At 65.0% G+C, this 54,122-nt stretch carries 45 protein-coding genes and 1 pseudogene; 14 read left to right on the top strand and 32 right to left on the bottom strand.

The annotated features are described in order from the left end of the window. Positions 1–396 (top strand): annotated as a pseudogene (locus ACTHJ1_RS14595) (methyl-accepting chemotaxis protein); the annotation flags it as partial. Between the two features lie 23 nt (positions 397–419). Here the strand turns inward: ACTHJ1_RS14595 and ACTHJ1_RS14590 are convergent. After that, complete coding sequence (locus ACTHJ1_RS14590; protein WP_440193592.1) at positions 420–1,871, bottom strand: MFS transporter; 1,452 nt, start codon at positions 1,869–1,871, stop codon at positions 420–422. 19 nt (positions 1,872–1,890) lie between these two features. Next, complete coding sequence (locus ACTHJ1_RS14585; protein ID WP_440193590.1) at positions 1,891–4,200, bottom strand: NADP-dependent malic enzyme; 2,310 nt, start codon at positions 4,198–4,200, stop codon at positions 1,891–1,893. A gap of 125 nt (positions 4,201–4,325) precedes the next feature. Between ACTHJ1_RS14585 and ACTHJ1_RS14580 the strand changes: the two genes are divergently transcribed. After that, complete coding sequence (locus tag ACTHJ1_RS14580; RefSeq protein WP_440193588.1) at positions 4,326–5,348, top strand: LysR substrate-binding domain-containing protein; 1,023 nt, start codon at positions 4,326–4,328, stop codon at positions 5,346–5,348. Here the strand turns inward: ACTHJ1_RS14580 and ACTHJ1_RS14575 are convergent. Then, complete coding sequence (locus ACTHJ1_RS14575; RefSeq protein ID WP_440193586.1) at positions 5,326–6,813, bottom strand: AMP nucleosidase; 1,488 nt, start codon at positions 6,811–6,813, stop codon at positions 5,326–5,328. The two genes, ACTHJ1_RS14580 and ACTHJ1_RS14575, sit on opposite strands and share 23 nt — an antisense overlap. Positions 6,814–7,062: 249 nt before the next feature. Here ACTHJ1_RS14575 and ACTHJ1_RS14570 point away from each other — a divergent pair, with 249 nt between their 5' ends. Beyond that, the gene (locus ACTHJ1_RS14570; protein ID WP_440193584.1) at positions 7,063–7,758 is read left to right on the top strand and encodes a C40 family peptidase; all 696 of its coding nucleotides are present in this window, start codon (positions 7,063–7,065) and stop codon (positions 7,756–7,758) included. A gap of 80 nt (positions 7,759–7,838) precedes the next feature. Here the strand turns inward: ACTHJ1_RS14570 and ACTHJ1_RS14565 are convergent, their stop codons facing one another. Next, positions 7,839–8,615 carry an SDR family oxidoreductase gene (locus ACTHJ1_RS14565; protein WP_440193582.1) on the bottom strand — a complete coding sequence of 259 codons (777 nt, stop codon included), beginning with the start codon at positions 8,613–8,615 and terminating at the stop codon, positions 7,839–7,841. A 133-nt stretch (positions 8,616–8,748) separates the two neighbouring features. Here ACTHJ1_RS14565 and gmk point away from each other — a divergent pair, with 133 nt between their 5' ends. From gmk to ACTHJ1_RS14550, 3 genes are read left to right on the top strand one after another with little or no spacing between them, the layout of a single operon-like run. Beyond that, positions 8,749–9,381: a guanylate kinase gene (gene gmk / locus ACTHJ1_RS14560; RefSeq protein WP_440193580.1), complete on the top strand. Its 633-nt coding sequence runs from the start codon at positions 8,749–8,751 to the stop codon at positions 9,379–9,381. 27 nt (positions 9,382–9,408) lie between these two features. Then, positions 9,409–9,612, top strand: a complete 204-nt coding sequence (rpoZ, locus tag ACTHJ1_RS14555) for a DNA-directed RNA polymerase subunit omega (protein ID WP_440193578.1) — start codon at positions 9,409–9,411, stop codon at positions 9,610–9,612. Between the two features lie 21 nt (positions 9,613–9,633). Continuing rightward, a complete protein-coding gene (locus tag ACTHJ1_RS14550; protein WP_440193576.1) occupies positions 9,634–11,901 on the top strand; it encodes a RelA/SpoT family protein in 2,268 nt (755 codons plus the stop codon). Here ACTHJ1_RS14550 and ACTHJ1_RS14545 read toward each other — a convergent pair. The 10 genes from ACTHJ1_RS14545 to ACTHJ1_RS14500 form a co-directional block, all read right to left on the bottom strand. Next, a complete protein-coding gene (locus tag ACTHJ1_RS14545; RefSeq protein WP_440193574.1) occupies positions 11,891–13,480 on the bottom strand; it encodes a methyl-accepting chemotaxis protein in 1,590 nt (529 codons plus the stop codon). The two genes, ACTHJ1_RS14550 and ACTHJ1_RS14545, sit on opposite strands and share 11 nt — an antisense overlap. A gap of 2 nt (positions 13,481–13,482) precedes the next feature. Continuing rightward, positions 13,483–17,106 carry a hydantoinase B/oxoprolinase family protein gene (locus ACTHJ1_RS14540; RefSeq protein ID WP_440193572.1) on the bottom strand — a complete coding sequence of 1,208 codons (3,624 nt, stop codon included), beginning with the start codon at positions 17,104–17,106 and terminating at the stop codon, positions 13,483–13,485. A 106-nt stretch (positions 17,107–17,212) separates the two neighbouring features. Further along, entirely contained in the window at positions 17,213–17,920 is a 708-nt protein-coding gene (locus tag ACTHJ1_RS14535) for an ABC transporter ATP-binding protein (RefSeq protein WP_440193602.1), read from the bottom strand. Positions 17,921–17,924: 4 nt separating this feature from the next. After that, on the bottom strand, positions 17,925–18,647 hold the full coding sequence (locus ACTHJ1_RS14530) for an ABC transporter ATP-binding protein (RefSeq protein ID WP_440193570.1): 723 nt from the start codon (positions 18,645–18,647) through the stop codon (positions 17,925–17,927). Then, positions 18,628–19,611, bottom strand: coding sequence for a branched-chain amino acid ABC transporter permease (locus ACTHJ1_RS14525; RefSeq protein WP_440193568.1), 984 nt, complete (start codon positions 19,609–19,611; stop codon positions 18,628–18,630). Before ACTHJ1_RS14525 ends, ACTHJ1_RS14530 begins: the two co-directional genes overlap by 20 nt. A gap of 1 nt (position 19,612) precedes the next feature. After that, positions 19,613–20,464 (bottom strand): branched-chain amino acid ABC transporter permease, encoded by an 852-nt coding sequence (locus ACTHJ1_RS14520; protein WP_440193566.1) that lies wholly within the window; start codon positions 20,462–20,464, stop codon positions 19,613–19,615. A 94-nt stretch (positions 20,465–20,558) separates the two neighbouring features. Next, positions 20,559–21,815 carry an ABC transporter substrate-binding protein gene (locus ACTHJ1_RS14515; RefSeq protein WP_440193564.1) on the bottom strand — a complete coding sequence of 419 codons (1,257 nt, stop codon included), beginning with the start codon at positions 21,813–21,815 and terminating at the stop codon, positions 20,559–20,561. Between the two features lie 38 nt (positions 21,816–21,853). After that, positions 21,854–22,648 (bottom strand): putative hydro-lyase, encoded by a 795-nt coding sequence (locus ACTHJ1_RS14510; RefSeq protein WP_440193562.1) that lies wholly within the window; start codon positions 22,646–22,648, stop codon positions 21,854–21,856. Between the two features lie 99 nt (positions 22,649–22,747). After that, positions 22,748–23,689, bottom strand: coding sequence for a LysR family transcriptional regulator (locus ACTHJ1_RS14505; RefSeq protein ID WP_440193560.1), 942 nt, complete (start codon positions 23,687–23,689; stop codon positions 22,748–22,750). 12 nt (positions 23,690–23,701) lie between these two features. Next, complete coding sequence (locus ACTHJ1_RS14500) at positions 23,702–24,388, bottom strand: ABC transporter ATP-binding protein (protein WP_440193558.1); 687 nt, start codon at positions 24,386–24,388, stop codon at positions 23,702–23,704. Between the two features lie 70 nt (positions 24,389–24,458). Between ACTHJ1_RS14500 and ACTHJ1_RS14495 the strand changes: the two genes are divergently transcribed. Next, the gene (locus ACTHJ1_RS14495; RefSeq protein WP_440193600.1) at positions 24,459–25,058 is read left to right on the top strand and encodes an arylesterase; all 600 of its coding nucleotides are present in this window, start codon (positions 24,459–24,461) and stop codon (positions 25,056–25,058) included. A 52-nt stretch (positions 25,059–25,110) separates the two neighbouring features. Here the strand turns inward: ACTHJ1_RS14495 and ACTHJ1_RS14490 are convergent, their stop codons facing one another. The 7 genes from ACTHJ1_RS14490 to ACTHJ1_RS14460 are packed head-to-tail and all read right to left on the bottom strand — an operon-like array spanning position 25,111 to position 31,782. Continuing rightward, the gene (locus tag ACTHJ1_RS14490) at positions 25,111–26,166 is read right to left on the bottom strand and encodes an ABC transporter substrate-binding protein (RefSeq protein ID WP_440193556.1); all 1,056 of its coding nucleotides are present in this window, start codon (positions 26,164–26,166) and stop codon (positions 25,111–25,113) included. Between the two features lie 18 nt (positions 26,167–26,184). Next, the gene (locus ACTHJ1_RS14485) at positions 26,185–27,318 is read right to left on the bottom strand and encodes an NAD(P)/FAD-dependent oxidoreductase (protein WP_440193554.1); all 1,134 of its coding nucleotides are present in this window, start codon (positions 27,316–27,318) and stop codon (positions 26,185–26,187) included. After that, positions 27,311–28,732, bottom strand: a complete 1,422-nt coding sequence (locus ACTHJ1_RS14480; protein ID WP_440193552.1) for an FAD-dependent oxidoreductase — start codon at positions 28,730–28,732, stop codon at positions 27,311–27,313. The genes ACTHJ1_RS14485 and ACTHJ1_RS14480 overlap by 8 nt, the downstream gene beginning before the upstream one ends. Continuing rightward, entirely contained in the window at positions 28,732–29,031 is a 300-nt protein-coding gene (locus ACTHJ1_RS14475; protein WP_440193598.1) for a (2Fe-2S)-binding protein, read from the bottom strand. The genes ACTHJ1_RS14480 and ACTHJ1_RS14475 overlap by 1 nt, the downstream gene beginning before the upstream one ends. 23 nt (positions 29,032–29,054) lie before the next feature. Continuing rightward, positions 29,055–29,849, bottom strand: a complete 795-nt coding sequence (locus ACTHJ1_RS14470; RefSeq protein ID WP_440193550.1) for an ABC transporter permease — start codon at positions 29,847–29,849, stop codon at positions 29,055–29,057. Between the two features lie 11 nt (positions 29,850–29,860). Further along, positions 29,861–30,718: an ABC transporter permease gene (locus ACTHJ1_RS14465; protein ID WP_440193548.1), complete on the bottom strand. Its 858-nt coding sequence runs from the start codon at positions 30,716–30,718 to the stop codon at positions 29,861–29,863. Continuing rightward, positions 30,715–31,782 (bottom strand): ABC transporter ATP-binding protein, encoded by a 1,068-nt coding sequence (locus ACTHJ1_RS14460; protein ID WP_440193546.1) that lies wholly within the window; start codon positions 31,780–31,782, stop codon positions 30,715–30,717. The genes ACTHJ1_RS14465 and ACTHJ1_RS14460 overlap by 4 nt, the downstream gene beginning before the upstream one ends. A gap of 185 nt (positions 31,783–31,967) precedes the next feature. On the opposite strand from ACTHJ1_RS14460, the gene ACTHJ1_RS14455 reads away from it, so the two are divergent. After that, positions 31,968–32,810: an IclR family transcriptional regulator gene (locus ACTHJ1_RS14455; RefSeq protein WP_440193544.1), complete on the top strand. Its 843-nt coding sequence runs from the start codon at positions 31,968–31,970 to the stop codon at positions 32,808–32,810. A 127-nt stretch (positions 32,811–32,937) separates the two neighbouring features. Here ACTHJ1_RS14455 and ACTHJ1_RS14450 read toward each other — a convergent pair whose 3' ends face one another. Beyond that, positions 32,938–34,902 (bottom strand): SurA N-terminal domain-containing protein, encoded by a 1,965-nt coding sequence (locus ACTHJ1_RS14450; RefSeq protein ID WP_440193542.1) that lies wholly within the window; start codon positions 34,900–34,902, stop codon positions 32,938–32,940. Between the two features lie 107 nt (positions 34,903–35,009). Here ACTHJ1_RS14450 and ugpQ point away from each other — a divergent pair, with 107 nt between their 5' ends. Further along, positions 35,010–35,759 carry a glycerophosphodiester phosphodiesterase gene (gene ugpQ / locus ACTHJ1_RS14445; protein ID WP_440193540.1) on the top strand — a complete coding sequence of 250 codons (750 nt, stop codon included), beginning with the start codon at positions 35,010–35,012 and terminating at the stop codon, positions 35,757–35,759. Next, positions 35,759–36,619, top strand: a complete 861-nt coding sequence (locus ACTHJ1_RS14440) for a 23S rRNA (adenine(2030)-N(6))-methyltransferase RlmJ (protein ID WP_440193538.1) — start codon at positions 35,759–35,761, stop codon at positions 36,617–36,619. Before ugpQ ends, ACTHJ1_RS14440 begins: the two co-directional genes overlap by 1 nt. A gap of 20 nt (positions 36,620–36,639) precedes the next feature. Here ACTHJ1_RS14440 and greB read toward each other — a convergent pair whose 3' ends face one another. Genes greB through ACTHJ1_RS14425 form a run of 3 tightly spaced genes read right to left on the bottom strand, consistent with a single transcriptional unit; the run spans position 36,640 to position 39,018 of the window. Beyond that, the gene (gene greB / locus ACTHJ1_RS14435) at positions 36,640–37,203 is read right to left on the bottom strand and encodes a transcription elongation factor GreB (RefSeq protein WP_440193536.1); all 564 of its coding nucleotides are present in this window, start codon (positions 37,201–37,203) and stop codon (positions 36,640–36,642) included. A 22-nt stretch (positions 37,204–37,225) separates the two neighbouring features. Next, positions 37,226–38,068 (bottom strand): 3',5'-nucleoside bisphosphate phosphatase, encoded by an 843-nt coding sequence (locus ACTHJ1_RS14430; protein ID WP_440193534.1) that lies wholly within the window; start codon positions 38,066–38,068, stop codon positions 37,226–37,228. Between the two features lie 5 nt (positions 38,069–38,073). Beyond that, complete coding sequence (locus ACTHJ1_RS14425; protein WP_440193532.1) at positions 38,074–39,018, bottom strand: alpha/beta fold hydrolase; 945 nt, start codon at positions 39,016–39,018, stop codon at positions 38,074–38,076. Between the two features lie 89 nt (positions 39,019–39,107). Between ACTHJ1_RS14425 and ACTHJ1_RS14420 the strand changes: the two genes are divergently transcribed. Then, positions 39,108–40,859 (top strand): tetratricopeptide repeat protein, encoded by a 1,752-nt coding sequence (locus ACTHJ1_RS14420; RefSeq protein WP_440193530.1) that lies wholly within the window; start codon positions 39,108–39,110, stop codon positions 40,857–40,859. Here ACTHJ1_RS14420 and ACTHJ1_RS14415 read toward each other — a convergent pair. The 4 genes from ACTHJ1_RS14415 to ACTHJ1_RS14400 form a co-directional block, all read right to left on the bottom strand. After that, on the bottom strand, positions 40,856–43,312 hold the full coding sequence (locus ACTHJ1_RS14415) for a DNA internalization-related competence protein ComEC/Rec2 (protein WP_440193528.1): 2,457 nt from the start codon (positions 43,310–43,312) through the stop codon (positions 40,856–40,858). The two genes, ACTHJ1_RS14420 and ACTHJ1_RS14415, sit on opposite strands and share 4 nt — an antisense overlap. 278 nt (positions 43,313–43,590) lie before the next feature. Further along, positions 43,591–44,403: a TatD family hydrolase gene (locus ACTHJ1_RS14410; RefSeq protein ID WP_440193526.1), complete on the bottom strand. Its 813-nt coding sequence runs from the start codon at positions 44,401–44,403 to the stop codon at positions 43,591–43,593. A 34-nt stretch (positions 44,404–44,437) separates the two neighbouring features. Then, complete coding sequence (locus tag ACTHJ1_RS14405; RefSeq protein WP_440193524.1) at positions 44,438–45,151, bottom strand: ABC transporter ATP-binding protein; 714 nt, start codon at positions 45,149–45,151, stop codon at positions 44,438–44,440. Beyond that, complete coding sequence (locus ACTHJ1_RS14400; protein WP_440193596.1) at positions 45,144–46,382, bottom strand: lipoprotein-releasing ABC transporter permease subunit; 1,239 nt, start codon at positions 46,380–46,382, stop codon at positions 45,144–45,146. Before ACTHJ1_RS14400 ends, ACTHJ1_RS14405 begins: the two co-directional genes overlap by 8 nt. 127 nt (positions 46,383–46,509) lie before the next feature. Here ACTHJ1_RS14400 and ACTHJ1_RS14395 point away from each other — a divergent pair, with 127 nt between their 5' ends. Both ACTHJ1_RS14395 and recJ read left to right on the top strand, forming a co-directional pair. Beyond that, the gene (locus ACTHJ1_RS14395) at positions 46,510–47,463 is read left to right on the top strand and encodes a hypothetical protein (RefSeq protein WP_440193522.1); all 954 of its coding nucleotides are present in this window, start codon (positions 46,510–46,512) and stop codon (positions 47,461–47,463) included. Continuing rightward, positions 47,445–49,148, top strand: coding sequence for a single-stranded-DNA-specific exonuclease RecJ (gene recJ / locus ACTHJ1_RS14390; protein ID WP_440193520.1), 1,704 nt, complete (start codon positions 47,445–47,447; stop codon positions 49,146–49,148). The genes ACTHJ1_RS14395 and recJ overlap by 19 nt, the downstream gene beginning before the upstream one ends. 7 nt (positions 49,149–49,155) lie before the next feature. Here recJ and ACTHJ1_RS14385 read toward each other — a convergent pair whose 3' ends face one another. The 3 genes from ACTHJ1_RS14385 to ACTHJ1_RS14375 are packed head-to-tail and all read right to left on the bottom strand — an operon-like array spanning position 49,156 to position 52,815. Beyond that, positions 49,156–50,193, bottom strand: coding sequence for an ABC transporter ATP-binding protein (locus ACTHJ1_RS14385; RefSeq protein ID WP_440193518.1), 1,038 nt, complete (start codon positions 50,191–50,193; stop codon positions 49,156–49,158). A 4-nt stretch (positions 50,194–50,197) separates the two neighbouring features. After that, positions 50,198–51,817, bottom strand: coding sequence for an ABC transporter permease (locus ACTHJ1_RS14380; protein WP_440193516.1), 1,620 nt, complete (start codon positions 51,815–51,817; stop codon positions 50,198–50,200). Continuing rightward, the gene (locus ACTHJ1_RS14375; protein ID WP_440193594.1) at positions 51,817–52,815 is read right to left on the bottom strand and encodes an iron ABC transporter substrate-binding protein; all 999 of its coding nucleotides are present in this window, start codon (positions 52,813–52,815) and stop codon (positions 51,817–51,819) included. The genes ACTHJ1_RS14380 and ACTHJ1_RS14375 overlap by 1 nt, the downstream gene beginning before the upstream one ends. Before the next feature lie 339 nt (positions 52,816–53,154). Here ACTHJ1_RS14375 and ACTHJ1_RS14370 point away from each other — a divergent pair. Then, positions 53,155–54,122 (top strand): carbohydrate porin (locus ACTHJ1_RS14370; RefSeq protein WP_440193514.1); only part of this gene is annotated, 968 nt, incomplete at its 3' end.

Raw genomic sequence — 54,122 nt, 5'->3', positions numbered from 1 at the left:
ATCATGGGCGAGATTTCGGCGGCCTCGGAGGAGCAGTCCAGCGGCATCGATCAGGTGAACCTGGCGGTGACGCAGATGGACGAGACCACGCAGCAGAATGCCGCCCTGGTGGAGCAGGCTGCCGCGGCTGCGGGCTCGCTGCGCGATCAGACCCAGCACCTGTCCAAAGTCGTGTCGATGTTCAAGCTGGGCAACGCAAAAACCCCTTCGGCGTCGGGGTCCGCCGCCTCCGTCATGCAGGCTTCCGCTCCCGCGGCCCATAAACCTGCGCCCGCTCCGGCGGAGCCTGCCAAGGCCAAGCCGGCGAGCCCTGCTCCGGCCCTGCCCAGGCCGCAGCCTCGCTCCAGGCCGTCGCACAAACCAGCCGAGGCGAGCGACGATTGGGAAAGCTTCTGAAGCTTGTCTTTGCCGCGCGCCGATCAGCGCGCGGCAGACGGCTTGGACGCCGCGTGCGTCATGCTGCGTCCTGCGTCGCGGGGCAATAGCAGATAGATAAGCGTCGGCAAGACGGTCATCAACGCCATGATCGCAAAAGCCCAATGGAAATCGACAATGGCGAACGGAGAGTAGCCCGCCGAGTCTTGTCCCGCACGAACCAGATTCGCCATGCGCAGGCATACGGCGCCGAAAGCGATACCCATGCCGATCGACACTTGCTGCATCGTGCTCCACAGCGTGCTGGACGAACTCTTCAAGGCCTCGGGAATATCGGCAAAGCTCAAGGTAGACATGGTCGAGAGCTGCAAGGACCGGGCAATGCCATAGGCGAACAGCACGGCATACAACACCGGGGCAGCCGTACCCGGTGTAAGCCAGACGAAGGCCAGCATGGTCATGGCCACCGCGACGCCGTTGGTCAGAATCACGGCGCGAAAGCCGAAGCGCCTCATGATCGGATTGACGAAAATTTTCATGCCGAGGTTGCCGCAAGCGGTTACCAGCAAAAGCAGGCCCGAATGAAAAGCTGAAAGACCAAAGCCGATCTGGAACAGCAAGGGCGAAAGATAGGGCACCGACTCGATGCCGGCGCGTGCGATGTTGCCCCACAAGACGGCGATGCTGTAGGACCGGACGCGAAAGACTGAGAGATCGAGTATGGGATCGACGGTTCTGCGCAGGTGGGCGACGGCGACGGCGCCTGCAGCGATGCCTGCGGCCAGGAAACCCGCCGCGCTGGTCAGGCTGGCCTCTTGATGGCTGGCCAGCTCCATGCCGTAGAGCAGCGAGACCAGCGCCACGCCGCACAGCAGGAACCCCGGCACGTCAAGCTTGCGGGCGCCCTGCCCCGGCTGATCGGGCACAAAGGCCGCGATCGCCGCGAGCGCTGCCAGGCCGAATGGCAGGTTCAGGAAGAACACCCAGTGCCACGAAGCATAGGTCGTGATGAATCCGCCCACGGTAGGGCCGACAACGGGAGCGACGATGCCGGGCCAGGTGATGGTCGAGATCGCGCGCATCATGTGGCCCGGATCAGTGTTGCGCACCACGATCATGCGCCCGACCGGAACCATCATCGCTCCGCCCAGACCTTGCAACACGCGGGCCGCCGTGAAGGTCAGGACGCTGGCGGAGAACCCGCACAGCACCGAGGCCAGCGTGAAGATCAGCACCGCGCTGCCAAACACCCTGCGCGCGCCGCAGCGGTCCGCGATCCAGCCGCTGATCGGAATGAAGACCGCCAGCGTGAGCATATAGGCGGTCATGCCCAGGCTGACTTCGTTCGGACCGACGTGGAAGGACCGAGCCATCTGCGGCAGCGCCGTCGCGATGATCGTCGTGTCCAGATACTCCATGAAGAACGTCGCCGCGACAATGAAAGGCAGGACGAGGCTGTTCCTCGCCCCGCTTCGGGCGCTCGATGAAGCCGACATGGGCGCGCGAGCCTCGAAACTACGCCCCGGCCTGCTCCATGCAATTGGCCTGCAGCACCGTCAGTGCCGCCATATTGATGATGCGGCGCACGGTGGAGCTGGAAGTCAGAATGGTGACCGGCGCATTGACGCCCAGCAGGAAGGGGCCGATGGCGATATTGCCGCCCGCGGTGGCCTTGAGCAGGTTGTAGGCGATGTTGCCCGAGTCCACATTCGGGCAAACAAGCAAATTGGCCGTCCCTTTCAGTGTCGTGGACGGAAGAATGCGCGAACGCAACGCATCGTCCAGCGCGCAGTCGCCGTGCATTTCCCCGTCGATCTCCAGATCGGGCGCCTGAGCGCGGATCAATTGCAAGGCCTCGCGCATCTTCGCTCCCGAAGACCAATTGCCGGTGCCGAAATTGGAGCGGGACAGCAGCGCGATCTTGGGCACCAGATAAAGATTGGCCATCTTGCGCGCAGCGGCGATGGTGTATTCGGCAATCTGCTCGGCCGTGGGATTGTCGTTGACATGCGTGTCGACCAAAGCGAGCGTGAGCTCGTTCAGCAGGACGATATTCATGGCCGCATACGTCTTGGCGCCAGGCTTCATGCCTATCACCTCGTCGACAAAGCGCAAATGGTCATGGAAAGCACCGACCGCGCCGCAAACCATGCCGTCGGCTTCGCCCAGACGCACCATCACCGCACCGATCAGCGTATTGCGACGGCGCATTTCGACGCGCGCCATTTCCTTGCTGATGCCTCGACGGCACATCAGCTCCCAGTAGGTGGTCCAGTACTGGTGGAAGCGCTCGTCGTATTCGGGGTTGGTGACCTCGACGTCCTCTCCCAATTTGAGGCGCAGGCCGTATTTCTCGATGCGCGACAGCAGCACCTGAGGGCGCCCCACAAGAATGGGTCGGGCCAGCTTTTCATCGACAATCACCTGCACCGCGCGCAGTACGCGCTCGTCCTCGCCCTCGGTGAAGACGATGCGAGACTTGCCGCCCTCGCGCGTGCAGCGCTTGGCCTCGCCGAACACCGGCTTCATGAAGGTGCCGGAGTGATAGACAAATTGCTGCAGCTGCTGGACGTAGGCATCCAGATCGGCAATGGGTCGCGTTGCCACGCCGCCTTCCATGGCGGCCTTGGCCACGGCCGGCGCGATGCGCGTGATCAGACGCGGATCGAAAGGCTTGGGTATGAAGTATTCGGGACCAAAGGAAACGCCGTAGGTGCCGTAGGCTTCGGCCACCATTTCATTCTGCTCTTCCTGGGCCAGGCCGGCGATCGCGTACACCGCCGCCTTTTCCATCTCGCGCGTAATGGTGGTGGCGCCGACGTCCAGCGCGCCGCGGAAGATGTAGGGGAAGCACAGAACATTGTTGACCTGGTTCGGGTAGTCCGAACGGCCGGTAGCCATGACCACGTCGTCGCGCACGGCATGCGCTTCTTCGGGCAGGATCTCGGGCGACGGGTTGGCCAGAGCCAGAATGAGGGGTTTGACGGCCATTTTCCTGACCATCTCGGACTTGAGCACGCCGCCGGCCGACAGGCCCAGGAATACGTCGGCGCCGTCGATCACTTCCGTGAGCTTGCGCAGCGGCGTCTCTTGCGCAAAGCGCTCCTTGTCAGGATCCATCAGGGTGGTGCGGCCTTTATAGACCACGCCTTCGATGTCGGTGGCCCAGATGTGTTCCATGGGCAATCCCAGATCGACCAGCAGGTCCAGGCAGGCCAGCGCGGCCGCACCGGCGCCGGAGGTCACGACCTTGACGTCCTTGATGCTCTTGCCCACGACCTTGAGACCGTTGATGAAAGCGGCGCAAACGGTAATGGCCGTGCCGTGCTGGTCGTCGTGAAAGACCGGGATCTTCATGCGCTCGCGCAGCTTGCGCTCGACCGCGAAGCATTCCGGCGCCTTGATGTCTTCCAGGTTGATGCCACCGAAAGTCGGCTCCAGCCCGGCGATGATGTCGACCAGCTTGTCCGGATCGGACTCGTTGATCTCGATGTCGAAAACGTCGATGCCGGCGAATTTCTTGAACAGGACCGCCTTGCCTTCCATGACCGGCTTGGCCGCCAGCGGACCGATATTGCCCAGCCCGAGCACGGCCGTGCCGTTGGTGATCACGCCCACGAGATTGCCGCGGGCGGTGTAGCGGAAGGCATCCATGGGGTTGGCGACGATCTCTTCGCAGGCCGCAGCCACGCCGGGCGTGTAGGCCAGCGCCAGATCGCGCTGAGAAATGAGCGGCTTGCTGGCATTGACCGACAGTTTTCCGGGCTTGGGAAACTCGTGATAGTCAAGCGCGGCCTTGCGGTTGTTTGAAGTATCGGTGCTCATATTGGTGACCCAGGCTTGGAAAAACAGTGTCGGACGGGAATAGGCGAACGATATTACGCCTCCAGACATAATCATGATATTTGGATTTAATATGATTTCATAAGTTTTAACTTATATGGAATTTCATGGCTTTCGACGCCGTCGATGTTGCTCATAAATTGAGCAATCGCCTCAAGATGCGCCATCTGGCGCTGCTCCTGCAGATACGCCGGCATGGCTCGCTGACGCGCGCGGCCGAGCATATGGCCATCAGCCAACCGGCGCTGACCAACACGCTCAACGATTTGGAGGGCATGTTCGGCGCGCCGCTATTCGAGCGCTCGGCGCGCGGCATGGCGCCGACCCCGCTGGGCCGGGTGGTGCTGGACCACGCCCAGGCCATGGTGCAGGACCTCGACCATCTGGTGCGCGACATGGACGCCGTGGCCGGCGGACACACGGCGCACCTGCATATAGGCGTCACGCCTTTCGTTCCCAGCCGCGTTCTGCCGGCCGCCCTGCAGCAGGCAGCGCGCGACGGTCGGCGGCTCACCGTCACCGTGCACGGTGGACCGAGCGAACTGCTGCTTTCGCAGCTGCAGGATCACACGCTGGACATCGTGGTCGGCCTGGCCTCGCCGGTGCTAAGCCAGGAGGGCCTGAGCTTTTATGCGCTCTATAGCCAGCCGCCGCGCCTGATCGCCAACCGCCGGCTGGCCGCGAGACTGACGCGGCAGCGCCTGGACTGGCGGCGCCTTGCAGCACTGGACTGGATCATGAGTCCATCCACCAGCTACCTGCGCGAGCAGGTGGCGGGCCTCTTCGTCGAAGCCGGTTTGCCCGTGCCACGACCGGTCATGGAGAGCGATGCGGCGCGCCTGATCGGCGAAATGCTGGCCGCCAGCGAACGCGCCGTGGCCATCCTGCCCGCCGACATCGCCGAGGAGCTGGTGCGCGGCGCCGGCGTGACCATCATTCCCTACTCGTTTGCGTGGAGCCTGCCGCCCATCGGCTTTTTCACGCGCAATACCGGCACCCCGCGCATGGCCGAGCAATGGTTCGCTGATGCCCTGCGCAAGGTCAAGAGCTCGCGGCCGGCTGTGCCTGCAGCCGCCGCAGCTCGCGGCGCCGTGGCGGTGGGCGCCGCTATTGAAACGCCGTTTCCATGAACGAACGCAGCTTGCGCGAATGCAGCCTCTCGAGCGGCATGTCGCGCAGGTGCTCCAGCGCGCGGATGCCGATCTTCAGGTGCTGGTTGACCTGGGTGCGATAGAACGTGCTGGCCATGCCCGGCAGCTTGAGCTCGCCATGCAGAGGCTTGTCGGACACGCAAAGCAGCGTACCGTAGGGCACCCGCAGACGGAAGCCATTGGCCGCGATGGTGGTCGATTCCATGTCCAGCGCGACGGCGCGCGACTGGGCGAAACGCTGCACCAGTTCATTCTGGTCGCGCAGCACCCAGTTGCGGTCGTCGATCGTCGCCACGGTGCCGGTGCGCACAATGTGCTTGAGCTCCCAGCCCGACAGTCCCGATACTTCGGCCACGGCTTGTTCCAGCGCCACCTGCACCTCGGCCAGCGGCGGCACCGGCACCCAGGTGGGCAAGTCGGCGTCGAGCACATGATCGTCGCGCACATAGCCGTGCGCCAGCACGTAGTCGCCCAGTTTCTGCGTGTCGCGCAGGCCGGCGCAATGGCCCAGCATCAGCCAGGCGTGCGGGCGCAGCACCGCCACGTGGTCGGTAATGGTCTTGGCGTTCGAGGGCCCTACTCCGATGTTGACCAGCGTGATGCCCGTATGGCCTTTGCGCACCAGATGATAGGCCGGCATCTGCGGCATGCGCGCCGCCGCCTCGCCCTGAACCTGTCCGCCCAGCAGGGTGACGCGGTTGCCCGGCTCTACCAACTGGTCGTACTCGCCCTGCACGTTCGCCATCAGGCCGCGCGCCCAGGCCAGGAACTCGTCCACATAGAATTGATAGTTGGTGAATAGGACGAAATTCTGGAAATGCGCAGGATCGGTCGCCGTGTAGTGCTGCAGGCGCAGGAGCGAATAGTCCACGCGCGGCGCGGTGAACGGCGCCAGCGGTTGCGGCCCGCTATTGGTATTGCGCCAAGTGCCGTTGACGATGGCGTCGTCGGTAACGGACAGGTCGGGCGCGTCGAACATGTCGCGCAGCGGGCGCTTGAGACTTTCGATGTGCTCGCCCTCGACGCTGGCGCCATCGACGAAAGCGAAGTGCAGCGGGATGGGCAGATCCGATTCGCCCACCTCGACGGCGCCGCCATGGTTCTGCAGCAGCAGGGAAAGCTGGTGCTCCAGATAGTGACGGAACAGACGTGGCCGTGTGATCGTGGTCTGGTAGCGGCCGGGTTCAGCCACGTGACCATAAGAGAGCCGGCTATCCCGGATGTGATGGCTGGGCACGTTGATGCGCACGGCCGGATAACACGCGCGCGTGCGACCCGCCTGCTCGGCGCCGGACAGCGCCTGCTGGAAGGCGCTGCGCAGAAAAGCCGTGTTGCGTTCGTAGATTTCAATCAGCCTGTCCACCGCGGCGGCGGCATCATTGAAAGGCTCGAAGGGACGGAACTCAGGCCGGACAATCGTTCCAGCCATGGTACTTTTGGGCATGAACTCCCTCTATAATTCAAACACTTAGCGCATTTGTTACTATTTAAAACAAATCGCTGTCATGTAACGTATTATTCCGGTATACTCCGGGGGCAGCGTGCTGGCGGGGACTACCCCGAAGCTATTTCAGACGCTGAAATCCCTATTGCCCCGGCAGTTTCTTGCTGGCCTGAAGGTTAGCATCCTGCCGTTATTTTTGCCGTTTTACGGTAGTTTTTCTGTCATCAACGCCTTAATTACCGACGCCACATGACCTTGCCGCCGACGCAAAAGCTCCCTATTTTCCTGCTGGCCGCCACCGCTTTGGCAACCAGCCTGCTCTGCACCCCCGCCCAGGCGGCCGTCGAAACCGAAGCCCTTCCCACGCTCAAGGGCCTGTCCGCCGCCAACGACCAAACCCTCAAAGCCGCATTCAGTCTGCGCGATCGCGTCGTCGAAACCGGCCTGAACGCCATCGGCACGCTCTATCATTGGGGCGGCGACGATCCCCAGGAAGGTTTTGACTGCAGCGGCCTGGTACGCTTCGTCTATCAGGAAACGGCGGGCCTGACGCTGCCTCGCACTGCCCGCGAACAGCACGCCACCGGCAAGTCCGTGGCGCGCCAGCAGCTACTGCCCGGCGATCTGGTGTTCTTCAAGAGCACGGTCGCAACCCGGCACGTGGTCTGGCATAACCATCACAAAAGCCTGCGCACGATCGTCTCGGGCGCCATCTCCCACGTTGGCATCTATATCGGCGACAACCAGTTCGTCCATGCTCCGGTGCGCGGCGAGCGCGTGCGCATCGACAATCTCGAGGCCTCATACTGGGCCAAGCATTACGCCGGCGCCGTGCGCTACCTGACGTCCAAAGTCGTGGCGCAGAACAGCGATGCTCCTGCCACGCCGGCGGGCATCTCGAACGACACGAGCGAATCGCCGGCAGACATCGTCAAGAAACCCTGACGATCCCTCCAGACCCTAATAAGGGTCCGTCAAAAAAACGGCCATTCGATGAATGGCCGTTTTTTTGTCAGTAAGACGCCTCAGCCTCGTCCGACATAGGGCATGGCGGTCGCCATGATGGTCATGAACTGCACATTGGTATCGAGCGGCAGTTCGGCCATGCCCGCCACGGCCCGCGCCACGTGTGCGACGTCCATGCGCGGCTCGACCTTCATGCTGCCGTCGGCTTGCAGAATGCCTTTGGCCATGCGCTCGGTCATGTCGGTGGCGGCGTTGCCGATGTCGATCTGGCCGCAGGCGATGTTGTCATGGCGACAGTCCAATGAGATCGCCTTGGTCAGTCCCGTCACCGCGTGCTTGGTCGCCGTGTAGGCGATCGACATGGGCCGCGGGGTATAGGCCGCGATCGAGCCGTTGTTGATGATGCGGCCGCCTTTCGGCATCTGCCGCTTCATGAGACGTATGGCGCCTTGGGCGCAAAGAAACATGCCCGTGAGGTTGACGTCGACCACGTCGCGCCACACGGCGGCCGGCAGTTCGTCGATGGGCACGGCCGGCGCGCCGCGGCCCGCGTTGTTGAAAAGCACGTCCAGGCGCCCGTAGGCGGCGCGCACGCGCTCGTACAGCGCGTCCACCGAATCGTCGCGGGTCACGTCGGTCGCGACCGCCAGCGCCCGGCTCGAGGCGGCGCCGGCCCGGGCGCGAGTCTCTTCCAACAGTTCGCCGCGCCGGCCGGCCAGCACGACCTGATAGCCGCGTGCCAGCAATTCCAGCGCCACGGCGCGGCCGATTCCGGTGCCTGCGCCGGTCACCAGGGCGATCTTGCCGCTCGTCGCTTCGGGATATGTCGTGCTCATCGTGTCGCTCCTGCCTTTCGTGTTTGTCCGTGCCCATCCTAGCAGAGCCGCGCGTGGGATACGCCGCGTTCAAACCGGGAACCGGGCGATACGGCGGGCTATACTTTTACGAATCCCAGTTCCATCGTGCGCCATGTACACCTCTCCCGGAAACGTATTCATGGTGGTTGCTCCCAGCGGCGCAGGCAAGTCCAGCCTGGTGCGCGCGCTGCTCGACCACGATTCGTCCATCACCCTGTCGATCTCGTGTACGACGCGTGCGCCGCGCCCCGGCGAAGAGGACGGCCGGGAATACCGCTTTACCACTGCCGACGAGTTCCTGGCCATGCGTGATGCCAATGCGCTGCTGGAATGGGCCGAGGTTCACGGCAATTACTACGGCACGCCACGCGACCGCATCGATGAGGCCACCCGGGCGGGTCGGGACGTGCTGCTGGAAATCGACTGGCAAGGCGCGCGTCAGGTCAAACAGCGCTTTCCCAAGGCCATCGGCATCTTCATCCTGCCTCCGTCCATTGACGAACTGGCCAAGCGCCTGCGCGCCCGCGGACAGGATTCCGACGATGTGATCTCGCGTCGCCTGCTGGCTGCCGGCAGCGAAATCGCCCATGCGCCGGAATGCGAATATGTTATTATTAATCAAGAATTTAGCGTGGCCCGTGCACAGTTGATACAGATCATCAGCGCCGCCAGGCTGCGCTTTGCGTCGCAAGCCGCGCGGCATGCCCCGCTGTTCGCCCAGCTGGGTATCCCGGCAGACCACTAAACCCGTTTTTCACATTCAGGGATTCCCATGGCCCGTATTACCGTCGAAGACTGTCTGAACCAGATCCCCAATCGCTTCAAGCTCACGCTGGCCGCGACCTACCGCGCCCGCGAGCTGGCGCAGGGCCATGCCGCACGCATCGACAGCAAAGACAAACCCACCGTCACGGCTCTGCGCGAAATCGCCGCCGGTCAGACCGGCCTGGAAATGCTGCGCAAAGTCCCGACCTGATTCATCACCGGGAGGCGCAGCATGGCATTTCCCGGGCTCAAGCACGCATCCTCTGGGTTGTTGGCTGCACTGCGTGCGGGGTCGAGGCTTGGCCTGCGACCCGGCAACGGCAAATCCGCGCAACCCGACGCCGAGCCCTCCCCGCCTCCCATCGCCTCGCTGGCGCCGCTGACCGAGCTCATCGGCGGCTATCTCTCCCAGTCCGACGTCGAGAAAGTCCGCGAGGCCTATCGTTTCGCCGATTCCGCCCACCTGGGACAGTTCCGCGCCAGCGGCGAACCCTACATCTCTCACCCCATCGCCGTCACCGAAATCTGTGCCGGCTGGAAGCTCGACGCCAACGCCCTGGCGGCAGCCCTGCTGCATGACGTCATCGAAGACCAGAACGTCAGCAAGCAGGAACTGGCCGAGAAATTCGGCCCTGAAGTGGCCGAGCTGGTCGACGGCCTGACCAAACTCGAACGTCTGGACTTCGCGTCCAAGGCGCAGCAGCAGGCCGAGAGCTTTCGCAAGATGCTGCTGGCCATGGCCCGCGATGTACGCGTCATTCTCATCAAGCTGGCCGACCGCCTGCACAATATGCGCACGCTCGACGTGGTCAGCGCCGAAAAGCGCCGCCGCGTGGCACGGGAAACGCTCGACATCTACGCGCCCATCGCCCACCGGCTCGGTCTGAACGTCATCTACCGCGAGTTTCAGAACCTCTGCTTCGCGGCCATGTATCCCAACCGCTATCAGGTGCTGCACCGCGCCGTTCTGGCCGCGCGTGGCAACCGGCGCGAAGTCATCGGCAAGATCGAAGACGCCGTGCGCGCGGCATTGCCGGCCGCCGGCATCGAGGCCGACGTCAGCGGCCGGGAAAAAACGCTCTACGGCATCTACCGCAAGATGCAGGAGCAAAAAAAGTCTTTCTCCGAGGTCCTGGACATCTACGGTTTTCGCGTGATCGTCCATACGCTGCCCGAGTGCTATCTGGCTCTGGGCACGCTGCACCAGCTCTATCGCCCGGTGCCCGGAAAATTCAAGGACTACATCGCCATCCCCAAACTCAACGGCTACCAGTCGCTGCACACGACGCTGGTCGGCCCCTACGGCACGCCGGTGGAGTTCCAGTTCCGCACGCGCGACATGCATCACGTGGCGGAAGAAGGCGTGGCCTCGCACTGGCTGTACAAAGAAAGCGACACTACGCTCAACGACCTGCAGAAGCGCACGCACCAGTGGCTGCAGTCCCTGCTCGACATCCAGAGCCAGACGGGCGATTCCGGCGAGTTCCTCGACCACGTCAAAGTCGATCTATTCCCCGATGCGGTCTACGTGTTCACGCCGCGCGGCAAGATCATCTCGCTGCCGCGCGGCGCTACGCCGGTGGATCTGGCCTACGCCATCCACACCGATGTGGGCAACCAGGCCGTGGCGGCCAAGATCAACGGCGAGTTTGCGCCGCTGCGCACCGAGCTGAGCAGCGGCGACACGATCGAGATCATCACCTCGCCGGCCTCGCGCCCCAACGCGCAGTGGCTCAATTACGTGCGCACAGGCCGGGCCCGCTCCGAGATCCGGCACTATCTGCGCACCGTCAAGTACGAGGAGTCGGTGGGCTTCGGCGTGCGCCTGCTGACGCAGGCCCTGGAAGAGCTGCACCTGACGCTGCCGCCCGCAGACGATCCTCAATGGGACAAGCTGGCCCGCAGCACGGGCGCCAGCTCGCGCGACGAGATTCTCTCGGACATCGGCCTGGGCAAGCGCCTGGCCGCTGTGGTGGCGCGGCGCTTTGCGCCCGAGAACGCCCTTATGGCCACCACGGCCGCAGCCATGGACGAAATGACCGCGGCGCGAGCCGCGCCCATTCTGATCCAGGGCAACGAAGGCCAGGCGGTGCAATTGGCGCCCTGTTGCGGCCCCCTGCCCGGCGACGCGATCATTGCAGGCGTACGGCTGGGCCAGGGACTGGTGGTGCATACGGCAGACTGCCCCATCGCGCAGCGCGCCCAGGCGCGCGAACCGGAGCGCTGGGTGCCGGTGGCCTGGGACAGCCAAGCCAGCAAGCACTTCTCGACCCGGCTCGACATCGTCACGCGCAACGAACGCGGCGTGCTGGGCCGCATTGCGGCCGAGGTTTCCGCGGCCGATTCCAACATCACCCACGTCACCATGCACGACGATGCCGTTTCCACGGTGCTGCTGCACCTGACGATCCAGGTCGACAGTCGCAAGCACCTGGCACAAGTCATCCGCGCTGTGCGGCACGTGCCCCAAGTGCAGAAGATCGTGCGCGTCAAGGGATGACCTGCGCCGGCGACGGCTGCGCGACGGGCATCTCGACCTTGAACGCAGCGACGGCCTGCCGCAGCCTTTGCGTTTGCTCGTCGAGCGAACTGGCCGACGCGGCCACCTGCTCCACCAGCGCGGCGTTGTGCTGCGTCACGTCGTCCATCTGACGTATCGCCTGATTGACCTCGACGATGCCGGTGCTTTGCCGCATCGACGCTTCCGAGATTTCGCTCATGATCGACGTCACGCGTCGCACCGCGGCGACCGCCCCGGTCATGGTTTCGTCTGCCTTGTCGGTAAGGCTGGAGCCCGCGGCGATGTGGGCGACCGATTGCTCGATCAACGCCTTGATTTCCTTGGCCGCGCCCGCGCAACGCTGTGCGAGCTGACGCACTTCGCCGGCGACCACTGCAAAGCCGCGGCCCTGCTCTCCGGCGCGGGCTGCTTCGACCGCGGCGTTCAGCGCCAGGATGTTGGTCTGGAACGCGATGCCTTCGATGGCGTTGATGATCTCCCCCATTTTGTTCGAGCTGCTCGAGATCTCGGCCATTTTGCCGGCAACGTCGTTGACGACCTGGCCGCTATGGGATGCGGTGTCCGACGCGCTGGCGGCCAGCTCCGAGGCCGTGACGGCGTTCTCTGCGTTCTGCGCCACGATCTGCGTCAGTGCATCCAGGCTGGCTGCGGTCTGTTGCAATGCCGCCGCCTGCTCTTCGGTGCGGCTGGACAGGTCCAGATTGCCGGCAGCGATCTCTTTGGAGGCGACCATGATCGTCTCGGTCGAACGCGTGATGTGCCCGATCGCGACCGCGAGCTGATCGCGCATTTGGCGCAGCGCGTACATCAGGCTGGATGTGTCGCCCGAGCGCAGGGCGATGTGGGTCGTGAGGTCGCCCCGGGCGATCTGCCTGGCCGCCGCAGACGCGGCAGACGGCTCTCCGCCGATCGAGCGCAGGACATTGCGCCCCACCCGCGATGCGACCAGAGAAGCCAACCCGCCCAGCAGCACGAGCAATCCGGCCGATCGTTCAAGCGTGGCGTAGAACTGCGCTTGAATGTCGTCCATGTAGTCGCCGGCAATGAGATTCCAATGCCACGGCGCGAAATGCCTGACATAGCTGATCTTTTCGCTCGGCACGGTCGCCCCGGGCTTGGGCCACCAATAGCGGATATAGCCCGATCCGCCCGCCGACCTGCCTGCATCGACGATCTCCTGATAGAGCGCCCCGCCTTTGGCATCGCGGAACTTGCTCATGTCCTTGCCGTTGAACTTCGGACTCAGCGGATTGTCGATCAGCACCTGGTCGTCGCGCACGATCGACACATAGCCGGACGTGCCGTACCGCTGCACGTCGATGCGGGCAATGGCCTGCTTCTGCGCTTCGTCCGCCGATAGTTTGCCGGCTTCAGCCAGCCTGGCATAGTCGGCAACGATGGACATCGACATGTCGACCACGTTTGCCAAGGCCGTGCGCCGCGCCTGCATCGAAGCGTTGCGCGCCTCGATGGCATTGACTGCGGTGACGATCAGCAAGGCGAGCCAGCACAGGAGCATGGGCACCCACAGCTTTTGCTTCAGAGTCAGCTTTTTCATGATCATGGCTCTCCGTATCCTCCTCCTCCCGGCGTCTCGACTACAAACACGTCGCCGGGATGAAGCTGCACGCTGTCTTGCGGCCCGAGCTGCTGCACCGAACCGTCGGCGCGCTCGACAAGATTGCGCCCCGTCATGCCGGGAGAGCCTCCCGCCAGGCCGAACGGCGCATAGCGACGATTGTTGGACAGAATGGCCGCCGTCATGTCTTCCAGAAAGCGAATACGACGTATGCCGCCGTTACCGCCCCGATAGCGGCCGGCTCCGCCCGATCCCTCGCGTATCGCATACGACTCCAGCCTCACCGGAAATCGCAGTTCCAGGACTTCGGGGTCGGTCAGGCGCGAGTTGGTCATATGTGCCTGAACCACCGACGTACCGTCGAAGCCCTCGTCGCGCGGCCCCGTGGCGTCGATGCGCAAGGGCCCGGCGCCCGTTCCGCCCGAGATCGTCTCGTAATACTGGTAACGCGCATTGCCGAAGGTGAAGTTGTTCATCGTGCCCTGGCTGGCTGCCAGCACGCCCAAGGCGCCGTACAGCGCGTTGACCACGCACATCGAGGTCTCGACGTTGCCCGCCACCACCGAGGCCGGCGGACGAGGTCGCAGCATGGAGCCTTCCGGCACGATGATCTCGATCGGCTTGAGGCAGCCCGCGTTCATGGGGATTTCGTCATCGACCAGGGTGCGGAACACGTACAGCACTGCCGCTACGGAGATGGAACCGGGCGCATTGAAATTGTTCGTCAGTTGCGCCGACGTGCCGGTGAAATCCACCTGCGCCGTGCGTGCCGCAGCGTCGACCCGGACGGCCACCTTGATGACCGCGCCGTTGTCCAGGGGATATTCGTAGCTGCCGTCCTTGAGCACCGAAATCACGCGGCGCACAGCTTCTTCGGCGTTGTCCTGCACATGGCCCATATAGGCGCGCACCACATCAAGGCCGAAGTGGTTGCACATCTTCAGCAACTCGTTCACGCCCTTTTCATTGGCGGCGATCTGAGCCTGCATGTCGGCGATGTTCTGGTCGGGATTGCGGGCAGGCCATCGGCCCGATGCCAGAATGTCTCGCGCCGCGGCTTCGCGGAACTCGCCGTCGCGCACCAGCTGGAAGTTGGTGAAGAGCACACCCTCTTCCTGCACCGTGCGCGAATCGGGCGGCATGGAACCCGGCGTGGTGCCGCCGATGTCCGCATGATGGCCGCGCGAGCCCACATAGAACAAGATTTCCTTGCCTTCATGGTCGAACACGGGCGTGATCACCGTCAGGTCCGGCAGATGCGTGCCGCCGTTGTAAGGATCGTTCACCACATAGCTGTCGCCCGGCCGCATTCGGCCGGCATTCTCGCGCATGACGGTCTTGATCGACTCGCCCATCGAGCCCAGATGCACCGGCATGTGCGGCGCGTTGGCGATGAGATTGCCTTGCGCGTCGAAGATTGCGCAGGAAAAATCCAGGCGCTCCTTGATGGTGACCGAATAGGCGGTGTTCTGCAGGCGATAGCCCATCTGCTCGGCGATGGACATGAAAAGATTGTTGAACACCTCCAGCATGATCGGGTCGACGTCGGTACCGATGGCTCGGCGCTGCGCGCGCGGGGCCACGCGCTTGAGCACCAGATGATCCAGCGCGGTGACGCGGGCTTCCCATCCGGGCTCGACCACGGTGGTCTGGTTGGGCTCGGAGATGATCGCAGGCCCCAGCATCACATCGCCGGGCGCAGTGTCTTCGCGCACATACAGCGGGGTATCGTGCCAGACGCCGCCGCTGAACATGCGCACGGTCTGGCGCGAGGCCAAAGCGCCGGCACGTGCGCGCTTGACGGGCATTTCTGCGCCGCTCTCGCCGCCGCCGGTTGCCTCCACAGAGAGCGTTTCGACGACCAGCTCGCGCCCGGGCATGAGGAAAGAATAGCGCTGGCGGTAGGCCGCCTCGAAGGCGGCGCGCGCGTCGTCCGGGCTGCCCCAGGGCACTTCCAATGCCGTGTCCGTGCCGCGGTATTTCAAATGCAGGCGGCGCTGCACGCGGATGTCCTCGGCGCGCACCTGCTGGCGCCGCAGTTCGCCCTCGGCCTGCGCGGCGAGCTCGTCCAGCCCCGCCGCCAGCTCCGGGACGAGCTCGGGCGACAGTACCTTCTCCACGGTTCGTTGCCGCATCTCGGTCTGGTTGGCCAAGCCCATGCCATAGGCCGACAGCACGCCGGCCAAGGGATGCGCATACACCGTACCCATGCCCAGCGCATCGGCCACCAGGCAGGCATGCTGGCCGCCCGCGCCGCCGAAAACCGTGAGCGCGTAATCGGTCACGTCGTGCCCGCGCTGCACCGAGATGCGCTTGATGGCCTCGGCCATGCTGCCTACGGCGATTTCCAGGAAGCCCTCGGCCAGCTGTTCGGACGTCATATCGCGACCCGTCTCGCGCCGCACCGCATCGGCCATCTCGGCAAATCGCTGCGCCACGGCCTCGCGATCCAGCGGCTGATCAGCGCCGGGACCGAAAACCTTGGGAAAGAAGTCGGGCTGGATCTTGCCCAGCAACACATTGCAGTCGGTCACGGCCAGCGGACCGCCGCGCCGATAGCAGGCCGGCCCGGGGTTGGCGCCGGCCGAATCCGGGCCCACCCGCAGACGCGAGCCGTCGAAGTGCAGAACGGATCCGCCTCCGGCGGCCACGGTGTGGATGCTCATCATGGGCGCGCGCATGCGCACGCCGGCCACGCTGGTCTCGAACTCGCGCTCGAATTCGCCCGCGTAGTGCGACACGTCGGTAGACGTGCCGCCCATGTCGAAGCCGATCACGCGGTTGAAACCCGCCTGCTCGCTGGTGCGCACCATGCCCACGATGCCGCCGGCCGGACCGGACAGGATCGCGTCCTTGCCGCGAAAGCGGTGGGCGTCGGTCAGCCCGCCCGACGACTGCATGAACATGAGGCGTATACCCGGCAGCTCGCCAGCCACCTGGTTCACATAGCGCCGCAGGATGGGCGACAGGTAGGCGTCGACCACCGTGGTGTCGCCCCGCGACACGTACTTGATGAGCGGACTCGCCTCGTGCGAGACGGAAACCTGTGCAAAGCCGATTTCGCGCGCGAGTTCGGCGGCGCGCATTTCATGCGCGGGCTCGATCCAGGCATGCATGAAGACAATGGCCACCGCGCGCAGACCGCGCTCGTAGGCCGCCTGCAGATCGCGGCGCAGCGCGGCATCGTCGAGCGGGCTCGCCACGCGCCCCGCGGCGTCGAGCCGCTCGTCGGCTTCGATCACCGATTCGTAAAGCATTTCGGGCAGTATCACGTTGCGGTCGAAGAGCCGCGGCCGATTCTGATAGGCGATGCGCAATGCATCGCGAAAGCCGCGCGTGGCCACCAGCAGCGTAGGCTCGCCCTTGCGCTCGAGCAGCGCATTGGTGGCCACCGTGGTGCCCATTTTCACGCAATCGACCAGCTCGGCCGGCACAGGCAGGTCGGGCGCGATGCCCAGCAGTTTGCGTATGCCTGCCACCGCCGCGTCGCGGTACTGCTCGGGGTTTTCGGACAGCATCTTGGCCGTGGCCGTGCTGCCGTCGGGCCTGCGCGCCACGATGTCGGTGAACGTGCCCCCACGATCGATCCAGAATTGCCATTTCATAACGTTATGCACCAAAAAAAGGTTGCAAGAACCCTGGGGCGACGGCTGCGCCGTCGTCCGGGGAAGTCAAGGAAAGTGTCGAGTGCGCCCGATGCCGGGCCGCGGCTTACATGCCTAGATACGCTTTGCGCACCTCATCGGAGGCCGCGAGCTCCGCGGAATCTCCAGACAGAGCGATCCGCCCGCTTTGCATCACATAGGCCCGCGCGGCGGCCTCCAGCGCCTGCGCCATGTTCTGCTCCACCAGAAGCACGGTGACCCCGCTTTCGCGATTGAGCTCGACCAGCGCATCGAACACTTGTTCGACCAGGAGCGGGGACAAACCCAGACTGGGTTCGTCGATCAGCAAAAGCCGCGGCCCGCTCATCAGTGCCCGGCCTATGGCCAGCATCTGGCGCTCGCCGCCCGACATGGTGCCGGCCAGTTGCTCGCGGCGTTCCTGAAGGCGCGGGAACAGTCGGTACACGTGTTCCAGCCGCTGCCGGCTCACGGCGGCGTCACGCACCGTATAAGCGCCCAGACGCAGATTCTGCTCCACCGGCTGGCGAGCGAATACGCGCGCGCCTTCGGGGATCATGGCAATGCCCTGCGCGACCAGCTTTTCCGGCGGCGTGCCGGTGATGTCGCGTCCTTCGAAAATCACGCGGCCGCTCTTGGGCCTGACCGCCCCGATGATGGCCATCAGCGTGCTGGACTTGCCGGCGCCGTTCGCGCCCAGCAGCGCCGTGATCTCTCCGGGACGCACCTCCAGGGACACGTCCTGCACGGCCTGCACGCCGCCGTACGACACGTGCAGGCCTTCGATTTTGAGCATGGGCTCAGACACGGTGTTTTCTCCCAAGATAGGCCTCGATCACGATCGGGTTGCGCACGATCTCGGCCGGCGGCCCTTCGGCGATCATCTGCCCGAAGTTCAGCACCAGCACACGCTGGGCCAGGCGCATCACCACTTCGAGCACGTGCTCGACGATGACCAGCGTCACGCCCTTGGCATGGATGCCGCGCAGGATCTCGGCCAGTGCGATGGCCTCGGTAGGATTGAGGCCGCCCGCCACTTCGTCGAGCAGCAACATGCGAGGCTCGGTGGCCAGCGCGCGCGCCAGTTCCACCCGCTTCTGACCGGCCACGTTCAGCTCGGATGCCCGCACATCGGCGCGCTCGGCCAGCCCCACCAGGTCGAGCACACGGGCAGCTTCGCGGCGCGCGTTGTCCAGACGGGCATGGCGCAGCATGGCGCCGACCATCGCATTCTCCAGCACCGTCATCTGCCCGAAGTTGCGCGGGATCTGGTAAGTGCGCGCCAATCCCAAGGCGGCTACCTGCTCGGGCTTCTTGCCCGCCAGCGATGCACCGTTGAATTGCACCGTGCCCGAGGTAGGTTCGTGATGACCGGCCAGGCCGTTGAACAAGGTGCTCTTGCCTGCCCCGTTGGGGCCGATGATGGCGACGATTTCGCCGCCATCGACCGACAGCGAGATGTCCTTGTTGGCGACCAGACCGCCGAAGCGCTTGGTCAGGTTTTTAACGTCCAGAAGTGCCACGGCGGCGCCTCCTCAAGGTAATCAGCCCGCCGGGCAGGAAAAGGGTGACCAGCAAAATGACCAGGCCGAACACCAGCAGGTCCATGCCGGCCCCGGCGCTGCCCATCATCACGCGCAGGCCCTCCGACATGGGCAGCAACACGGCGGCGCCCAGCCACGGCCCGATCAGCGTACCCACGCCGCCCAGAATGGCCACCAGCACGATCTGCACCGATGTGGTCAGGCTGAACAGGGAGTCGGGATCAATGAAACCCACGTACATGGCGAAGAATCCGCCCCACATGCCCGTCAGGCCCGCCGAGATCACGAAGGCCAGCATCTTGTAGCGATCGGCCGGCACTCCCAGGCTGCGCGCGGCGCCCTCGTCGCCGTTGATGGCGCGCCAGTAGAAACCGACTCGCGAATGAACCAGGAAGTACGTCGCGCAGAAGGTCACGAAGGCCAGCAGCACGGCGATGCGGTAGTACGGCACCTTGGTGCGGAACAACAGCATCCAGCCCGCGTCGCGGATGGGCGCTTCCAGACCCGTGGCGCCGCCTGCCCAGTCCCAGTTGGTGAAGAGCAGCAGGCCGATCTGCAGCAGCGCGATGGTGGCCATGGCGAAGTAATGACCCGACAGCCGCAGCGTGGGCCCGCCCACGACCCAGGCCAGCAAGGCGCAGATCAGGCCGCCCAGCGGGATGCCGATGAGCGGAGAGACCTTCGCATAGTGCAGCAGCAGCAAGGTGGTGTAGGCACCCATGCCGATGAACACGCCGTGGCCGAAAGAAACGCGGCCCAGAAAGCCGCCCACCAGGTTCCAGCTCGCGCCCAGGGCGCCGAACATGATGGCCAGCAGCAGCACCTGCAGCGTAAAGGAGTCTTTGACTGCGAACGGCAGAAGCCCCAGGAACAGCGCGATGACGGCTGCCCACAGCACCGGCCGGTGCCGGTTCTTGCCGGATTCGAATATTTGCGTCGTCATGTCACCACCGCCCGAACAGGCCGCGCGGCCGATACCAGAGAACCAGAATGAACAGGATGTAGATGCTGACCGTCTTCAAGGCGGGCTCCACGAAATACCCTGTCATGGCTTCGATCACGCCGATCAGGACGCCGGCGACGACGGCTCCCGCCAGCGAGCCGAAGCCGCCCATGCACACCGCCACGAAGGCCAGCAGGGCAAATACGGTGCCGACCGACGGAAACACGTAAAAGAACGTGGTGAGCAAGGCGCCTGCGAGTCCCACCGCGGCGCTGCCCAGCATCCACACCTGGGCGTTGATGCGGTCAGGCGGAATGCCCACCAAGGCAGCAACCTGGCGATCCTCGGCCACCGCCTGCAGGGCATGGCCCCAGCGCGTGCGGTAGACCAGCACGAAGAGCGCGATCACCATCACCAGCGAGATCAGGCCGGTGACCACCGAGGGTCGGCCCATCGCGATGCCTCCCAGCGACACGCTGCCCGAAAGCCAGGTGTCCGGCAGCGTGCGGAAATCGGGCGTGAAGGCGATGAAGGCAACCTGGCGCAGCACCAGGCTCAGGCCGAACGTGGCCAGGATGACGGTCATCGGCGGCCCGTTCTGCAGCCGTTTGATGACGAGGGCGTAGGTCAGAAACCCCACGAAAGCCAGCAACACGGCGACCAGCGGCGCCGACATCGCCGGGTCCAGGTGTCCCAGCGTAAAGAGCCAATAGGCGGCATACATGGCCAGCATCAGGAATTCGCCATGAGCGAAATTGATGACGTCCGTAATGCCCCATATCAGCGCCAGCCCCACCGCCACGGCGGCGTAAATCAGGCCGTTGAACAAACCGGCCAGCAGCGCTTCCAGCATTTTTAATTTCCCCTTGGAGCGGCTCACGCCGGAGGCGTGGCCAATTTGCTCTCATACACGCTGCGGCGCGCGCTACGACGCGCGCCGCGCGGTCTTACTTCCAGGCAAAAGGCAGCTTGGGCAGGCTTGCATCGGTGCGATACGAAGCAGGCCAGACCGTCTTGTAGCCAGGGCCGTCCATCTGCAGAATCAATCCCGAACCCTCGGTGTTCTGCCCGTTGGCGTCGAACTTCACACCGGCCCAGGGCATCACGATCTGATCGGCGCTCAGATTGGTCGCGATCAGGGCCTTGCGTATGGCCTGCGGATCGGTCGAGCCGGCGCGGTTGATCGCATCGGCCAGCACCAGAATGCCTTCCAGCGAGCGGGCGTTGTTGCCGTTGAGCCCCTTGCCGTACTTGGCCTTGAACAGGTCGTTGATGGCCTTGAGCGCGGGCTTGGCGCCGGTCACGTCGGTAGCCCACACGTCACGTGTAAGCGCACCCTGCACCTGCGGACCCATTTCCTGGATGAAACGCGTGTCGATGAAACCGGCGTCATTGGCCAGGAGCAAGGGCGGCGCATACTTCATTTCGCGCATCGTGCGCACGAACAGCATGGCGTCGGACACGTAGCTGGCGAAGATGGCCACGTCGGGCTTTGCGGCGGCCAGCTTCTGCACTTCGGCGGTCACCGACGGGGAATTGGCGCTGTAGGCGATATTGGCAACGATCTGGCGATGGTATTTCTCGGCGAACTTCTTGACGGCCTTGTAGGTGTTCACGCCGAAATCGGTGTTCTCGTACACCACGGCGATCTTCTTGGTAGGCTGAGACTTGATCGTATCGAGAAACTGCATCATGTTCTCGATGAAGGTCTCGTCGTTGGGCGTCGTGCGGAAGAACCACTGATAGCCGCGCTGGGTCAGATCGGGGCTGCTCGACTCGGCGTTCAGGTAGGGAATGCCGTGCTGCTCGGCGATGCGGCTGGCCGTCTTGGTGACGTCGGACTGGTAGGCGCCGGTCAGAGCTACCACGTGCTCTTGGTCGATCAGGCGCTGGGCATCGGCCAGGCCGATCTCCGGCTTGCCCTGCGAATCCTCGAACACGATCTTGATCTTGGCGCCGCCCAGATTGGGCAAGCCCTTGCCCTGGGCAATAGAAATGCCGGCAAGGCCGGGATCATTGTGCGGATTATTGATGAGGTCGACAGCCAGGTCGATGGCTTCTTTCAGTTCCTGGCCGGTCGAGGCCAGCGAGCCGGTCAACGGATAGATCGCGCCAATGCGGACGACCTTGTCCGCGGCGTGTGCAGGTAGCGTTGCCGCCATGGCCAGACTGGCCAGCACGCCAGCGAGGATATTCTTTTTCATGCGTCGACTCCTGGAAAATAGAGGGTGGAAAACGAACATCAAAAGACTGCAATCCTGCTGTTGAGCAGGTCGGTAACCAGCATATAGCCCGGTGCGTGTGTGATGCAGTATTCAGGTTTTACCGCAGCCACCACGGATTGAGGCGTGACCCCGCAAGCCCAGAACACCGGGATTTCACCCTCTCGGATCTCGACCGGATCGCCGTAGTCGGGTTTATCGATATCGGCGATGCCGATTTCTGCGGGATTTCCCAGGTGCACGGGCGCACCGTGCACCGAGGGAAAGCGCGAGGTGACCTGGATGGCGCGAATGGCGTCGGCGGCCTTGAGCGGGCGCATGGACACGACCATCGGTCCGCCGAACACCCCTGCCGGGTTGGTGGCGATGCCCGTGCGGTACATGGGCACGTTGCAGCCCTGCTCGATATGGCGCACCGGCAGATTGTTTTCGAGCATTGCCTCTTCGAACGAAAAGGAACAGCCGATGAGAAAGGACACCAGGTCGTCGCGCCAGAATTCGCGCAAGTCGCGCGGCTCGGCCACCATCTCGCCGTCGCGCCAGACGCGGTAGCGCGGAATGTCGGTGCGGATGTCGATGTCGCGGCCGAGCTCCGGCAATGCCGGATTGCCCGGCTCCGACATGGCCAGAAGCGGACAGGGCTTGGGATTGCGTTGGCAGAAAAGCAGAAAATCGGACGCCAGCGCGCGCGGCAAAATGGCCAGATTGGCCTGCACGCAACCCGGCGCCAGATTGGCGGTGGGTGCGTCGAGCCTGCCGCTGCGCGCATCCAGGCGAGTCTGATAGGCAAGATCGGCGAGTGCGGTCGATGTCATGATGGCAATTCCTTTGAATCAGCTCCGATGCCATGATCGGCTGGGAGCTATTCCATAGAAATCGACACGCGACGTCCAATCATATGTTGCGATAGGCACTTATAAGAAATTCTTATCAGGGTTTTGCCTGATGTGTATGGCCTGATATTTCGCGTCTTCTTCGCGCGCGATGCGCTGTGCCACCTCGGCCACCGTGCGCGCCACGTGACTGTCGGGACGCTGCATCCAGCAAGCGGCGTAGCGCAGCGGCGGCAGCGGCGGCGCCTTGACCTCGAGCACGCGCAACTCGCCGCGTTCGATTTCCTTGGCGAGAAAGACCGTGGCCAGCACGCCGGTGCCCACACCGTCTTGCGCCATGCGCACGATGACGCTCACGGCCGAACTGCCGTACATGCGAGGGCGTTCGATACCGGCAGCGAGCATCAACTCGCGCACCATGCGGTAGGGGCCGGTCGTCGACGAATAGGTGATGACGGGCCATTGCGACAGACGCTGCAGCGTCACGGGCTGGCGCCCGACTTTCAGCGTCGGCCCTGCTATCCAGTGCAGCGGGTACTGGCACAGATGCAGACTCTCGATGCGCGAATCGTCCATGGGTTCGAGCAGAAAGGCCAGATCGATCTGATGCGCGATCAGCTGCGATTTGAGCGAGGTGGTGGTGTCGACCTGGATCTCCACCATGAGCGCCGGATAGGCATCGGAGAGCCGCTCCATCAAGCGCGGCAGCCAGGTGTGCACGATGGTCTCGGACACCCCCAGTCGCAGCGTGCCGCCCATGATCTTGCGCGCCCGCGCTGCGACCTGCATGTCCTGGCGCATCTGCAGCATGCGCTCGGCATGCGAGAGCAGTTCGCTGCCCTTGGGCGTGAGCGTGATGCCGCGGGTATTGCGCTCGAACAGGCGCACCCCGAGGTCGGATTCGAGCAAGGCGATGCGCTGCGAAATGGCCGGCTGCGTGGCGTTGAGCTTTTCCGCCGCGGCGCGAAAGCCGCCCAGCGTGGCCACCCAGAAAAACGTCTCGATGTTGCGCAGGTCGATCATGGGGTCTCTTGGTCAGGCCTTGCCCGTCGGAGCGACCAGCCTGCCGGCATGCAGGACGATCTGCTGCCCGCAGCGAGCCGCCAGTTGTGCATCGTGCGTCACGAGCACTAGTGTCGTGCGCTGCTCCTGGTGCATCGAAAACATCAGATCGATGATTTTTTCTCCGCTGGCGGCATCCAGGCTGCCGGTGGGCTCGTCGGCAAACAGCAGGCTGGGCTGCACGACGAACGCGCGGGCCAGCGAAACGCGCTGCTGCTCTCCCCCGGAAAGCGTACGCGGATAGTGATGCAGGCGCGCGCCCAGGCCTACGCGCTCGAGCATGGTCCGTGCCGCCTCGGCGGCGGGTTTGCCGGCCAGTTCCAGCGGCAGCATCACGTTCTCCAGCGCGGTCAGGTTGGGCAACAGCTGAAAGGACTGGAACACGAAGCCGACGTGCGCGGCGCGCAGACGCGCGCGCGCGTCCTCATCCAATGCGAAAAGGTCATGGCCGGCCAGTATCACGCTGCCCTCGCTCGGCACATCCAGCCCGGCCAGCAGGCCCAGCAGCGTCGACTTGCCCGAGCCTGAACTGCCGGTAATGGCGACTGCGCTACCCGGCCGCGCCGTGAATTCGATACCATCGAGTATGGTCAACTCGCCGCCGGCATCGGCTACGCGTTTGCCCAGCCCCCTAACCTCGATCGAATTGCTGCTTTCCATGCGTCCGCCGATTCCTAAGCTATCTCGCCTTGCAGGGTTCGCCCTTTTCATCTTGCCTTTTCTGGTCGCCATGTGGCTGCCGATCCGCGCATGGGCTGCCGCGGCCCCCGGAGCCGCCAAGACGGTGCTGGTGGTGGGCGACAGTCTGTCCGCAGAATACGGCATCGCGCGCGGGACGGGCTGGGTACCGCTGTTGGGTGCCAGATTGGCCCAACGATACCCCAATTACCGTATCGTCAACACCAGCATCAGCGGCGACACTACCCGTGGCGGGCTCGCGCGTCTGCCCGCTCTTCTTACCCGGGACCAGCCGGCCGTCGTAGTGCTGGAGCTGGGCGCCAACGACGCCCTGCGCGGGCTGTCACTGGACGCCACAGAACAGAATCTGCGCGCCATGGCGCGCAGATCTCTGCATGCCGGCGCCCGCGTGCTCATCGTCGGCATGCAGATCCCGCCCAATTACGGACGCGACTATGCGCAGCGCTTCATGCAAGTGTTCCCGGAGGTGGCGCGCAGCGAACATGCCGCGCTGGTGCCGTTTCTGCTGGAGGGCATCGCGGCCGACCGCAGCCTGTTTCAGGCCGATGGCCTGCACCCGGTGGCAAGCGCCCAGCCGCGCCTGATGGAAAACGTATGGCGGGCGCTGGAGCCCCTGCTCCAGACGCCCTGACGCGCGCGGCCACGGATCCGTGCCCCGCAAGCTGCGCACTGCCTTTCGCGTATCAGCGTTCGATCTCGCGGTTCCAGCGCTTGTCCCAGCCGGCGCGATCGGCATTGATCGCATCCCAGTCCAGCACCACGGCCTTGTTCAGCACCGCTTTCATGCGGTCCTGCTGCTCGGCGGCGGCGCCCGTGAGCGGGGTGTCCGGATTGACCGGATTGAAAGAGCCATGGATCATCCCCAGGGCCTGTGCCTGAGGGCTGATCAGATAGGCCGCCAGCTTTTGCGCCAGGGCATCGTCGGGATTGCCGGCCAGCACGCACTGCGCGGTCATCAGGACCACGGCGCCTTCCTTGGGCGCGACAAAACCGATCGGGATGCCCTTGGATTTCATCAATTCGGTCTGGGTGAAGGTATAGGGGAAGATCGCGGCATCCCCTTGCTGCATCATCTCGATGACCTTGGACGAATTGGGAATGTACTCGGTCACGTTCGGGCCGACGGTGGTCGGCCAGGCTTTGAAGCCGGGCTCGACGTTCTTCTCGCTGCCGCCCTTGATGCGGTTGAACATCAGGAACGCATCAAGACCGAACGAAGAGCTGGGCATGGACTCCACCACTACCTTGCCCTTGTACTTGGGATTGGCCAGATCGGCCCAGGACGTGGGCGGCGCCCAGCCCTTGTCGGCGAAAATCTTGGTGCTGTAGGACAAGCCGGTCAAACCCATGCCCAGGCCGACCGCGTAATCGTCCTTCATGCGCGCGACGGCGGGGATCTGGGAAAGCGAACTCGACGGCTGGAGTTTCTCGCACAGGCCCATCTTGATCGCGCGATACATGACGCCGTCGTCCAGCGTCATGATGTGCATCTGCGCATGGCCCTTGGTCGCCTGCGCCTTGGCCAGGATGTCGGTAGAGGTGCCCGGCACCACGACCACCTTGACATTGTTGGCCTTCTCGAACGGAGGGAACACGAATTGCGTGTAGACGCGTTCCATATTGCCGCCGTTCATGCCGATATACAGCGTTTTGGTATCGGCGTGCGCGCAACCTGCCGCGAGCAGCAAGGCGCCTGCCGTCAAAGCCGTGAGTGAGAACTTCGCGTGATGCTTGGACATCGTGGTCTCCTGTGTGGGTCAAACCTGGGCTTGCAAAAAACGCTGGATGGAAAAAGCGTCGATGGGAGTACTGGTGCGGCCTTCTGCAATCAGCTCGGCCATGACGTCGCCCACGCCGGGACCCAGCTGGAATCCGGCGCCGGAAAAACCAAAAGCATGGAACAGACCCGGACGTTTCGCGCTCGCGCCCAGCACGGGGTTGTCATCCGGCATCTCGGCCTCGCTGCCGCTCCAGGTGCGAATGATGTGCGCCGTTTTCAGCTGCGGCAGCAGATCGGCCAGCTGCGGTAGCTGGCTCAGAATGCCCGTATTAGGCGATCGCGCGCGCATGCCGTCCTGCAGATAGCCGCGCCCGCCGCCGAACACCACGTTGCCGCGACGCACCTGGCGGCAATAAATGCCGCCGCCCTCAACGCCCAGACTCCAGGGCAGAAAGAACGGCAGGGGTTCGGTCACGCCCATGGCGGGCGGTATGACGCGCAATGGCACGGGTTCGCCCCACTGCGCGGCGAACGGCGCGGCCCAGGCTCCGGCGCAATTGAGCAGCATGGGGGCCTTGATCGTCAGATCCCGATCGGGCTGGCGCGCCTCGATGACGAATCGCGCGCCATCGTGCGCCACGGACAGGACCGGCGCGCGTTCGCGCACATCGGCGCCGGCGCCCTGCGCGGCGCGGGCGAACGCCGGCGAAATCAAGCGCGGATTGGCCTGGCCGTCGTCGGGGCAAAGCGAGCCGCCGACGACGCGCTCGCCTCCCATGGGAAAGCATTTGCGCAGCGCATCACGGCCTTCGATCAGTTGCAGCTGCAGGCCGTACTCGTTGGCCTGTTCGGCATAGCGGGCCAGCGATTGCATGTCGGCCGCGCTGCGGGCGATCTTGAAATGGCCGCTGCGTTCATATTCGGCTTCGGTGCCGATCAGCTCGGCCAGCCGGCCCCAGAGCTGATGCGAACGCTGCGCCAGGGGCAGTTGCTCCAGCCCGCGTCCCTGCCTGCGCACGCCGCCGAAATTGATGCCGCTCGAGTGCGAGCCGCACAGATCGCGCTCGAGCAGCGTCACCGTCAGTCCGCGCTTGCGCAGGAACAGCGCTGCGGCGCTGCCCATGATGCCGCCTCCGATGACGGCCACATCGCTCGCCAGTTGCTCAATCATGTGCCGCCTCCCGCACCGTGAGGTCCAGCGGCAGCGGTTTGACGGGCGCCTGGCCGCGCAGCCGTCCCACCTGCGACACCGGCACGGCGTGCACCTGCGCCAGGATCTCCGTCGCCGCGGCACCGCACATGCGGCCCTGGCATCGACCCATGCCCACTCGGCACAAGGCCTTAAGACGATTGATCTCGCGCGCGCCGCACTCGAGCGCGGTACGGCGCAGCGTACCGGCGGTGACGTTTTCGCAGCGGCACACCACCAGATCGTCCTGCGCTTGCGCCGCCCAGTCCTGAGGAAAGGGAAAGGCAACTTCCAACGCATGCCGGAATTGCTCGATTTTTTTCAAGCGCCCGCGCAGCAAGGTTGCACGGCCGGCGTCGATTGCGATGCCCCGGTCCAGCAGCAGCGCCAGCGCCGCGAGCTCGCCCGACATTTCCGCCGCGTCGGCGCCCATGATGCCGGCGCCGTCTCCGGCCAGGTAGACGCCGGGCGTCGACGCGCGCCGCATCTCGTCGATGCGGGGCACATGACAACGATGCAAGGGTGAAAACTCGAACTCGCAGTCCAGCAGATCGGCCAGCTGCGTTTCGGGCCGCAGGGCGTGGCCCAGGCCCAGGGCCGTGCATGCGGTGCGCCGCTCGCGGCCCTCATGGTCGCGCCATGCCACCTGGGCCAGCGCTTCCCGGCCTTCGGCCCGCAGCAGCTGCACGCCGTGGTGCATGGGGATGCCGTGCAGCTTGAGCCAGGCGACCAGTGCGATACCCTTGGCGGCCACCGCAGGCTGTGCCGACATGGCCAGCGCGGCCTTGTAGCGCTGCGCCGCTGGCGCGGTGTCCAGCACCGCGACCACGTTCGCGCCGGCCTTGGCATATTGGCAGGCCACCAGATACAGCAAAGGCCCGGTGCCCGCAAAGACCACAGCATCGCCGATGGCGCACCCCTGGTACTTGAGCGCCACCTGCGCGCCGCCCAAGGTATAGACGCCGGGCAGCGTCCAGCCCGGCACGGGCAGCACACGGTCGGTGGCGCCGGTGGCCACGATCACGTCGCGCCAGGCCAAGGCACTGGCCTCGCGCGTCGGTACATGCAGCAAGTCCAGACAATCGGGCTGGGCATTCCATAGCAGCGTCTGCGGGCGGTAATCCAGGCTCGGAGTCATACGGTCGAACGTGGCGTGCAGGTTCTGCGCGCGGGCGGCCTCGGTGCCGTACAGGGCCTTGGCGTCCCGCGTGAAACCGTGCGGTTGCCTGCGATAGATCTGGCCGCCGGCGCGCGGCGACTCGTCCACCACGACGGGCGTCAGGCCGTGCGCCAGCAAGGCCTGGGCGGCGCGCACGCCGGCCGGGCCGGCGCCCACGATGACGGGCGGCAATTCCTCACGGACCTGACGCCGCAGCATGAAATCGGACGGCGCCATCACGCCTCTCCCTGCAGCGTGCGGATCCTCATGCCCGGCTCGATCATGGTCTGGCAGGCGCGCAGCGAGCGGCCGTCGGCCAGGCGCACCCAGCAATCCTGGCAGGCGCCCATCATGCAGAAACCGGCACGCGGCTGCCCGCTGAATTCGTTGATGCGCAGCTGGCGCGATTGCGTCAGCACCGCAGTCAACACGGTGTCGCCGGCCAACGCCGAGGCTGGCCGGCCGTCGAGTTCGAAGGCCACTGCCGGACGGTCGCGTTCTTTGAGGCGGCACAGCTGTGCGCGCGGTGCTTGCATGGTCATCGTCGATATTCCGTCAATCAATGCTTGCCGACCAGAACCCGATCCAGGCCATACACCTTGTCCAGCAGGAGCATCAACCCCAGGGTGAGAAAGACGATCAGTGCAGACACGGCGGCCATCATTGGATCCAGCGACTCGGTCGCGTACATATACATGCGCACCGGCAGCGTCACGGTGGCCGGCGACACCACGAAGATGGACATGGTCAATTCGTCGAAACTGTTGATGAAGGCCAGCAGCCACCCTCCGGTGATGCCGGCCAGGACCATCGGCAGCGTCATGCGCAGGAACACCGTGGCGCTGCTTGCGCCCAGCGAATACGCGGCCTGTTCTGCCGTTCGGTCGTACCCGACCAGCGCCGCCATGACCAGCCGCAAGGTATAGGGCGTGACCACGAGCGTGTGGGCCAAGACCAGCCAGGCAAAGCTGCCCTGCTCGCCTATCACAGCCAGCATATGCAGCAGCGCGACGCCCAGCACCAGCTGCGGAATGATCAGGGGCGACAGGAACACCCCCTGCAGGAAATTGCGCCCCGGTATTTCGTATCGCACGATGGCCATGGCCGCAGGCACCGCGAGCAAGGTCGAGAAAGTGGCCGACAGCACACCCAGCCACAGACTGGTCCAGAACGATTGCACGAACTGCTGCGAGTGCAGCAGCCGGTCGAACCAGCGCAGCGAAAAATGGTGCGTGGGGATCTGCAGGGTTTCGGCCGGCGTAAAGGCGACCAGGCACACGACCACCAGCGGCGCCAGCATGAAAATGATGACCAGGGCGTTAAAGGCCAGGGCGATCGGTCCGTTTCTTTGCATGGCCGTACTCCTTAACCCAGCGTCTTCTTGTAGCGGCGTTCGATCATGCGGCTCCAGCCCAGCATGATGACCAGGTTGGCCGCCAGCAGAATGAAGGCGATGGCCGCGCCCAGCGGCCAGTTCAGCTCGGTCAGGTACTGGTCGTAGACCAACGTGGCGACCATCTTCACCCGACGCCCGCCCAGCAGGCCCGGGATGACGAAGGAGCTTGCCGACAGGCCGAACACGATCAGGCTGCCGGAAAGAATGCCCGGCATGATCTGCGGCAGCACCACGCGGCGCAAGGTCGTGAAGTGCGACGCCGACAGCGACAGCGAGGCGTTTTCCACCCAGGGGTCGAGCTTCTGCAGCGACGTCCAGACCGGAATCACCATGAAGGGCATCATCACGTGCACCAACGCGATCACGATGGCGGTCTCGTTGTACAGCAGCTTGACCCGGCCCACGCCGATGAACCGCAGCGCGTCGTTGATCAGCCCATCCGGGCTCAGCAGCATGCTCCAGCCGAAGGCGCGCACAACCACCGAAACGAGCAGCGGCGCGAGGATGACCAGCAGGAATAGGGAGCGCCAGGGCTTGCCCATGCGGCTCAGGATGTAAGCCTCGGGCGCGCCGACCAGGATGCAGATCAGCGTCACCAGCACCGACAGGCGTATCGTGCGCCAGAAGATGCCGTAGTAGTAGGGATCCTGGACAACGTGCAGATAGTGGGCCAGCGTGAAAGTGCCCGGGATCGTTCCCTTGTCCGGATCGAAGGCGTTGAACGACAGCGCCACGGTCATCGCCAACGGGATCAGCATCAGCACGATGAACAGCAGCAGCGCCGGGGCGATCATGCCCCAGGGCGCCCAGGCGATGCGGCGCTTCATGCGCCCTCTCCTCGCGACTCGCCGATCACGCGCACATTGCCGTCCTGCCAGTCCAGCCCCACGACCTGACCGATGTCGCAGGCCGGCCCGCCGTCGTTGACAGTCGATACCAGCAGATCGCCCAGCGGACTGCGCACGGTGTACATCCAGAGATTGCCGAGGAAAAAACGCTCGGCCACCTGCCCCTCGCAGCGGCCGGCGCCTGCCGAGGTACAGGTGATCTTCTCCGGACGCAGGGCCAGGACGACGGGGCCGGCGGCCGGCGCACCGGTGGGCGCAGCCATGCGCACCGGGCCGACCCTGGCCCAGGCGGCCCCGTCCGGCCCCGGCTGCACGACGGCCTGCAGCAGATTGGTTTTGCCGACGAAGGTCGAGATGAAGGCATTGCGCGGGTGTTCGTACACCGACAACGGTGTATCGACCTGCGTGATGCGCCCCGCTTCCATCACGACCACGCGGTCGCTGGTGGACATGGCCTCGGCTTGGTCGTGCGTGACCATGATGGTGGTCGTGCCCACCTTGCGCTGTATCTCACGCAACTCGAATTGCATTTCCTCGCGCAGCTTGGCGTCCAGGTTGGACATGGGCTCGTCCAGCAGCAGCACGGGCGGTTCGATGACCAACGCGCGAGCCAGCGCCACGCGCTGGCGCTGGCCGCCCGAGAGTTCGCGCGGGTATCGATCTGCGTACTTGTCCAGATGCACCAGCGCCAGAGCCTGTTCGACGCGCTCGCGGCGCCGAGCGGCGGGGATCTTGCGCATTTCCAGGCCGAACTCGACGTTCTGGCGCGCCGTCATGTGGGGGAATAGCGCATAAGTCTGGAACACGATGCCCAGACCGCGGGAATTGGCCTTGGTACGCGTGATGTCGACGCCGTCGAGCTCGATCGTTCCTTCGGTCACGTCGGCGAACCCGGCGATCATCTGCAAGGTGGTGGTCTTGCCGCAGCCCGAAGGCCCCAGCAGCGAGACGAACTCGCCCTTCTGCACTTGCAGGCTGAAGTCCCGCACGACATGCAGGCTGCCGTACTGCTTGGACACATGGTTCAGACGCAAAAAACTCATCACTCGATCTCCGGGACCAGAAAGGCCTCGCGCTGCGGAAGAACTTCATTTTGTTATTTCAATTATTAGAGATATGGGCATCGCATCACCTATATGGAAACCCTAATAATGGAAGATTTATTTAAAAAATTCTGTTTAACGGAATAAAATTCCTGAAAGACCATTCACCATTCCGCCCTATCGATATGCCCTCCTCTGCATCCAACGACACGCATCAGCGCAGCGCGATGCATCGCACCTTCCAGATCCTGCGCGCGCTCGGCGAGCAGCAGCGCGAAGGCGCGCGTGTCACGTACCTGGCAAAAAAGCTGGGAATGACTCAGGCCACCACCCACCGGCTGCTGCAGGGCCTGATGCAGGAGGGCATGGTGGAGCAGGACAAAAACAAGATTTATCGACTGAGCTTGGATCTTTTCTGTCTGGCCGCGCAGGCCGGCGCGGTAAGCGATCTGCGTTCGCTGGCCCGACCGGCTCTGCTGCGGCTGAACGCGAGCCTGAGCGATACGGTGCTGCTGCTGGTGCGTTCGGGCTTCGACGCGGTCTGCCTCGATCGCGTCGAAGGCCAGTACCCCGTGCGTACGTTCACGGGCGATGTCGGTGGGCGCGTCGCGCTGGGCGTGGGGCAAGGCGCGCTGGTCATCCTGGCCTATCTGCCGCCGGCCGAACAGGAAGAAGTGCTGCACTACAACCTGCCGCGCATCCGACACTACAACGTTTACGACGAGGTCTACCTGCGCACTGAAATCAAAAAAACGCTGGAACTGGGCTACAACGCCAAGAACAGCGGCCTGCTGCAAGGCATGGCCGGCATTGCCGTGCCGGTGTTCGACCGCAACCGCAATGTCGTGGCGGCGCTCTCGATCGGCACGCACGACAGTCGCCTGAGCGAGGAGCGCCTACCCATTGTTCGGGATATGCTGGCGCGCGAAGCCCTGCAGCTTTCCTCGCTGGTCAACCCCTTCGATCCCACGCTGCGCTTTCCCATGCACGCCATGACCGCCGGCTCTTCGGCCCAGCCGATCGCGTGAGCAGGCCGCACCGACCTATCGGCGATCATTCCTGAATCCCTGCGCGCACGAGACATTTATTTGCCGTGAAATGAAAAAGGCCGCGTACGACGCGGCCTTTTTCATGCATGCACCGACGCACGCGCGTCTACGTGCCGTCGGCCGAACTGTCGCCCTTGATGGCTTTCTGCGCGTCCGGCAGGATCTTGACGCCATATTGTTGACGGAGCAGCTGCAACAAGGCCTCGTCTTCCGCCTGCCCCCATGCCGAGGAAAGCTGCGCGGTCAGTCCTGCGCGATCGGCATCGCTTACCTTGCCCGCCTGGACGCTGTCCAGGCGCACCAGGGTGTAATCGGACCCCACGGACACACCCGTATAGGCCGGCTTGCCGTTCTGGCCCGGAGCGAGGCGCATGACGGCTTCGAGCACCGGACGCTGCATGCCCTGCGCCGACTGGCGCGACACCGTCACGGGGTTGCCGAAACCTGCGCCGGCATTGGAGTCGGGCGTCGCGGCCTGCAAGGCCTTGAGCGCGTCCTCGCCAGCCTGGCGTGCGGCCGCAGCGGCGCGTTCGTTGGTCAACCGGTCGCGGATGACGTTCTGCACGTCAGCCAGCGCGGGCACATGGGCGGGGATCATGTTGGTCACGCGCACGGCCAGCATGGTGTCGGGAGAAAGCTCGATCACGCCCGAGTTGTTCTTGTCGCGCAGGACTTCGGGCGAGAACAGGGCCTGGCGCACGCGCGGATTGTCGAGCAGCGCGGCATCGGGGCTGTCTGCCGCGGCGCCTGCGCCCGCCTGCACGGCGGGCAGCAGTCCGGTGCGGGTAATGCCGGCGGCAGTGCGCAGCTTGATGCCCAGCGCGTCCGCCGCGGGTTGCAGGCTGTCGCGTTGGTCATAGACCAGCTTGGTAAGCTGCGTGGCCATGTCGGAGAAACGCGTGGCCGCCAGCTGCTTGGTGATTTCAGCGACGATCTGGTCTCGCACCGCAGTAAGCGGCTTGACGACGCCGGGCTGGAAATCGGTGACCTTGATGATGTGAAAGCCCGCAGGGCTCTCCACCACGCCGGAAATCTGGCCCTTGGACAAGGTGGAGACCGCTTTGTCCAGGCCGGGCGGCACATTCCAGCCCAGGTCGCCGCCCTGCAAGGCAGAACCGGCGTCCTGAGAGAATTTTCTGGCCAGATCGGCAAACCCGTCGGGGTTGGCCTGGGCCTGGGCAGCCAGTTGCTCGGCGCGCGCGCGCGCGTCCTTGCGCTGCGCTTCGGTCGCGTTTGCCGGCACCGTAATCAGGATGTGACTGATGCGACGGCGCTCGGGCACGCTGAATCGGGCGATATTTTGCTTGTAATAGCTCTCGATATCGCTGTCCTTGACCTGCACGCCTTGCGTAGCGGCGGCCTCGTCGAGCACCAGATACTGGGCGCGCACCTGCTCGGGCACCTCGAGCTGCTGCTTGTTGGCGTCATACCAGTTCTGGATGTCTTGCTGCGACACCTGCACCTTGGCGCGGTAGTCGGCGGCCTTGAAGTCGCGCAATGCCACCACGCGTTGCTGGGTCAGCGTGGCGGCGATCGAATCGGCCACGGCAGACGGCACCCGTGCGCTGGAAGAAACGGGATCGAGCACCAGGCCCACCGACAATTGGCCGCGCAGATTGGCCTCGAAGCCGGCGGGCGTCAAACCCTGCGCGGCCAGTACCTGGCGATAGCGCTCGGGAGAAAAGCGGCCGTTGTCCTGAACCTGGGGAATGGCGGCAATGGTGTCGCGCAACATGCCGTCGGACACCGAGAAATGCGCCTTGGTGGCGACCAGCGCCAGCAGACGGCGGTTGATGAGGTCGTCAAGCAGTTGGCGGCGGGATGCCGGCGTATCGACCATGGCCGGATCGAACTGCGAGCCCAGACTGGCCTGCAGTTGCTCGATCTGGCTACGGTGCGCCGCGTCGAATTCCGAGCGCAGGATGGCCTGGCCGTCCACTTCGGCCAGCTTGGGTTCGCGATGCATGAAGCTTTCATAGCCCTGGATGCCGACCAGTGCAAAAGACGGCACGATCAGGATCATCAGGATGAACTGCATCCAGCGATTGTGGGTACGGAAGAACTCGAACATGGAATCCCGATTAAAAAAAGGCGAAAATTCGCCCTGGAACCTGCTTAACCCTGGGAGTTTACCGCGTTTCCCGCGCGCTTTTCCGCCCTTACCTTGGCCCCGAACCCATGACCTCGCCCCTCGCTCCCTGGCCTTACCCCGCTCACATCGCTCACCGCGGCGGCGGCAAACTGGCACCTGAAAACACCCTGGCCGCCATGCACGCCGGCAACCGCCACGGCTACCGCATGTTCGAGTTCGACGTGAAGCTCAGCCGCGACGGCGTTGCCGTCCTGCTGCACGACGACGATGTCGACCGCACCACCGACGGCCATGGCCCCGCCAAGGACAAGACTTACGCCGAGTTGGCACAACTGGACGCCGGCAGCTGGCACAGCCCGGCCTATGCCGGCGAGCCGGTGCCCACCTTCGCCGCCGTGGCCCGCTATGCCGTGGCCAACGGCATCGCCTGCAATGTCGAGATCAAGCCCTGCCCGGGCCGCGACGCCGAAACCGGCGAGGCGGTGGCCAGGCTTGCGCAGCGGTACTGGGCGGGCGCGCACAAGCGTCCGCTATTGTCGTCGTTCTCCGAGGAAGCCCTGGCGGCTGCTCAGGCGGCGGCGCCGGAGCTGGCTCGCGCCTTGCTGGTCGAAGCCGTGCCCGACGACTGGCTGACACGCCTGCGCAAGTACGACTGCGTCGGTCTGAACATCAACCAAAAAGACGCCACGCCCGAGCTCATCGCCGCCGTACATGCGGCCGGCTACCGCATCGCCGGCTGGACCGTGAACGACCCCGACCGCGCGCGTCTGCTGTTCTCGTGGGGCATGGACGCCATCTTCACCGACCAACTGGCGCTGATCGCGCCGACTGCCTGATGTTCAGCTACCGCCACGCCTTTCACGCCGGCAATCACGCCGATGTGCTCAAACACGCCATCCTCATCCACACACTGGATTATTTCAACCGCAAGGACGCGCCCTATTGGGTGATCGACACCCACGCCGGCGCGGGGCTATACCAGCTCGACGCCGATTGGTCGGCCAAGAATGCCGAGCACGATGGCGGCATCGCCCGCCTGTGGGACAAGACCGATCTGCCCGACTTGCTGGCCGACTATGTGGCCCGCATCAAGCAATACAACACCGACGACCGGCTGCGCTACTACCCCGGCTCGCCCTGGCTGACGCTGGACGCGCTGCGAGATAAAGATCGCCTGCGCCTCTTCGAGCTGCACCCCACCGAATCTGACGTGCTGGTGCGCAATCTGGAAAAGCGCGGCCGTGGTCCGCTGCGCCAGACCACGATCTACGCCGCCGACGGCTTTGAAGGCGTCAAGTCCCTGCTGCCACCGCCCACCCGGCGCGGGCTGGTGCTGATCGATCCTTCTTATGAAGACAAGCGCGACTATCGCCGCGCGTTCAACGCCGTTAAAGAAGGCGTCAAGCGCTTTGCCACCGGCACCTACGCCGTGTGGTATCCCCTGGTGCAGCGGGTCGAGGCCGGCGAACTGGCCCGCCAGCTGCCCCATTTGCCGGTCAAGAGCTGGCTGCACGCCACGCTCACGGTGCAAAAGCCGGCCGCCGACGGCTTCGGCCTGCACGGCAGCGGCATGTTCCTGGTCAACCCGCCCTGGACGCTGCACCAAGCGCTCAAGACGGCCATGCCGTATCTGGCGCGGGAACTTGCCATGGACGATCGAGGCGGATTCACGCTGGAATATCGCGAGAACAGCTAGGGCGATGCCGGCCCGAACGACTACTTCGGCTGCGCCTCGGGATAACGCACCTCGAGTATCTCCAGCTCGTCCACGCCGCCGGGCGTGCGCAGCGTCACCGTGTCGCCCTCGCGCGCCTTGATCAGCGCGCGCGCTACCGGAGAGATCCAGCTGATGCGCCCTGCCAGCGGCTCGGCCTCGTCCACGCCCACGATGGTTACCGTGCGTTCTTCGCCGGTGCGGTCCATGTAGAGCACGGTCGCGCCGAAGAAGACCTGATCGCGGTTGGGCTGCAGGCCAGGATCGACCACTTCGGCGATATCCAGGCGCTTGGTCAGAAAGCGCATGCGGCGATCGATTTCGCGCAGGCGTTTCTTGCCGTAAAGATAGTCGCCGTTCTCGGAGCGGTCGCCATTGGACGCGGCCCAGGACACGATCTGCACGACCGAAGGCCGCTCCACGTTCATCAGGTGCGTCAGTTCGTCACGCAATTGGGCATAGCCCTGCGGCGTCATGTAGTTGCGCGTGCCCGCGGGCAGCGCCTGCGCTTCGGGAACGCCGTCCTCGTCGTCGTTGTCGGACTCTTTGACAAATGCCTTGTTCATGTCGTGCCGGAATACGGATAAATCAGAGCCAGTCGTGCCAGACCGGCTTCAAGTCCGGCGGTAGCATCGGCAACATGCCCAGATCGGCGCGGCTGTCGCGCTCGCTATGAAAATCGGAGCCGCGCGAGGCCAGCAGCCCATAGCGGCGCGCTTCGCCTGCGTATTTGCGTGCGTCTTCGGGGCTATGGCTGCCGGTGACCACTTCGACGCCTTCACCGCCCAGCTGGATGAACTCGTCGAAGAGCGCGTCGAACTGGATCGCCGTGTATTTGTAGCGTCCGGGATGCGCCATGACCGCGCGCCCGCCGGCCCCGCGTATCCAGGACACGGCCTGCGCCAGCGTGGCCCATTGCATGGGTTCGTGTCCCGGCCCGCCATCGTGCAAGTATTTGTCGAACACCGTCTGCACATTGGGACAGTAGCCCTCCGATGCCAGATAACGCGCGAAGTGGGTGCGGCTGATGAGCTCGGGATTGCCGACGAACGTCAGCGCGCCTTCATAGGCGCCCGGCATGCCCAGAGCCGCCAGGCGCTCGCCCATGCGGCGCGCGCGATCGCCGCGCCCGGCGCGGGTGGCGCGCAGGCCTGCGCTCAAGACCGAATCCGACGGATCGAAATTGAGACCGACGATGTGCACCGTCTGATCGGCCCAGGTCACCGAAATTTCGACGCCGGTGATAAAGCGCATTCCCAATTCGCCCGCCGTCTGCCCCGCCTCGGCCTGACCGCCGACCTCGTCGTGGTCGGTCAGCGCCCACACGTCCACGCCGTTGGCATGCGCGCGCCGCGCCACGTCGGCCGGCGGCAGTTGGCCGTCGGACACGGTGGAGTGGCAGTGCAGATCGACGTTGAGCGGCATGTTCATGATGCTTATTTTAAGGACGAGCGCAGAAAAGCGGCTACGGGTTCGATCTGCGCCGGGGTCATCAGCGTCGGGGCATGCCCTACGCCGTCGAATTCGACCGAGCTTGAACGCGGGTTGCGCGCAAGCATCTCGGTCAGCGTTGCCGCCGTCAGCAGATCGGACTGGACGCCATGCACAATGAGTACCGGGCAGTCCAGCGCGTCGTAGGCCTGCCACAACAGCTTTTCGCCGGCAGCGTAAGTGTCGGCGTTCTGGGCCGCCAAAGCCGCGGCCAGGCTCAGGTCGTAATGTTTGACCCACCGACCGTCTCGCAGGCGAAAGACCCGGCGTGTGAAGGTCTCCCATTGTTCGTCGGTATGCGGACCGAAAGTCTCGGCGGTCTGACGCGTGGCCTGCACGGCCTCGGCCAGGGTGGCGAAGGCGACCGGCTGCCCCACATAGGCCCCGATGCGCCCCAGGGCCGGAATCTCGAGCCGCGGCCCCACGTCGTTGAGCACCATGCGGGTCAGACGCAAGCCGTGCGCGGGCAGTTCCGCGGAACAAGCGCCCGGGCGTGGATCGTTGGCACGCATCGTCGTCGTCATGGCGGAGGTTCCCGCCAAGGCCAGGCCGATCAGCCCGCCCATGGACGTGCCCACCCAATCGAGCGTCGCGGGACGCAACCGCGCCAACAAGGTCACCATATCGGCCACATACTGCGGCACCGTGTAGAAAGCCGGATTGAGCAGCCAGTCGGATGCGCCGCGGCCCGCCACGTCCGGACAGACCACGCGGAAATCGTCGGCCAAGGTCTGCGCCAACTCGTCGAAATCGCGCCCCGTGCGCGTCAGGCCGTGTGCGCATAGCAGCACCCGGTCGTTGTCCGGATCGCCCCATTCCCAATAGGCCATACGGTGCAGGCCCGCGGGGCTGGCGCAGGTAACGTAGTCCAGGCGGGGTTGCATGGGCATGGGGCGGCTCCGAATCGTACGCATAATGGATTTATCCATCTTACCCCTGTGCTCCGAAGACCTGCGGCGTCCCGGTAGAATCGGGGCGCATGAGCCTTCAAACCGCACTCGCGCACCATCAGGCCGGCCGCCTGGCCGATGCCGTGGCCATCTATCAGCAAATACTGGAAACGTCGCCCGACGATGTCGACGCGCTGCGCTGGTTGGGCAGCGCAACGGGCCAGATGGGAAATATCCCCCTGGCCGTCACGCTGCTGTCCCGGGCCCATGCGCTGGCGCCGGATAATGTCGAGATCCTGCTGTCGCTGGCCACCATGCAGCGGGCGGCTCAGGCCTACGAACCCGCGCTCGCCTGTTATGAACGAGCGCTGGCGCTGCGGCCGCAATCGAGCATAGCGCTTTATGGCAAGGGTACGACCTTGCAGCGCATGGGACGCGCGCAGGAAGCCATCGCAGCTTTTCGTCTGACCGTAACGCTGGCGCCCGACCATGCGCAGGCGCAATTGAGTCTGGCCGACCTGCTGCGCGAAAACGGTGCCGACGGCGCTGCTGTCGAAGCATATTACCGGCGGGCCATCACGGCGGCGCCTGATCTGGCCGCGGCCCACTACGGGCTGGGCATCGCGCTCTACCAGCAAGACCGCCTGCAGCAGGCGCATGCCAGCTTCGCGCAGGCCGTGGCCTGCCGACAGGATTTCGTGCCGGCGCTCTACAACCTTGCCCTGGTCAGCCGGCGGCTAGGCCGCGCCGAGCAAGCGCTGTCCTGCTATCGCCGCGTGCTCGAGATCGATCCGGAGCAGGTCGACGCGCGCATCAACCTGTCCGTGGTGCTGCGCGAGCAGGGCTTCGATGCCGAGTCCCGCGCACAATACGACCAGGCTTACCGCCGCAAGAATGTTTTCACGAAATTCACGCCGGGCGCCGTCAAGACGGTGCTGATTCTCTTCGATGTGGGCACCGGCAACATGAATCTCACGCATCTGTTCGACACGCGCGCCTCCAACCTGATCGACTGGATGATCGAATACGCGCCGCCCGGGCAGGAGACCCAGCTGCCGCCCTACGACCTGGTCTTCAACGCGATGGGAGACCCTGACATCACGACCCGCGGCGTAACCGCGCCGTTGCGCCGCTTCATCGCGCAGTGCACCCGCCCCGTGCTCAACCCTCCCGACAAAGTGGCGCGCACGGCCCGGCACCGCCTGCCCGAATTGCTCGGCGCAATCGCCAATCTGGCGATTGCGCCCGTGCAGCGCTATGCCGACGCGCAAGAGTGGGATCCGGACCTCGAAACCCGGCTGCCGCTGCTGCTGCGCCCCATCCACACGCAGGGCGGCGAAGGCATGGAACGCATGGACACGCCCGCAGATCTTCTGCGGCAACGCGCGCGGCAACAAGGCCCAGTCTATGTCTTCCCGTTCGTCGACTATCGGTCTGCCGACGGATGGTGGCGCAAATACCGTGTCATTTTCATCGACCGGCAGCCCTATCCTTACCACCTGGGCATCTCACCCGATTGGATGGTGCACTATTACACCGCCGACATGGGCGACCATGCCTGGAAGCTGGACGAAGAAAAGCGATTTTTGCAGGATCCGCAGGCCGAACTGGGTTTCGCCGCCATGCAGGCGCTGCGCGAGATCGGCGCACGCCTGGATCTGGACTACGCCGGCGTCGACTTTTCTCTGCTGCCTGACGGGCGCGTGCTGGTCTTCGAGGCCAATCCCACCATGCTGGTCCATCCCGAGAAAACGGATGGACCGTATGCGCACAAGAACGTCTATGTACAACGCATACTCGATGCGTTCGAGTCCATGCTGAACCGCCGGATCACACCTTAATCTGTTTCGGGCCGTGCCCCCGAGCGCGTATTCCACGGCAATAGAGTGTGCCAGTAGCGTCGATATGCGTCGCGCCTCGCCTGCACCGCAAGCCCCAGCCGTGTCGATTCGAACGTCACGGCGCCTTGCAGATCCGTGCGCCATACTGTGGCTCCCGTTGCCTGCCAACGCGATACGACTTGCGGCGATGGATGATGGAAGCGATTCAGGTAGCCGGCCTGCACGATGATTTGCGCCCGCCCGACAGACTTGACGAGCGCAGATCCGGACGACGTGGACGAGCCGTGATGCGGCGCCGCCACCACATCGACGGGCGGCAGCGCCGCCGCATAGCGGGCCTCCTGGGCCACGCCCGCATCGCCGGGCAGCAAAGCCGCATGATGCCTACCCTGCACCAACAGCACACAGCTGCGGGCATTGGTATCGAATCCGCCGTTTTTGCTCTTGCTTGGCATACCGGCCTGCGGCGGTGGGTGCACGAAGCTCAGCAGCACGCCATCGATTTCCCACGCCATGCCGGCCTCGCATGGCCGCTGACTCGCCGGCAGGCGCACTGGGTCAGGGCCGGGCTCTGCCAGGCGGGCTGCTTCGCGCTTCAAATGCTCGGCCACATCGAACGAGGCATACGATACGTCTACCGGAAGCGCCTGCAGGACGCCGCGCAGTCCTCCCGCATGATCCTGGTCCGCATGCGACACGATCAGCGCATCGACGCGGCGTACGCCGCGCGCGCGCAGATAGGGTGCCAGCACCCGTTCGCCCGCGTCGCCGCCGCCGTAATAGCGCGGGCCTGCGTCGTACAGCAGCGTATGGGTAGCGGTTTCGATGACGAGCGCGCTGCCCTGGCCCACATCCAGCGCCGTCATGCGCCAGTCGCCGGAATCGGGCCTGTCGGGCCGCCACAGCAAGAGCGGCGCCATGCCCAGCCAGCCCAGACGACGCCAGCGCCTGCCGCGGCCTTGCAGGGCAAGGGAGACTCCCCCCACGGCAAGCAACAGCCAAGGCCAAGGCGCGGCGGCGACATAAATGGATGCCCATTCGCTTCGGCCTATCCACCCCACCGGCTGCATGACCGCTGCAAACAAGCCATGACCCAGCCATCCCACGGCGCAGGCCGGGCCTTGCGCTCCGGGAATAATCGAGAGAAAGCCGCACAGCAAGGCCAGCGGCGTCACCACTGCTCCAACGACGGGAACGGCGATGGCATTGGCCAGTGGCGATCCCAGCGATATCTGGTGCAGGAGAAACGCCAGCAATGGCGCAAGCCCTACGGTGATCGCGCCCTGCGTCCTGCAAAATTCATCGAGCAAACGGCGTACGCGTTCACGCCAGGTCGCGGCGGGCTGCCTGGGTTTCGACGCCACGCGCATCAATATCGCCACCGCCCCGAACGACAACCAGAACCCCGCCGACAACATGGCCCAGGGATCGAGCGCCAGGACGAAGACGCCGGCGAGCAGCAGCAGACGCGAAGCACTCAACGGCAAACGCGCCAGCCCCGCCGCCGCCAGGCAAGCCAGCATGAAGAACGTGCGACGCGCCGGCACCCCCCAGCCCGCAAGAAGGCAATACCCGAAAGCCACGCCCAGCGCGGTCAGGCAGGCAGCCAGTTGCGCGGGCATATACTCCGCCAGGTTCACGCCGTGCCAGCGAACCCGCCGCCACAACCACGACATGAGCAGCCCACCCATGGCCGCCACCAGGGTAATGTGGGATCCGCTGATCGAGACCAGGTGCGAGATGCCGGTGCGATTGAAGACCTGCCAGTCCCCTGTCGCCACACCGGCCTGGTCGCCGATGGCCAGGGCGATCAGCACCGGACCGTAGCGCATGCCTTCCAGGGCGGCGCGCATGCCTGCGCGGATGCGATGGCGCAGCGTTTCGATACTCACGGCCACGGTGGCCCAAGGTTCGTCGGCGATCTTGCGCGGATTGCCGCGCACTGTGCCCTCGGCCCGTATGCCCGCGGCGAAACTGAGCAATTCCATGTCGGAAGCGTAAGGATTGGACTGCCCGTAGGGACGGCGCAGGACCAGGGCCATGCGCCAAAGGCTGCCGGGCAGCACCTCGGGCAACGCAGCCGCATTGCCGGGTCGCGCGTGCCAGGTAACGCGGATGCGTTGCGGTATGCCTCGGGGCCGGCCTTGATCCACTTCGGCCAGGAAGCGTCGGCCGCCGTCGTCGTCCTGCGGCAGCGTGAGAACGCGTACCCGCAGGCGTGTCACCTGATTCTGATGTTTCTCGGCCAGCGCATCGGCCAGACGCAGACGACCTTGCAGACAGGTATCGAACGAGCCTGCCAACAGACCCGCAAGCAGCAGACACACCGTGCCCATAGACCCTGTATGCGGCGCGGGCCGCCATGCGCGTGACGCCAGCGCCGACGCCAATGCCGCGCATGCCAGGACGGCAACGCCCAGGTTGCCGGGCAAGGCAGGCAGCCCATGCGTCAATCCGACGCCGGCGATGAACGCAAGAAGAAAGAGACGGCCGGAAATGGAAACCTCCGCAAAGGTTCCAGCCTAGCCATCGGCGGCTGCGCCCGCCAAGGCGGGCAGGCGCGCTTTTGTCACCGCCTGCCCGCAATCGTTCCTCCCTGGCAACGCCGTTTCAGGCGGAAGCCGCGCCGCGTACGACGCGGTTCCTGCCCGTGGACTTGGCTTCGTACAAGGCGTTGTCGGCCAAGACGTAGACCTCATGCTGGTCCGGCCTCGAATCGACGCACACCGCTTTATGCAATATACGAAGTCTGCAGGCGCGGCAGCACGCGAAGGGCGGTCCCGGTCGTGGCGCGAACGACTTGTTCGCGCGGTATGCCGCGCAGTTCGCCCAGCACGTCGGCGATCCGCGCCAGTTCGTGCGGAGCATTGCGGCGCTCGGGCTCATGCAGCCAGGCGGGAGGAATGTCCGGCGCGTCGGTTTCCAGCACCAGATGATCCAGATCCACGTCCACGGCATGACGCCGTATCTGCAAGGCCCGCGCATAGGTCATGGCGCCGCCCAGGCCCAGCGCAAAGCCGCGTTCGACGAAAGCCCGCGCCTGCTGCGCGCTGCCGTTGAAGGCATGGGCGATGCCGCCCGGCACGCCCGGTTTGCGGCGCAGATATTTGAGCAGCACGTCCTGCGAACGACGCACATGCAGCAAAACCGGCAGGCCGAATTCGGCAGCGATGTCCAGCTGAGCGGCATAGAAACGCTCCTGGCGCTCGCGCTCCAGGCCTTGTGAAATGTCGGGCACGAAGAAGTCCAGGCCGATCTCGCCTATTGCGACCAAACGCGGATCGCCCAGGGACTGCCGCACAAGATCGCGCAGCAGATCCAGGTCGCTGTCGGCGGCACCGCGCACGTACATGGGATGAATGCCCAGCGCATAGGCGCCGCCCGCAAAGGAATGCGCCAGATCGCGCACAACCGAAAAATTGGCCCGTTCTACAGCCGGAATGACGATGCTTTGCACGCCGGCCTCTCGGGCAGATCGGATGACCTGCTGGCGATCCGCGTCGAATTCGACGGCGTCCAGATGGCAGTGCGTGTCGATCAGCATGGCATCGGGCTCCATCCGGGTATGGCGACCAAACTCAGTCGGCGACCAGCTTGCCGCGCTCCATGTGCAGCACCCGGTCGGCGCGCGCAGCCAGTTCCTGGTCGTGCGTGACGATGACAAACGCCGTGCCCGACTCTTTATTGACGCGCGACAGCAACTCATAGATGTCGTGCGCCGTGTGCCGATCCAGATTGCCTGTAGGCTCATCGGCCAGTACGCAGGCCGGCCGCGTGACCAGAGCCCGCGCCAGGGCCACGCGCTGCCGCTCGCCACCGGACAGCTGGCCGGGATAATGTTCCGCGCGCGCCGCCAGCCCCACCTGCTCGAGCACCGCGCGGGCGGCGGCGCGCGCCGCCTCGCGGCCCTGCCGCCGAACGATCAAGGGCATGGCTACATTGTCCAGCGCACTGAACTCCGACAGCAGATGATGAAATTGGTAAACGAAACCCAGGCTGCGGTTGCGCAACGCGCTCTTGGCGGATTCGCCCAGCCCGGAGGCGGCCGTACCGTCGACGGTCACGCTGCCGTGGTCGGGGACGTCCAGCAGCCCCAGAATATGCAGCAACGTGCTCTTGCCCGAGCCCGAAGCGCCGATGATGGACACCATTTCGCCGCGCGCCACCGTCAAGGACACATCGGTCAGCACGTCGATGCGCTCGGGGCCCTCGTCGTAGAACTTGCTCAAGTGCTCGGCGCGCAAGGCCGGCGTGGCGCCATGCTCGGCTTGAACGCGGGAAGCTTCAATCATGGCGCAGCACCTGGGCGGGTTGCAGGCGCGAGGCGCGCCAGCTCGGGTAAAGGGTGGCCAGGAGGGACAACACCAGCGAAGTCACCCCGATGACCGCAATGTCCGGCACCTGCGGGTCGGACGGCAGTTCGCTGATGAAATACACCTGAGGTGCGAGGAAATGCACGCCGAAAAGATGCTCGATGAAGGGCACGATGGTTTCAATGTTGTAGGCGATGAGCGCGCCGAACAGCACGCCCGCGAAAGTGCCCGCTACGCCGATCAGGCTGCCCTGTACCAGGAAAATACGCGCGATCTCGCGCGGACCGGCGCCGAGCGTGCGCAGGATGGCGATGTCGGACTGCTTGTCCTTGACGGCCATCACCAGGGACGACAGCAGATTGAAAGCGGCCACTGCCACGATCAGCGCCAGGATCAGGAACATCATGCGCTTTTCGGTTTGCACCGCGGCGAACCAGGTGCGGTTGTTGCGCGTCCAGTCGCTGGCGATGACATAAGGCGGCAGCGTGCGCGACAGCTCGGCGGCGACCTGCGGCGCGCGCTGCATGTCGGCCACGCGCAGGCGCACGCCCGCCGAGCCGCTGTCGCGGAACATCTTGGCCGCGTCCTGCGTGTCGATGAACGCCAGCGAGGAGTCGTATTCGTAGTTGCCCGAAGAGAAGACGCCGACGACCGTGAACTGCCGCATGCGCGGCGCGAAACCTGCCGGACTGATGCTGCCCTGCGGCGCCAGCATCAGCACCGTGTCGCCGAGCTTCACACCCAGCGCGGCGGCCAGATCGCTACCCAGCACCACGCCGAAGCCGCCCGGCTTGAGGTCGTCGAGCTTGCCCGCGACCATCTGCCGCGGGACCTGCGACACGTTTCCTTCCAGGGCAGGATCGATGCCCTGCACTTGCACGCCGCGCAACGTCTGGCCGCGCACCACCATGGCCTGAGCCGAGACAAAAGGCGCCACGCCGCGCACTTCGGGGTTCTTCTTGGCGATATCGGCGTACTGTTGCCACTGAGGCAAGCTCTCTTCCGGCGAGGCGCCGGCAATGTAGAGCTGGATGTTGGGCAACACCGACAGCATGCGGTCGCGCACGTCTTTTTGAAAGCCGTTCATGACCGACAGCACGATGATCAGCGCGGCTACCCCCAGGGCGATGCCGGCCATGCTGGTCGCGGCAATGAAGGAGACGAAGCGATCGCGTCGCCCCTTGCCCGCACGCCGCCACCAGCGGCCCATGCCCGCGTAGCGGGCTCCTATCCAGAATTCGTAAGGTATTTTCAGCACGTGCGCATTATCCCGCAATTTTGACGACACTCCTGCGGGCAATCGATCTCATTGCCGCGGGGCGACTACAATCCTTTTCATGCTTATTGTGCTCGCGGGCGCCCTGCCCGACGCTTCCATCGCCGGCGAACTGGCCCGCCACCTGCCCCAGCGGGCGCCGACGCTACACGCCTGGCTGACCATGGGCCAGGCCGCATGGCAGGCTCACGATGCCCACGCCCAGGGCTGCACGCCCTTCGAGGCCTGGCAGCTCGAATACGCCGGCTACGACGCCCAGCCCGACCTGCCCTGGGGTGCGGGGCTCGGGCCGCTTCTGGCCGGCAGGGACGCCTGCCGCGACGGCCAGGCCGTGTGGCTGGGCGAACTGGTCCACCTGGCTCTGGGCACCGACCGCGCCACGCTGCTGCCGGCCGGGCAGATGGACGTGCGCGCCGAAGAGAGCCAGGTCCTGTTCGAAACCGCCCTGCCGCTCTTTCAAGACACGGGCTTTGCCGCAGAACCGCTCGATGCGCGGCGTTGGCGCCTGTTCTTGCCCGATGGGCTGCGTCCCGAGTCCGCCAGCCCCGAGGCCGTCGCCGGCCAGCCGCTGGATGCCTGGTGGCGGCAGGACGCCGCCACGCGCCCCTGGCGCAGGCTGCTGAACGACATCCAGATGGCGTGGTACGAGCACCCCGTGAACGAAGCCCGCGCCGCGCGCGGCGTGGCGCCGGTCAATGCGCTCTGGCTTTACGGCGGCGCCCGGCCTTGGCCCTCACCTGAGCAGCCTGTGCAGGCTCAAGTCTTCGACGGTCTGCTAGCTCCGCAGCGCGCCGGCGACTGGGCCGCCTGGCTCGAGACCCTCGAAGACCTCGACCGCAATCACTTGGCGCCGCTGGCGCGAGGCAAATACCGTCTGCCCGCGCCAGGCACCGAAATCCTGCTGCTGGGCGCCGACCGCCGGGCGCGCCTGCGCTTCGAGCCACGCGCCGGCCTGCTGCGCTGGCTGCCGCCCGTCAAACACAACTGGAACACCTGGTGGTCTCGCCCCGTCTGACCGTACGTCCTACCGACGCCCATGCGCGCCGCGCGCTCGAAGCCGCCGGCATCCATCCCCTGCTCTCGCGTCTGTGGGCCGCCCGCGGCGTCACGCATCCCGATCAGACCCGCCTAGCCTGGCCCGCGATGCTGCCGCCGAATCAACTCACGCAGACGGACCATGCCGCCGCCGTGCTGGCCGACGCCATCGGGCAAAACAAGCGTCTGCTCATCGTCGCCGACTACGACTGCGACGGTGCCACCGCCTGCGCCGTGGGCTTGCGCGCCCTGGCCGCCATGGGCGCCGACGTCGACTTCCTGGTGCCCAATCGCTTCGAGACCGGCTACGGCCTGTCGCCTGCTGTGGTCGAACTGGCCTTGAAGCACGCCAACGGCAAGCCTGACCTCATCATCACGGTGGATAACGGCATTGCCAGCGTCGAGGGCGTGGCCGCCGCCAATGCCGCGGGCATCGGCGTGGTGGTTACCGATCATCACCTACCCGGAGACCAGTTGCCCGAGGCGCTGGCCATCGTCAATCCGAACCAATCGGGTTGCGGCTTTCCGTCCAAGAACCTCGCCGGCGTGGGCGTGATCTTCTACCTGATGCTGGCGCTGCGCGCCGAACTGCGCGCGCGCGGCGTCTACGCGCCCGACGGCGGCCCGCGCCTGGACGCGCTGGCCGACCTGGTCGCGCTGGGCACCGTGGCCGACGTGGTCAAGCTCGACGCCAATAATCGCCTGCTCGTCACCCAGGGCCTGGCACGCATGCGCAGCGGCCGCCTGCAGCCGGGCTTGCGCGCGCTCTTCGCCGTCGCGGCGCGCGAGCCGCGCGAAGCCAACAGCTTCGACCTGGGCTTTGCCCTGGGCCCGCGCATCAATGCCGCCGGCCGCCTGGCCGATATGAGCCTGGGCATCGCCTGCCTTACTACCGACGACGAGGCACTGGCCCTGGACATGGCCCGCCAGCTCGATCAGATCAACCGCGAGCGCCGCGGCATCGAGGCCGAGAGGCGCGACCAGGCCATGGCCGCCATGGCCGCCGAGCCCGATGCGGCCGCGGGCGCCTCGGTCTGCGTCTACGACGAATCCTGGCATCAGGGCGTCGTGGGCCTGGTGGCTTCGCGGTTGAAAGAAAAATTCTGGCGCCCCACTCTGGCTTTTGCGCCGGCGGGCGACGATGAAATCCGCGGCTCCGGCCGCTCGATTCCCGACGTCCATCTGCGCGACGCGCTGGACCTGGTTTCCAAGCGACACCCCGGCCTCATCCGCAAGTTCGGCGGCCATGCCATGGCTGCGGGCCTGACGCTGGGACGCGACGACTTTGCCGCGTTTTCTCGCGCCTTCGACGCTGCTGTGCGCGAGCTCACCGGCCGCGACGCCTTCGAGCCGCTGATCGAAACCGACGGTTCGCTCGAATCAGGCTATGCCAACGCCGAAGTCGCGGGCCTGCTGCAGCAGCAGGTCTGGGGCGCCGGTTTCTCCGCGCCGCTCTTTCTCGACGAGTTCAGCGTGCAGAGCCAGCGGCTGGTCGGAGGCAAGCACATGAAACTCTCCCTGCAGCGCGACCGCCAACGCTTCGACGCCATCTGGTTCAACCACGACCAGCCGCTGCCCGATCGCATCCAGGCCGCCTACCGGCTGGAGCAGAACGTCTGGAACGGCATGGTCAACGTGCAACTGGTGATCGAGCACGCCGAATGAAGCGCGTTCAGGCGGGATAGGCGACCGCCGGACCGCATACCGACACCCAAGCGCGCGCGCCGGGCACGAGCGCGGACTGGCCGCTAACGCGGGCTGCGATGCGCTCGCCGCTGGCCGGCAGCGTCAATTGCACATTGGCATGCGCACCCATAAACACAATGCTCTCCACTTGCGCGGGCACCGTATCGGGCATGGCTTCAGGCAGCAGGAGGATCTGCTCGGGCCGCAACATCACTTGGGCGGGCCCCGACTCGGTGGCCGATGCCAGAGGCAGCGACCCCAGCGAACATACGGCGCGATGTTCCGCCACCACGCCTTCGAGTAAAACGGCCTCGCCAACAAAACGCGCCAATTCGCGGGTAGCGGGGGCCCGGTAGAGTTCTTGCGGCGTGGCGACCTGAGCCAGCCTGCCCTGCCACAGAACAGCGACGTGGTCGCCCATGGAAAGCGCCTCTGCCTGGTCGTGAGTCACCAGGATGGCGGTGGCCCCGGCAGCTTCCAAAGCGTGAACGACGGCATTGCGGGTTTCATTGCGCAGCGCCGCGTCCAGCGCGGAGAACGGCTCGTCCAGCAGCACAACCGAAGGCGCGGCCGCCAGGGCCCGGGCCAAAGCGACGCGCTGCTGTTCGCCGCCCGATAAATGCTGCGGAGGTCGCGCGGCATAGGTCTGAGGCAGTCCAACCAGTTCCAGCAGTTCGGCAACCCGATGATGCGCCCGGCGCTCCGCGCGGGGCAGGCCGAACACGATATTGTCGGCAACTGACAAATGCGGGAACAAGGCGCCTTCCTGTGCCACGTAGCCGATGCGGCGCTGCTCCGGCTGCACGTGCACGCCCGGGCCAGACACGGTGCGCTCGCCTATGCGTATTGTCCCGGCCTGGGCGCGCTCGAACCCGCAAAGCAGGCGCAGCAGCGTGGTCTTGCCGCTGCCCGAAGGGCCGAGTATGGCCGTCAGGCTGCCGCTGCCGATGCACAGGCTGAAGTCGGCAATGACCTGATGGCTGCCGAAGGCCTTGCTCAATCCCGCGATGTCCAGTTTGGCCATGAGTTCAAGTTTTCGATACGGCGGAACGGCCGAACAAAGACGTCAGTATCCATGATCCGCCCAGCGAAATCCCCACCAGCAGCGCCGCATACGGCGCCGCCGCGGCAAACGCCAGCGTGGCGGTGTCGTCCCATATCTGGGTGGCCAGCGTTTCCGTGCCGATGGGCGCCAACAGCAGCGTCGCGGTCAATTCCGTGGCGACGGATATGAACACCAGCGCCGCTGCGGCCGTCAGGCCAGGACCCGTCAGCGGCAGCAGCACGCGCCAGACCACCTCGTACCAGCGCAGGCCGAGCGAGCGAGCAGCGTCTTCCAGTTTCGATTGCACCTGGACCAGCGCGGCCCGCACGCTGACCAGGGCCAGCGGCAGGAACATGATGGAATAAGCGACGACCAGCAGCAGCGTGCTCTGGTATAGCGGCAGCAGCACGCGCACCGCCAGCGTCACGATGGCCAGCGCCAGCACGATGCCGGGCAAACCTTGGGAAAGATAAACCGTGCGTTCCAGGAAGACCGCGTAGCGGCCAGGATGGCGCACCAGCAGAAAACCCACGGGCAGCGCCAGAACGGTGGTCAGCGCGGCGCCGGCCACGCCCAGGCGCACCGAAGCCCAAGTCGCCTCCAGCAGATCGAACAGCCCCGAACTGGTCATCGACACGGCGGCGGCATTATGCTGCGTCAGCCAATAGGCTGTCATGCCCAGAGGCATGCCTAGGGCGAGCAACGCGATCGTCGCGCAGAGCGCGGCAGCCGGCCAGCGCGCTCGTCCAAGTTCGTAAAGCATGGAAAAGCGCTTCACACCGCGGTCGGCCCGGTCATAGCGTGCCGAGCCCAGCACCTTCCATTCGACGGCCAGGCAGGCCAGGCATAGCACGAGCAGCGCGCAAGCGAGCAGCGCCGCGTTCTCGCCGTTGAAACCCGTGCGATATTGCGCGTAGATCTGGGTGGTGAACGTACGAAACCGCAGCAAGGAAAAAGCGCCGAACTCGGCCAGCACGCCCAGCGCGACCATCAACATCCCGCCCAGCAGGGCCGGACGCAACTGCGGCAGCACGACACGAAAGAAACAGCGCCAGGGGCCGCAGCCCAAGGACCGGGCCGTTTCTTCCAGTGCCGGGTCCAGGCCCCGCAACGCGGCGCTCACCGGCAGCAGGATCAACGGGTAGTAAGAACTGGTCACCACCAGCAAGGCGCCGGTAAAGCCCTGGAATGCGGGACTCAAGGATATCCAGGCATAGCTGGTGATGAACGCGGGCACGGCAAGCGGGCCGGCAAGCAGCACCGACCAGGCGCGCCGACCGGGCAGATCGGTGCGCTCCACGAACCACGCCGCCATGGTGCCCAGCACCGCGCAAAGACAGGTCGTCGCGCCGACGATCAGCATCGTATTGAATAACAACTCGCCGACCAGCGGACGCCACAGCAAGGCGACGGCCCGGCCGACGCCCGCGTGCAGGGCCTGCGTCACGATGACGAGCAAAGGAATCAGCACCAGCGCTGCGCTGATGCTGGCCCCGGCGAGCAAGCCCCGGGGGGTACGCCCGCCGCCTGCGCGCCTGCGCGCAGGCATGGCAGGGTCGGACGGAACACCCGACGCAATTGCCTCGCCCGGCGCCATGCTCATTACAGCAGTCCTGCTTCGCGCAGCAGATCGCCTGCCTGGCTATCGTCGCCCAACTGCTGCATGGTCAGCGAGGGCGGTTGCAGTTGCTTGAAAGGCTTGAGCAGCGGATCGGGCGAGACACCGGCATGCAGCGGGTATTCGAAGTCGATTTTGCTCTTGGCCATCAGTTCCTGCGCGCGCTTGCTGGTCAGATAAGCGACGAATTTCTGCGCCAGGACAGGATCGTGGGCAGTCTTGAGCACCGCCGCGCCCGAAACGTTGACCAGCGCCCCGACGTCGCCGTTGGCGAAGTGATAGATGGCACTGTGCGTGCCCTTGTCGCCCATTTCAGCGTGCAGGCGGGCCCAGTAGTAGTTGTTGATGACACCCGTGGCCACCGCGCCGCTGTTGACCGCCGCGACCGCGCCTTCGTCGTCGTCATAGATCTTGGCGTTGGCCTTCAGGCCTTTGAGCCAGCTCAGGGCTTCGTCGCGTCCCTTGAGCGCGACGACCGCGCTGACCAGCGGAAGGAAATCGCCGTCGGCCGGAGCGATGGCGACCTTGTCTTTCCATTCGGGCTTGGCCAGGTCCATCAATGAGGCCGGCAGTTGCGCGGCCTGGATCATCGACGGGTTGTAAGCCAGCACGTTCTCGCGCGCCACGACGCCGACCCACGCGCCTTCGGGCGAGCTGTAGCGGGCAGGCACCTGCTTCAGCGGGCCGGCGCCAAGCTTGGCGAGCAATCCCTTCTCTTCGAGCAACATCAACTCGGGCGAATTCTCGGTGAAATAGACATCGGCGGGCGAATGGGCTCCTTCGGCAAGCAATTGCGCGGCAACTTCAGGCCCCTCGCCGCTGTGCACCTGCACCTTCGCGCCTGTCATTTTCTGAAAATCCGCCACCAGCAGTTTCACCAATTGGCCGTGCTGGGCACTGTATAGCGTGAGAGGCGCGGAAGAAGCTGCTTGCGCCGTACCCGCCAGCGCAAACGATGCGCCCGCGACCAGGGTGCCGGACATGGCGCCGCGCAGTGCGCGCGTCATCCAGCGGCCTACCTTGAAATGCTGAGTCATGAATGGGATCTCCGAAATAAGCGGATAAAAAGCGAATCATGGTCCGGACAGGCGCACGCGCCGATGCCCGGGGACAGTGAGGGGGCGTCAAAATCAACTGGAAATGATATTGATTCTTAAACTCCATACAGATTACCCGCCGTTCCCTTACACATAGGTTAATAAGTTCCAGATGAAATAAATCCCCTGGATTTAGTTAGCTAAATGTCAGCAAATTAATTTATTCTTAAATACAAACAACAACCATTCTTATTTGCTTTTATTATTCATCCGAGGAATTACATCTTGCCTAAACGCATCATCGGTGGCGCCGGTGCCGCCTGGGCCATCGTGCTGGCCACCGCCGCGCCGGCCTGGGCCGCTCCCGCATCGGAAGAGCCCGATCTGAGTATCCAGGCCCAACCCATCAACCAATGGACCGGCGTATGGACCCGCTCCACCCTGCTCGGCGACATGGGCGGATTGCGCACGTGGATGGGCAACTACGGCCTGTCGCTGGGAGTGACCGAAACCAGCGAATACCTCTACAACGCCGGCGGCGGCCTGAAAACCGGCGGCGCGTACGACGGCCTGACCACGGCGACCCTGCAGCTGGACACGCAAAAGGCCTTTGGCTGGCAAGGCGGCACGTTCAACGCCAGCTTTATGAACCTGCACGGCAGCGACCTGAGCCAGACCAATCTGGGCTCGCTCAATACCGTCAGCGGCATCGAACAGCCCCAGAACTGGACGCGCCTGTGGGAGCTCTGGTACGACCAGAAGCTCCCGGGCAATCACTTCGACGTGAAGATAGGCCAGCAGAGTCTCGACCAGGAATTCATGACGAGCCAGAACGCCGGGCTCTTCGTGAATACGATGATGGGCTGGCCCGGCGTGCCCTCCTACGACATGCCCAACGGCGGCCCGGCCTATCCGCTCTCGGCCCTGGGCGTGCGCCTGCGCGCCCAGATCACCCCCTCGCTCACTGCGCTGGTCGGGGTGTTCGACGGCAATCCGCTGGGCAACGATCCGAGCAACCTGCACGGCACGAATTTCAACGTCCAGAACAGCGCGCTGTTCATCGGCGAACTGCAGTACTCGATCAACGGCGGCACCGCCAGCGAAGGCGGCATGGTCTCGCCCGACAGCTATGGCCTGCCCGGCGTCTACAAAGTCGGCGTCTGGTACAACACCGGCTCGTTCGCCGATCAGCGCTACGACAACACCGGCCTGTCGCTGGCCGACCCCAACTCGAGCGGCGTCGCGCAGCAGCA

This window comes from Bordetella sp. (assembly GCF_051960075.1).
In the GTDB taxonomy this organism is placed as follows: Bacteria; Pseudomonadota; Gammaproteobacteria; order Burkholderiales; family Burkholderiaceae_B; genus Bordetella.
The sequence above is the reverse complement of the archived record's forward strand: the minus strand, read 5'-3'. Positions and strand labels throughout refer to the sequence as shown.

What these genes read in the sequence shown, in the direction of transcription:
- rpoZ (WP_440193578.1), top strand. Translation starts at nt 9,409, where the DNA reads ATGGCCCGTATTACCGTCGAAGACTGTCTGAACCAGATCCCCAATCGC.
- ACTHJ1_RS14455 (WP_440193544.1), top strand. Translation starts at nt 31,968, where the DNA reads ATGCCCTCCTCTGCATCCAACGACACGCATCAGCGCAGCGCGATGCAT.
- ACTHJ1_RS14590 (WP_440193592.1), bottom strand. Translation starts at nt 1,871, where the DNA reads ATGTCGGCTTCATCGAGCGCCCGAAGCGGGGCGAGGAACAGCCTCGTC.
- ACTHJ1_RS14540 (WP_440193572.1), bottom strand. Translation starts at nt 17,106, where the DNA reads ATGAAATGGCAATTCTGGATCGATCGTGGGGGCACGTTCACCGACATC.
- ACTHJ1_RS14575 (WP_440193586.1), bottom strand. Translation starts at nt 6,813, where the DNA reads ATGCCCAAAAGTACCATGGCTGGAACGATTGTCCGGCCTGAGTTCCGT.
- ACTHJ1_RS14545 (WP_440193574.1), bottom strand. Translation starts at nt 13,480, where the DNA reads ATGAAAAAGCTGACTCTGAAGCAAAAGCTGTGGGTGCCCATGCTCCTG.
- ACTHJ1_RS14470 (WP_440193550.1), bottom strand. Translation starts at nt 29,849, where the DNA reads ATGCAAAGAAACGGACCGATCGCCCTGGCCTTTAACGCCCTGGTCATC.
- ACTHJ1_RS14505 (WP_440193560.1), bottom strand. Translation starts at nt 23,689, where the DNA reads ATGATCGACCTGCGCAACATCGAGACGTTTTTCTGGGTGGCCACGCTG.
- ACTHJ1_RS14375 (WP_440193594.1), bottom strand. Translation starts at nt 52,815, where the DNA reads ATGTCCGGCACCCTGGTCGCGGGCGCATCGTTTGCGCTGGCGGGTACG.
- ACTHJ1_RS14380 (WP_440193516.1), bottom strand. Translation starts at nt 51,817, where the DNA reads ATGAGCATGGCGCCGGGCGAGGCAATTGCGTCGGGTGTTCCGTCCGAC.
- ACTHJ1_RS14405 (WP_440193524.1), bottom strand. Translation starts at nt 45,151, where the DNA reads ATGATTGAAGCTTCCCGCGTTCAAGCCGAGCATGGCGCCACGCCGGCC.
- ACTHJ1_RS14430 (WP_440193534.1), bottom strand. Translation starts at nt 38,068, where the DNA reads ATGAACATGCCGCTCAACGTCGATCTGCACTGCCACTCCACCGTGTCC.
- ACTHJ1_RS14495 (WP_440193600.1), top strand. Translation starts at nt 24,459, where the DNA reads ATGTGGCTGCCGATCCGCGCATGGGCTGCCGCGGCCCCCGGAGCCGCC.
- ACTHJ1_RS14525 (WP_440193568.1), bottom strand. Translation starts at nt 19,611, where the DNA reads ATGACGACGCAAATATTCGAATCCGGCAAGAACCGGCACCGGCCGGTG.
- ACTHJ1_RS14520 (WP_440193566.1), bottom strand. Translation starts at nt 20,464, where the DNA reads ATGCTGGAAGCGCTGCTGGCCGGTTTGTTCAACGGCCTGATTTACGCC.
- ACTHJ1_RS14500 (WP_440193558.1), bottom strand. Translation starts at nt 24,388, where the DNA reads ATGGAAAGCAGCAATTCGATCGAGGTTAGGGGGCTGGGCAAACGCGTA.
- ACTHJ1_RS14385 (WP_440193518.1), bottom strand. Translation starts at nt 50,193, where the DNA reads ATGGCCAAACTGGACATCGCGGGATTGAGCAAGGCCTTCGGCAGCCAT.
- ACTHJ1_RS14550 (WP_440193576.1), top strand. Translation starts at nt 9,634, where the DNA reads ATGGCATTTCCCGGGCTCAAGCACGCATCCTCTGGGTTGTTGGCTGCA.
- ACTHJ1_RS14485 (WP_440193554.1), bottom strand. Translation starts at nt 27,318, where the DNA reads ATGATTGAGCAACTGGCGAGCGATGTGGCCGTCATCGGAGGCGGCATC.
- ACTHJ1_RS14475 (WP_440193598.1), bottom strand. Translation starts at nt 29,031, where the DNA reads ATGCAAGCACCGCGCGCACAGCTGTGCCGCCTCAAAGAACGCGACCGT.
- ugpQ (WP_440193540.1), top strand. Translation starts at nt 35,010, where the DNA reads ATGACCTCGCCCCTCGCTCCCTGGCCTTACCCCGCTCACATCGCTCAC.
- ACTHJ1_RS14480 (WP_440193552.1), bottom strand. Translation starts at nt 28,732, where the DNA reads ATGGCGCCGTCCGATTTCATGCTGCGGCGTCAGGTCCGTGAGGAATTG.
- ACTHJ1_RS14410 (WP_440193526.1), bottom strand. Translation starts at nt 44,403, where the DNA reads ATGCTGATCGACACGCACTGCCATCTGGACGCCGTCGAATTCGACGCG.
- ACTHJ1_RS14440 (WP_440193538.1), top strand. Translation starts at nt 35,759, where the DNA reads ATGTTCAGCTACCGCCACGCCTTTCACGCCGGCAATCACGCCGATGTG.
- ACTHJ1_RS14580 (WP_440193588.1), top strand. Translation starts at nt 4,326, where the DNA reads ATGGCTTTCGACGCCGTCGATGTTGCTCATAAATTGAGCAATCGCCTC.
- ACTHJ1_RS14585 (WP_440193590.1), bottom strand. Translation starts at nt 4,200, where the DNA reads ATGAGCACCGATACTTCAAACAACCGCAAGGCCGCGCTTGACTATCAC.
- ACTHJ1_RS14450 (WP_440193542.1), bottom strand. Translation starts at nt 34,902, where the DNA reads ATGTTCGAGTTCTTCCGTACCCACAATCGCTGGATGCAGTTCATCCTG.
- ACTHJ1_RS14460 (WP_440193546.1), bottom strand. Translation starts at nt 31,782, where the DNA reads ATGAGTTTTTTGCGTCTGAACCATGTGTCCAAGCAGTACGGCAGCCTG.
- gmk (WP_440193580.1), top strand. Translation starts at nt 8,749, where the DNA reads ATGTACACCTCTCCCGGAAACGTATTCATGGTGGTTGCTCCCAGCGGC.
- ACTHJ1_RS14420 (WP_440193530.1), top strand. Translation starts at nt 39,108, where the DNA reads ATGAGCCTTCAAACCGCACTCGCGCACCATCAGGCCGGCCGCCTGGCC.
- ACTHJ1_RS14515 (WP_440193564.1), bottom strand. Translation starts at nt 21,815, where the DNA reads ATGAAAAAGAATATCCTCGCTGGCGTGCTGGCCAGTCTGGCCATGGCG.
- ACTHJ1_RS14395 (WP_440193522.1), top strand. Translation starts at nt 46,510, where the DNA reads ATGCTTATTGTGCTCGCGGGCGCCCTGCCCGACGCTTCCATCGCCGGC.
- ACTHJ1_RS14565 (WP_440193582.1), bottom strand. Translation starts at nt 8,615, where the DNA reads ATGAGCACGACATATCCCGAAGCGACGAGCGGCAAGATCGCCCTGGTG.
- ACTHJ1_RS14570 (WP_440193584.1), top strand. Translation starts at nt 7,063, where the DNA reads ATGACCTTGCCGCCGACGCAAAAGCTCCCTATTTTCCTGCTGGCCGCC.
- ACTHJ1_RS14400 (WP_440193596.1), bottom strand. Translation starts at nt 46,382, where the DNA reads ATGGGCCGCTGGTGGCGGCGTGCGGGCAAGGGGCGACGCGATCGCTTC.
- ACTHJ1_RS14465 (WP_440193548.1), bottom strand. Translation starts at nt 30,718, where the DNA reads ATGAAGCGCCGCATCGCCTGGGCGCCCTGGGGCATGATCGCCCCGGCG.
- ACTHJ1_RS14425 (WP_440193532.1), bottom strand. Translation starts at nt 39,018, where the DNA reads ATGCCCATGCAACCCCGCCTGGACTACGTTACCTGCGCCAGCCCCGCG.
- ACTHJ1_RS14490 (WP_440193556.1), bottom strand. Translation starts at nt 26,166, where the DNA reads ATGTCCAAGCATCACGCGAAGTTCTCACTCACGGCTTTGACGGCAGGC.
- ACTHJ1_RS14510 (WP_440193562.1), bottom strand. Translation starts at nt 22,648, where the DNA reads ATGACATCGACCGCACTCGCCGATCTTGCCTATCAGACTCGCCTGGAT.
- ACTHJ1_RS14535 (WP_440193602.1), bottom strand. Translation starts at nt 17,920, where the DNA reads ATGCTCAAAATCGAAGGCCTGCACGTGTCGTACGGCGGCGTGCAGGCC.
- greB (WP_440193536.1), bottom strand. Translation starts at nt 37,203, where the DNA reads ATGAACAAGGCATTTGTCAAAGAGTCCGACAACGACGACGAGGACGGC.